This window comes from Streptomyces sp. Z423-1 (assembly GCF_013009255.1).
Classification (GTDB): Bacteria; Actinomycetota; Actinomycetes; order Streptomycetales; family Streptomycetaceae; genus Streptomyces; species Streptomyces gossypiisoli.
This window is the reverse complement of record NZ_CP053109.1, coordinates 7,775,029-7,831,142: the sequence shown is the minus strand read 5'-3', so window position 1 is coordinate 7,831,142 and position 56,114 is coordinate 7,775,029. Positions and strand designations below refer to the sequence as shown.

The 56,114-nt window shown below is 70.3% G+C and carries 54 protein-coding genes, 7 tRNA genes and 1 pseudogene (2 of these 62 only partly in view); 15 read left to right on the top strand and 47 right to left on the bottom strand.

Annotation, left to right across the window (positions count from 1 at the left end):
• The 10 genes from mltG to HJD23_RS35295 all read right to left on the bottom strand — a co-directional run.
• On the bottom strand, positions 1-105 hold the start of the coding sequence (mltG, locus tag HJD23_RS35340; protein WP_171108069.1) for an endolytic transglycosylase MltG. The gene continues 1,587 nt to the left of window position 1, outside the view; only the first 105 of its 1,692 coding nucleotides appear in the window; its start codon is at positions 103-105; the stop codon falls past the left edge of the window.
• 121 nt (positions 106-226) lie between these two features.
• Positions 227-691 carry a Holliday junction resolvase RuvX gene (gene ruvX, locus HJD23_RS35335; RefSeq protein WP_171108071.1) on the bottom strand — a complete coding sequence of 155 codons (465 nt, stop codon included), beginning with the start codon at positions 689-691 and terminating at the stop codon, positions 227-229.
• Positions 691-3,363 carry an alanine--tRNA ligase gene (alaS, locus tag HJD23_RS35330; protein WP_171108073.1) on the bottom strand — a complete coding sequence of 891 codons (2,673 nt, stop codon included), beginning with the start codon at positions 3,361-3,363 and terminating at the stop codon, positions 691-693. Before alaS ends, ruvX begins: the two co-directional genes overlap by 1 nt.
• The gene (locus HJD23_RS35325) at positions 3,363-3,713 is read right to left on the bottom strand and encodes a hypothetical protein (protein ID WP_171108075.1); all 351 of its coding nucleotides are present in this window, start codon (positions 3,711-3,713) and stop codon (positions 3,363-3,365) included. Before HJD23_RS35325 ends, alaS begins: the two co-directional genes overlap by 1 nt.
• Before the next feature lie 8 nt (positions 3,714-3,721).
• Positions 3,722-4,156 (bottom strand): DUF948 domain-containing protein, encoded by a 435-nt coding sequence (locus HJD23_RS35320; protein ID WP_171108077.1) that lies wholly within the window; start codon positions 4,154-4,156, stop codon positions 3,722-3,724.
• A 196-nt stretch (positions 4,157-4,352) separates the two neighbouring features.
• Positions 4,353-4,967 carry a 30S ribosomal protein S4 gene (rpsD, locus tag HJD23_RS35315; RefSeq protein WP_129796831.1) on the bottom strand — a complete coding sequence of 205 codons (615 nt, stop codon included), beginning with the start codon at positions 4,965-4,967 and terminating at the stop codon, positions 4,353-4,355.
• Positions 4,968-5,267: 300 nt separating this feature from the next.
• Positions 5,268-6,623: a replication-associated recombination protein A gene (locus HJD23_RS35310; protein ID WP_171108079.1), complete on the bottom strand. Its 1,356-nt coding sequence runs from the start codon at positions 6,621-6,623 to the stop codon at positions 5,268-5,270.
• Between the two features lie 47 nt (positions 6,624-6,670).
• The gene (locus HJD23_RS35305) at positions 6,671-7,327 is read right to left on the bottom strand and encodes a vitamin K epoxide reductase family protein (RefSeq protein ID WP_171108081.1); all 657 of its coding nucleotides are present in this window, start codon (positions 7,325-7,327) and stop codon (positions 6,671-6,673) included.
• Positions 7,328-7,501: 174 nt separating this feature from the next.
• Positions 7,502-8,764, bottom strand: coding sequence for a histidine--tRNA ligase (gene hisS, locus HJD23_RS35300; protein ID WP_171108084.1), 1,263 nt, complete (start codon positions 8,762-8,764; stop codon positions 7,502-7,504).
• Between the two features lie 13 nt (positions 8,765-8,777).
• A complete protein-coding gene (locus tag HJD23_RS35295; protein ID WP_171108086.1) occupies positions 8,778-9,485 on the bottom strand; it encodes an MBL fold metallo-hydrolase in 708 nt (235 codons plus the stop codon).
• A gap of 168 nt (positions 9,486-9,653) precedes the next feature.
• On the opposite strand from HJD23_RS35295, the gene HJD23_RS35290 reads away from it, so the two are divergent.
• A complete protein-coding gene (locus HJD23_RS35290) occupies positions 9,654-10,469 on the top strand; it encodes a peptidylprolyl isomerase (RefSeq protein WP_171108088.1) in 816 nt (271 codons plus the stop codon).
• Positions 10,470-10,605: 136 nt separating this feature from the next.
• Positions 10,606-11,835, top strand: a complete 1,230-nt coding sequence (locus tag HJD23_RS35285) for a DUF349 domain-containing protein (protein ID WP_171108090.1) — start codon at positions 10,606-10,608, stop codon at positions 11,833-11,835.
• A 100-nt stretch (positions 11,836-11,935) separates the two neighbouring features.
• Here HJD23_RS35285 and HJD23_RS35280 read toward each other — a convergent pair whose 3' ends face one another.
• The 15 genes from HJD23_RS35280 to pgsA form a co-directional block, all read right to left on the bottom strand.
• A complete protein-coding gene (locus HJD23_RS35280) occupies positions 11,936-14,503 on the bottom strand; it encodes a bifunctional (p)ppGpp synthetase/guanosine-3',5'-bis(diphosphate) 3'-pyrophosphohydrolase (protein WP_171108092.1) in 2,568 nt (855 codons plus the stop codon).
• 314 nt (positions 14,504-14,817) lie between these two features.
• The gene (locus HJD23_RS35275; protein ID WP_171108094.1) at positions 14,818-15,366 is read right to left on the bottom strand and encodes an adenine phosphoribosyltransferase; all 549 of its coding nucleotides are present in this window, start codon (positions 15,364-15,366) and stop codon (positions 14,818-14,820) included.
• Positions 15,363-16,478, bottom strand: coding sequence for a protein translocase subunit SecF (gene secF, locus HJD23_RS35270; RefSeq protein ID WP_171108096.1), 1,116 nt, complete (start codon positions 16,476-16,478; stop codon positions 15,363-15,365). Before secF ends, HJD23_RS35275 begins: the two co-directional genes overlap by 4 nt.
• 1 nt (position 16,479) lies before the next feature.
• Positions 16,480-18,249 carry a protein translocase subunit SecD gene (gene secD, locus HJD23_RS35265; protein ID WP_171108098.1) on the bottom strand — a complete coding sequence of 590 codons (1,770 nt, stop codon included), beginning with the start codon at positions 18,247-18,249 and terminating at the stop codon, positions 16,480-16,482.
• Positions 18,250-18,379: 130 nt separating this feature from the next.
• On the bottom strand, positions 18,380-18,868 hold the full coding sequence (gene yajC / locus HJD23_RS35260) for a preprotein translocase subunit YajC (RefSeq protein ID WP_277347785.1): 489 nt from the start codon (positions 18,866-18,868) through the stop codon (positions 18,380-18,382).
• A 174-nt stretch (positions 18,869-19,042) separates the two neighbouring features.
• A complete protein-coding gene (gene ruvB / locus HJD23_RS35255; RefSeq protein ID WP_171108100.1) occupies positions 19,043-20,113 on the bottom strand; it encodes a Holliday junction branch migration DNA helicase RuvB in 1,071 nt (356 codons plus the stop codon).
• A gap of 193 nt (positions 20,114-20,306) precedes the next feature.
• Complete coding sequence (gene ruvA, locus HJD23_RS35250; RefSeq protein ID WP_171108102.1) at positions 20,307-20,912, bottom strand: Holliday junction branch migration protein RuvA; 606 nt, start codon at positions 20,910-20,912, stop codon at positions 20,307-20,309.
• Positions 20,909-21,454, bottom strand: a complete 546-nt coding sequence (ruvC, locus tag HJD23_RS35245) for a crossover junction endodeoxyribonuclease RuvC (RefSeq protein WP_171108104.1) — start codon at positions 21,452-21,454, stop codon at positions 20,909-20,911. Before ruvC ends, ruvA begins: the two co-directional genes overlap by 4 nt.
• Positions 21,455-21,588: 134 nt before the next feature.
• Positions 21,589-22,341, bottom strand: coding sequence for a YebC/PmpR family DNA-binding transcriptional regulator (locus HJD23_RS35240; RefSeq protein ID WP_171108106.1), 753 nt, complete (start codon positions 22,339-22,341; stop codon positions 21,589-21,591).
• A 49-nt stretch (positions 22,342-22,390) separates the two neighbouring features.
• Positions 22,391-23,002, bottom strand: a complete 612-nt coding sequence (gene pdxT / locus HJD23_RS35235; RefSeq protein ID WP_171108108.1) for a pyridoxal 5'-phosphate synthase glutaminase subunit PdxT — start codon at positions 23,000-23,002, stop codon at positions 22,391-22,393.
• Positions 23,003-23,009: 7 nt separating this feature from the next.
• Positions 23,010-23,921, bottom strand: a complete 912-nt coding sequence (gene pdxS / locus HJD23_RS35230) for a pyridoxal 5'-phosphate synthase lyase subunit PdxS (RefSeq protein ID WP_171108110.1) — start codon at positions 23,919-23,921, stop codon at positions 23,010-23,012.
• A 127-nt stretch (positions 23,922-24,048) separates the two neighbouring features.
• Positions 24,049-24,591, bottom strand: coding sequence for a hypothetical protein (locus HJD23_RS35225; protein ID WP_171108111.1), 543 nt, complete (start codon positions 24,589-24,591; stop codon positions 24,049-24,051).
• A gap of 36 nt (positions 24,592-24,627) precedes the next feature.
• Positions 24,628-25,794, bottom strand: coding sequence for a glycosyltransferase family 4 protein (locus HJD23_RS35220; protein ID WP_171108113.1), 1,167 nt, complete (start codon positions 25,792-25,794; stop codon positions 24,628-24,630).
• A complete protein-coding gene (locus HJD23_RS35215) occupies positions 25,791-26,732 on the bottom strand; it encodes a phosphatidylinositol mannoside acyltransferase (protein ID WP_171108115.1) in 942 nt (313 codons plus the stop codon). The genes HJD23_RS35220 and HJD23_RS35215 overlap by 4 nt, the downstream gene beginning before the upstream one ends.
• Positions 26,729-27,421 carry a phosphatidylinositol phosphate synthase gene (gene pgsA / locus HJD23_RS35210; RefSeq protein ID WP_171108117.1) on the bottom strand — a complete coding sequence of 231 codons (693 nt, stop codon included), beginning with the start codon at positions 27,419-27,421 and terminating at the stop codon, positions 26,729-26,731. The genes HJD23_RS35215 and pgsA overlap by 4 nt, the downstream gene beginning before the upstream one ends.
• Positions 27,422-27,692: 271 nt before the next feature.
• Here pgsA and HJD23_RS35205 point away from each other — a divergent pair, with 271 nt between their 5' ends.
• Entirely contained in the window at positions 27,693-29,891 is a 2,199-nt protein-coding gene (locus HJD23_RS35205; protein ID WP_171108119.1) for an elongation factor G-like protein EF-G2, read from the top strand.
• A 217-nt stretch (positions 29,892-30,108) separates the two neighbouring features.
• Positions 30,109-31,770: a hypothetical protein gene (locus HJD23_RS35200; protein ID WP_171108122.1), complete on the top strand. Its 1,662-nt coding sequence runs from the start codon at positions 30,109-30,111 to the stop codon at positions 31,768-31,770.
• Between the two features lie 41 nt (positions 31,771-31,811).
• Here HJD23_RS35200 and HJD23_RS35195 read toward each other — a convergent pair whose 3' ends face one another.
• Entirely contained in the window at positions 31,812-32,372 is a 561-nt protein-coding gene (locus HJD23_RS35195; protein WP_171108124.1) for an HIT domain-containing protein, read from the bottom strand.
• Positions 32,373-32,439: 67 nt separating this feature from the next.
• On the opposite strand from HJD23_RS35195, the gene HJD23_RS35190 reads away from it, so the two are divergent.
• Entirely contained in the window at positions 32,440-33,096 is a 657-nt protein-coding gene (locus tag HJD23_RS35190; RefSeq protein ID WP_171108126.1) for a potassium channel family protein, read from the top strand.
• Positions 33,097-33,128: 32 nt separating this feature from the next.
• Here HJD23_RS35190 and thrS read toward each other — a convergent pair whose 3' ends face one another.
• From thrS to HJD23_RS35175, 3 genes are all read right to left on the bottom strand, one after another.
• Positions 33,129-35,105: a threonine--tRNA ligase gene (thrS, locus tag HJD23_RS35185; RefSeq protein WP_171108128.1), complete on the bottom strand. Its 1,977-nt coding sequence runs from the start codon at positions 35,103-35,105 to the stop codon at positions 33,129-33,131.
• Positions 35,106-35,204: 99 nt separating this feature from the next.
• Complete coding sequence (locus HJD23_RS35180) at positions 35,205-36,422, bottom strand: hypothetical protein (RefSeq protein ID WP_171108130.1); 1,218 nt, start codon at positions 36,420-36,422, stop codon at positions 35,205-35,207.
• Positions 36,419-36,985, bottom strand: a complete 567-nt coding sequence (locus HJD23_RS35175) for a DUF4365 domain-containing protein (RefSeq protein WP_171108132.1) — start codon at positions 36,983-36,985, stop codon at positions 36,419-36,421. Before HJD23_RS35175 ends, HJD23_RS35180 begins: the two co-directional genes overlap by 4 nt.
• A 188-nt stretch (positions 36,986-37,173) precedes the next feature.
• On the opposite strand from HJD23_RS35175, the pseudogene HJD23_RS35170 reads away from it, so the two are divergent.
• A pseudogene (locus tag HJD23_RS35170) lies at positions 37,174-37,898 on the top strand (3'-5' exonuclease).
• Between the two features lie 44 nt (positions 37,899-37,942).
• Here HJD23_RS35170 and HJD23_RS35165 read toward each other — a convergent pair.
• The 9 genes from HJD23_RS35165 to HJD23_RS35125 form a co-directional block, all read right to left on the bottom strand.
• A tRNA-Val gene (locus HJD23_RS35165) sits at positions 37,943-38,014 on the bottom strand.
• Positions 38,015-38,053: 39 nt separating this feature from the next.
• On the bottom strand, positions 38,054-38,512 hold the full coding sequence (locus HJD23_RS35160) for an SRPBCC family protein (protein ID WP_171108136.1): 459 nt from the start codon (positions 38,510-38,512) through the stop codon (positions 38,054-38,056).
• 144 nt (positions 38,513-38,656) lie between these two features.
• Entirely contained in the window at positions 38,657-41,401 is a 2,745-nt protein-coding gene (locus tag HJD23_RS35155; protein ID WP_171108139.1) for a Tat pathway signal sequence domain protein, read from the bottom strand.
• Between the two features lie 95 nt (positions 41,402-41,496).
• Positions 41,497-42,087, bottom strand: coding sequence for a hypothetical protein (locus HJD23_RS35150; RefSeq protein ID WP_171108140.1), 591 nt, complete (start codon positions 42,085-42,087; stop codon positions 41,497-41,499).
• 7 nt (positions 42,088-42,094) lie between these two features.
• Entirely contained in the window at positions 42,095-42,976 is an 882-nt protein-coding gene (locus tag HJD23_RS35145) for a carbohydrate ABC transporter permease (protein WP_171108142.1), read from the bottom strand.
• A complete protein-coding gene (locus HJD23_RS35140) occupies positions 42,973-43,944 on the bottom strand; it encodes a sugar ABC transporter permease (protein ID WP_171108144.1) in 972 nt (323 codons plus the stop codon). The genes HJD23_RS35145 and HJD23_RS35140 overlap by 4 nt, the downstream gene beginning before the upstream one ends.
• Positions 43,944-45,230, bottom strand: coding sequence for an extracellular solute-binding protein (locus HJD23_RS35135; protein ID WP_171108146.1), 1,287 nt, complete (start codon positions 45,228-45,230; stop codon positions 43,944-43,946). The genes HJD23_RS35140 and HJD23_RS35135 overlap by 1 nt, the downstream gene beginning before the upstream one ends.
• 581 nt (positions 45,231-45,811) lie before the next feature.
• Positions 45,812-45,883: transfer RNA gene (locus HJD23_RS35130), tRNA-Val, on the bottom strand.
• 76 nt (positions 45,884-45,959) lie between these two features.
• Entirely contained in the window at positions 45,960-46,412 is a 453-nt protein-coding gene (locus tag HJD23_RS35125; protein WP_171108147.1) for a TIGR02611 family protein, read from the bottom strand.
• Between the two features lie 191 nt (positions 46,413-46,603).
• On the opposite strand from HJD23_RS35125, the gene HJD23_RS35120 reads away from it, so the two are divergent.
• Together HJD23_RS35120 and HJD23_RS35115 are read left to right on the top strand one after the other, a co-directional pair.
• Positions 46,604-47,017 carry an SsgA family sporulation/cell division regulator gene (locus HJD23_RS35120; protein ID WP_004002642.1) on the top strand — a complete coding sequence of 138 codons (414 nt, stop codon included), beginning with the start codon at positions 46,604-46,606 and terminating at the stop codon, positions 47,015-47,017.
• Between the two features lie 402 nt (positions 47,018-47,419).
• Positions 47,420-47,980: a CGNR zinc finger domain-containing protein gene (locus HJD23_RS35115; protein ID WP_171108149.1), complete on the top strand. Its 561-nt coding sequence runs from the start codon at positions 47,420-47,422 to the stop codon at positions 47,978-47,980.
• A gap of 92 nt (positions 47,981-48,072) precedes the next feature.
• On the opposite strand, the gene HJD23_RS35110 is transcribed toward HJD23_RS35115, so the two are convergent.
• Together HJD23_RS35110 and HJD23_RS35105 are read right to left on the bottom strand one after the other, a co-directional pair.
• Entirely contained in the window at positions 48,073-48,225 is a 153-nt protein-coding gene (locus HJD23_RS35110; RefSeq protein WP_171108151.1) for a hypothetical protein, read from the bottom strand.
• A 161-nt stretch (positions 48,226-48,386) separates the two neighbouring features.
• Complete coding sequence (locus HJD23_RS35105; RefSeq protein ID WP_171108153.1) at positions 48,387-48,833, bottom strand: hypothetical protein; 447 nt, start codon at positions 48,831-48,833, stop codon at positions 48,387-48,389.
• Positions 48,834-49,057: 224 nt separating this feature from the next.
• On the opposite strand from HJD23_RS35105, the gene HJD23_RS35100 reads away from it, so the two are divergent.
• Positions 49,058-49,576, top strand: coding sequence for a DsbA family protein (locus HJD23_RS35100; RefSeq protein ID WP_171108155.1), 519 nt, complete (start codon positions 49,058-49,060; stop codon positions 49,574-49,576).
• A 92-nt stretch (positions 49,577-49,668) separates the two neighbouring features.
• On the opposite strand, the gene HJD23_RS35095 is transcribed toward HJD23_RS35100, so the two are convergent.
• The 3 genes from HJD23_RS35095 to HJD23_RS35085 are packed head-to-tail and all read right to left on the bottom strand — an operon-like array spanning position 49,669 to position 52,493.
• Positions 49,669-50,493 carry a GNAT family N-acetyltransferase gene (locus HJD23_RS35095; protein WP_171108157.1) on the bottom strand — a complete coding sequence of 275 codons (825 nt, stop codon included), beginning with the start codon at positions 50,491-50,493 and terminating at the stop codon, positions 49,669-49,671.
• A 54-nt stretch (positions 50,494-50,547) separates the two neighbouring features.
• Positions 50,548-51,369 carry an aminodeoxychorismate lyase gene (locus HJD23_RS35090; RefSeq protein WP_171108158.1) on the bottom strand — a complete coding sequence of 274 codons (822 nt, stop codon included), beginning with the start codon at positions 51,367-51,369 and terminating at the stop codon, positions 50,548-50,550.
• Positions 51,366-52,493 carry a chorismate-binding protein gene (locus HJD23_RS35085; protein ID WP_240980884.1) on the bottom strand — a complete coding sequence of 376 codons (1,128 nt, stop codon included), beginning with the start codon at positions 52,491-52,493 and terminating at the stop codon, positions 51,366-51,368. Before HJD23_RS35085 ends, HJD23_RS35090 begins: the two co-directional genes overlap by 4 nt.
• Before the next feature lie 177 nt (positions 52,494-52,670).
• Between HJD23_RS35085 and HJD23_RS35080 the strand changes: the two genes are divergently transcribed.
• The 5 genes from HJD23_RS35080 (at position 52,671) to HJD23_RS35060 (ending at position 53,144) form a co-directional block, all read left to right on the top strand.
• A tRNA-Gly gene (locus HJD23_RS35080) sits at positions 52,671-52,743 on the top strand.
• A 38-nt stretch (positions 52,744-52,781) separates the two neighbouring features.
• Positions 52,782-52,855: transfer RNA gene (locus HJD23_RS35075), tRNA-Cys, on the top strand.
• A 1-nt stretch (position 52,856) separates the two neighbouring features.
• Positions 52,857-52,928, top strand: a tRNA-Val gene (locus tag HJD23_RS35070).
• A 26-nt stretch (positions 52,929-52,954) separates the two neighbouring features.
• A tRNA-Val gene (locus tag HJD23_RS35065) sits at positions 52,955-53,026 on the top strand.
• Positions 53,027-53,072: 46 nt separating this feature from the next.
• Positions 53,073-53,144: transfer RNA gene (locus HJD23_RS35060), tRNA-Val, on the top strand.
• A 77-nt stretch (positions 53,145-53,221) separates the two neighbouring features.
• Here the strand turns inward: HJD23_RS35060 and HJD23_RS35055 are convergent.
• From HJD23_RS35055 to HJD23_RS35040, 4 genes are all read right to left on the bottom strand, one after another.
• The gene (locus tag HJD23_RS35055) at positions 53,222-53,521 is read right to left on the bottom strand and encodes a zf-TFIIB domain-containing protein (protein ID WP_171117484.1); all 300 of its coding nucleotides are present in this window, start codon (positions 53,519-53,521) and stop codon (positions 53,222-53,224) included.
• Positions 53,522-53,600: 79 nt separating this feature from the next.
• A complete protein-coding gene (locus tag HJD23_RS35050) occupies positions 53,601-54,536 on the bottom strand; it encodes an aminoglycoside phosphotransferase family protein (RefSeq protein ID WP_240980883.1) in 936 nt (311 codons plus the stop codon).
• Between the two features lie 298 nt (positions 54,537-54,834).
• The gene (locus HJD23_RS35045; protein ID WP_171117481.1) at positions 54,835-55,041 is read right to left on the bottom strand and encodes a hypothetical protein; all 207 of its coding nucleotides are present in this window, start codon (positions 55,039-55,041) and stop codon (positions 54,835-54,837) included.
• A gap of 204 nt (positions 55,042-55,245) precedes the next feature.
• On the bottom strand, positions 55,246-55,515 hold the full coding sequence (locus tag HJD23_RS35040; protein WP_171117479.1) for a hypothetical protein: 270 nt from the start codon (positions 55,513-55,515) through the stop codon (positions 55,246-55,248).
• Between the two features lie 196 nt (positions 55,516-55,711).
• Between HJD23_RS35040 and HJD23_RS35035 the strand changes: the two genes are divergently transcribed.
• A protein-coding gene (locus HJD23_RS35035) for a serine/threonine-protein kinase (RefSeq protein ID WP_171117477.1) crosses the window boundary here: on the top strand, positions 55,712-56,114 show its beginning. It continues 1,025 nt past the right edge of the window; 403 of the gene's 1,428 nt are visible here — the first part of the coding sequence; its start codon is at positions 55,712-55,714; the stop codon falls past the right edge of the window.

Genomic DNA, 56,114 nt, shown 5'->3' with positions numbered 1-56,114 from the left:
CTGCGGGCCCGTCTGGGCCTGCTGTCCTCCCCATCCGCCGTCCCCGTACAACGGGTCCTCCGGATGCCACGGTTCGGAGCCTTGGCCCCGGCCATACTCAGTCATCGATCCCCTAGAGCCGCGAGGCGGCGGTCGCGTGGCTTCCGGCTCGGCTCCCGTCCCGCCTCTTGCTGTGCGGCGGCTGTTCGAACGACGCCGCATCGCGCGGAACGTTACCGTATCGCGATCAGATGACCACTTCGACGCCCTCGCCGGGTGCATTACCTGACACCCGTTCGGATTCCAGTGCCTGCTGCAGGATGATCACAGCGGCGGCCTGGTCGATGACCGAGCGGCCCTTCTTGGATTTCATCCCGGAGGCGCGAAGGCTCTGTCCGGCGGTCACGGTCGTCATCCGCTCGTCCACGAGCCGGACCGGGACCGGGGCGATGCCCTTGGCCAGCTCCTGGGCGAAGCCGCGGACCTTGACCGCGGCCGGGCCCTCGCCCCCCTTGAGGGAGCGAGGGAGGCCGACGACGACCTCGATCGGCTCGTACTCCTCGACGAGTTGCCGCAGCCGACGGTGAGCCGCCGGGAGGTCCCGCCCGGCGACCGTCTCGACGGGCGTGGCGAGGATCCCGTCGGGGTCGCACGAGGCGACCCCGATGCGGGCGTCCCCGACGTCGATCGCAAGACGACGACCCCGGCGCATCACTTGGCCGTTTCCACCACGAGCCGCTCGACGGCGTCGACGGCCTCGCCGATGGCGGCCGGGTTCTGGCCACCGCCCTGGGCGACGTCCGGCTTGCCGCCACCGCCGCCGCCGAGCGTCTTGGCGGCCGTACGGACCAGGTCACCGGCCTTCAGACCGCGCTCCCGGGCGGCCTCGTTGGTGGCAATGACCGTCAGCGGCTTGCCGTTGACCGTCGTGAAAAGGGCGACCACGGCGGCCCGGCCGCCCTGGATGCGGCCGCGCACGTCGAGCACCAGCTTGCGCAGGTCGTCGGCGGTGGTGCCGTCCGGGACCTGGCCGGTGACCAGAGCCACGCCGCGTACGTCCTTGGCGGACTCGGCGAGGCCGGCGGCGGCCTGGAGCACCTTCTCGGCGCGGAACTTCTCGATCTCCTTCTCGGCGTCCTTCAGCTTGCCGAGCATGGCGGAGACCTTCTCCGGCAGCTCCTCCGGGCGGCCCTTGAGCAGCTCGGTGAGCTGGTTGACGACCGTGTGCTCACGGGCGAGGAAGTTGTAGGCGTCCACACCGACCAGGGCCTCGATACGGCGCACACCGGAGCCGATCGACGACTCACCGAGCAGCTTCACCAGGCCCAGCTGGGCGGTGTTGTGCACGTGGGTGCCACCGCACAGCTCCTTGGAGAAGTCGCCGATGGTCACCACGCGCACCCGGTCGCCGTACTTCTCGCCGAACTCGGCGATGGCGCCCTGCTTCCTGGCCTCGTCGATGCCCATGACCTCGGCGTGCACGGAGAGGTCGCGGGCGAGCACCTCGTTGATCTTCTGCTCGACGTCGGTCATCACGGCCGTCGGGACGGCGGACGGTGAGCCGAAGTCGAAGCGGAAGCGGCCGGGCTGGTTCTCGGAACCGGCCTGGGCGGCCGTCGGGCCGAGGGCGTCGCGCAGGGCCTGGTGGGTGAGGTGGGTGGCCGAGTGGGCGCGGGCGATGGCCGTGCGGCGGTGGGCGTCGATCGTGGCGTGGGCCTTGGCGCCCACGGTGACCTCGCCGACCTGGACGACGCCCTTGTGGACGTACACGCCCGGCACCGGCTTCTGGCAGTCGCGCACCTCGATGACGGCACCGGAGTCGATCTTGATCCGGCCGGTGTCGCCGATCTGGCCGCCGCCCTCGGCGTAGAACGGGGTGCGGTCGAGGACGACCTCGACCTCGTCGCCCTCGGTGGCGGCGGGCGACGAGACGCCGTCGACCAGGATGCCGACGATCGTGGACTCGCCCTCGGTGTCGGTGTAGCCGATGAACTCGGTCTCGCCGGCGGTGTCGGCGATCTCGCGGTACGCGCCGAGGTCGGCGTGGCCGGTCTTCTTGGCCTGGGCGTCGGCCTTGGCGCGCTCCCGCTGCTCCTTCATCAGGCGGCGGAAGCCGTCCTCGTCCACGGACAGCCCCTGTTCGGCGGCCATCTCCAGGGTGAGGTCGATCGGGAAGCCCCAGGTGTCGTGGAGCAGGAAGGCCTTGTCGCCGGGCAGGACGGTGCCACCCGCGGCCTTGGTGTCGCTGACCGCGGTGTCGAGGATGTTGGTGCCGGCCTTCAGCGTCTTGAGGAAGGCGTTCTCCTCGGCGACGGCGACCTTCTCGATGCGCTCGCGGTCGGTGATGAGCTCGGGGTACTGCTGGCCCATCATCTCGATGACCGTGTCGATCAGGTCCTTGACGACCGGGCCGGTGGCGCCGAGCAGGCGCATGTTGCGGATGGCGCGGCGCATGATGCGGCGCAGCACGTAGCCGCGGCCCTCGTTGCCGGGGGTGACGCCGTCACCGATGAGCATCACGGACGTGCGCATGTGGTCGGTGACCACGCGCAGGGAGACGTCCGAGGCGTGGGCGTCGCCGTAGGCCACGCCGGTCAGCTCGGTGGCCTTCTTGATCACGGCCATGGAGGTGTCGATCTCGTACATGTTCTGCACGCCCTGCAGAATCATGGCGAGCCGCTCCAGGCCGAGGCCCGTGTCGATGTTCTTGCTCGGCAGGTCCCCGAGGATCTCGAAGTTGTCCTTGCCGATGCCCTCGCCGCGCTCGTACTGCATGAAGACGAGGTTCCAGATCTCCACGTACCGCTCGTCGTTGACGGCGGGGCCGCCCTCGACGCCGAACTCGGGGCCGCGGTCGTAGTTGATCTCGGAGCAGGGGCCGCAGGGGCCGGGGACGCCCATGGACCAGAAGTTGTCCTTCATGCCGAGGCGCTGGATGCGCTCCATGGGCACACCGACGACCTCGTGCCAGATGCGCTCGGCCTCGTCGTCGTCCTTGTAGACGGTGATCCACAGGCGCTCGGGGTCGAGGCCGTAACCGCCCTTGTCCTGGGGTGTGGTGAGCAGCTCCCAGGCGAGCTTGATGGCGCCTTCCTTGAAGTAGTCGCCGAAGGAGAAGTTGCCGCACATCTGGAAGAACGTGCCGTGCCGGGTGGTCTTGCCGACCTCCTCGATGTCCGGCGTGCGCACGCACTTCTGCACGCTGGTGGCGCGCGGGAACGGCGGCTTGACCTCGCCCAGGAAGTAGGGCTTGAAGGGCACCATGCCGGCCGGGACGAGGAGCAGAGTCGGGTCGTCCGCGATGAGCGACGCCGAAGGGACGACGGTGTGCCCGCGCTCCTCGAAGAAGCTCAGCCAGCGACGGCGGATCTCAGCCGACTCCATCAGTGGTCCTCATTCCGGTTGTACGAGTACGTCGTGTTGTCGATGACGTACGTCTTCGGCTTGTTGCGGTTCTCGATGACGGCGTGACGCCGCGCGGGGGGCAGTTCCGGGTCGGCGTGCAGGCCGAGGGCGTCCTCGAGTTCGGCCTCCCGCTGCGCCATGTTGGCGCGGACGTCGAGGGCGAAGCCCACCGCCCGGTCCTTGACCCGGTGGCCCGCCTCGATCGCCTTGTTCGCGGCCGTGGCGGCGAGGCTCTCCGGGGTCAGTTGCTTCAGCTTGCGGTTGACCTTGGTGGTGGCCCACACCCCGGCGGCGACGCCCGTGGTGAACCAGAACGTACGGCGGAACATCGCTGGTCTCAGTCCTTCTTCCGCTTGACCCGCCGCGCGGCCGGGACGGTCCGGCCCACGATCACGGTACGCCTCGACGGCTTGGCGGGCACGTCCTCCCGGCGGCCGACGAGGGCCCGGCGCACGCCGTACCCGAAGGCGGCGACCTTCACCAGCGGGCCGCCGAAGGTGGAGGCGACGGTCGTGGACAGCGCGGAGGCGTTCGACGTGACCTCCTGGACGTCCGAGGCGATGGCGTCGACCCGGTCGATCTGCGTCTGCGCGGAGCGCACCGCCGAGGAGGCGTCCGCCAGCAGCGGGACGGCCTGGTCGGTCACGTCCGCCACCAGCTTGGTGGTCGCCCTGAGCGTCTGGGCCAGCCTCGCCAGGGCCACGGCGAGGAAGGAGACCAGGATCGCCCAGAAGACGGCCACCAGGATCCCGGCCACCTCTCCACCGGACACTGCGCACCCGCTCCCTGAACGTGCTGAACGTTAAACGTGCCTGAACATCGAAAAAGTAGTGCACCGAGCCTATCGCGCCGGGGCTTGCGCTCCGTACCGGATTACGGCGCGGTCGAATATGCGCAAGCCCGCCGCCTCGCCCGCCCGGAAGGGCGAGGAGACGGCGGGCCGTTGCGCGGGTGGTGCTACGTCCGGGTCAGCGGGCGTAGTACTCGACGACGAGCTGCTCGTCGCAGATCACCGGGATCTCCTTGCGGTTCGGCTCGCGGTCCAGGCGGAACGCCAGGGCCTTGAGGTTCACCTGGAGGTAGCGCGGGGTCTCGCCGTCGGGGGCGAAGCCACCCTCACGGGCGATCGAGAAGAGGGTCTTCTCGCGGCTGCGCTCGCGGACCATCACGACGTCGTCGGGACGGACGCGGAACGACGGCTTGTCGACCTTCTGGCCGTTGACCTCGATGTGGCCGTGCACGACCATTTGACGGGCCTGGTAGATCGTGCGGGCGATGCCCGAACGCAGGACCAGCGCGTCGAGACGGCGCTCGAGCTCGATGATCAGGGCCTCACCGGTCTTGCCCTGAACCTTGGAGGCACGCTCGTAGGCGCGGACGAGCTGACGCTCGGACACGTCGTACTGCGCGCGCAGACGCTGCTTCTCCAGCAGACGGACCTTGTAGTCCGAGTTCTGCTTGCGGCCACGGCCGTGCTCACCCGGCGGGTAGGGGCGGGCCTCGAAGTACTTGACGGCCTTCGGGGTCAGCGCGATGCCGAGGGCACGCGACTTCTTGACCTTGGGGCGGGACTGGTTCGCCACTTCTTTTCCTTTTCCTTGTCGGCTGCCTCAGGGTTAGAGGAGGTCGCATCCGCAGCCGGGGATTCCCGCCAGGTCCACGAGGGACCCGTCGGGTAGCCGCTCCCCTGGTCTGGGCACATACGTGCAGCACACGAACGGCCCACCGACCGGTCCCGGGATTCCGGGCGGTGGTGGGCTGCCCGCGACACCTACGACGGTGCGCGACGCTCCTGGATCAAAAGATCCGGCTGGATGTCCCGCCTGAGGCGCCGACCGGAGTCGGACACGGGACGCAGCACTGCTGGCAAGTCTACAGGGGGCTCAGGACTGCTTTCGCCCGAGGTGCCTCCTGGTCCACTCGACCGCGTCCGCGTACCGCGCCTCCGCGCCGTGCCGGGTCGGGGTGTAGTACTCGCGGTCCTTGAGGGCGTCCGGCGCGTACTGCTGCTCGGCGATGCCCTCGGGCAGGTCGTGCGGGTAGACGTACCCCTGCCCGTGACCGAGCTTGCCCGCGCCCTTGTAGTGGGAGTCGCGCAGATGCGCGGGCACCGGCCCCGCCAGCCCCTTGCGTACGTCGTCCAGGGCGGCGCCGATCGCGGTGGTGGCGGCGTTGGACTTGGGCGCCAGGGCGAGGGCGATGGTGGCGTGGCTGAGGGTGAGGGCGGCCTCGGGGAAGCCGATCATGGCGACGGCCTGGGCGGCGGCGACCGCGATGGGCAGGGCGTTCGGGTCGGCGAGGCCGATGTCCTCGCTGGCGGAGATCATCAGGCGGCGGGCGATGAAGCGGGGGTCCTCGCCGGCCTCGATCATCCGGGCCAGATAGTGCAGCGCGGCGTCCACGTCGGAGCCGCGGATCGACTTGATGAGGGCGCTGGCCACGTCATAGTGCTGGTCGCCGTCGCGGTCGTACTTCACGGCGGCGCGGTCGACCGTCTCCTCCAGCGTCGTGAGCCCGATGCCGGAATCGCCCTTGTCGAGAGCGGCGCCGGCGGCTGCCTCCAGCGCGGTCAGGGCGCGGCGGGCGTCGCCGCCCGCGATCCGCAGGAGGTGGGCCTCGGTGTCCTCGGGGAGGGTGACGGCGCTGTTGAGGCCGCGTTCGTCGGTGAGGGCGCGCTGGATCAGGCCGCGTATGTCGTCGTCGGTGAGGGGTTCGAGGGTCAGCAGCAGGGAGCGGGAGAGCAGGGGGGAGATCACCGAGAAGTACGGGTTCTCGGTCGTCGCCGCGATCAGCGTCACCCAGCGGTTCTCGACGGCGGGCAGGAGGGAGTCCTGCTGGGCCTTGCTGAAGCGGTGGATCTCGTCGAGGAAGAGGACGGTCTCCTTGCCGAAGCCGCCGGTGGCGCGGCGGGCGCCGTCGATGACGGCGCGGACCTCCTTGACGCCGGCGGTGATCGCGGACAGCTCCACGAACCGCTTGTTGGTCGCCTTGGAGACGACGTACGCCAGGGTCGTCTTGCCGGTGCCGGGCGGGCCCCACAGGATCACCGAGGACGGGCCCGCCGGTCCCCCGGCGCCCTCGCCGACCAGGCGGCGCAGGGGTGAGCCGGGCTTCAGCAGGTGCTGCTGGCCCACGACCTCGTCGAGGGTGCGTGGGCGCATCCGCACCGCCAGGGGACTCGCGGTCGGGTCCTTCTCCTGGCGTTCTTCTGCGGCGGCGGTGAACAGGTCGGGCTCCACGCCAGAAACCCTAAATCACGGCACTGACAACGCCGCCGGGCGTGGGCTCAGGCCCAGAGCTGGCTGCCCCAGCGGGTCAGGATCAGCATGACGATGATGCCGACGTGCGTGACCGGCAGCACCCAGGTGAACTCGGCGAAGAACCGCTTGAGGCCGTCCGGAGCGGGCAGGAAGCCGTTGCGGATGTTGAACGAGGTCACGTACCAGAACATGACGATCGTGGCGACCCAGGCCAGTGAGCACCACAGGCACAGCGCGTTGATCCGGTACAGCGACTGGAACATCAGCCAGGCGCAGAAGACCACCCCGAAGAGTGTGCCGGCGTTGAAGGTGAGCCAGTACCAGCGCGGGAAGCGGGCCCGGGCGAGCAGGCTCATGCCGACGCAGATCACGATGCCGTAGGTGACCAGGCCCAGCATCGGGTTGGGAAAGCCGAAGACGGAGGCCTGGGGGCTCTCCATGACGCTGCCGCAGGAGACGATCGGGTTGAGGCTGCAGCTCGGCGTGAACGTCTCCCCCCGGGCCTTGGCTTCGAGGATCTTGAACTTGTCGAGCGTGATGACCCACGCGGCGAGCAGTCCTGCCGCGCCCGTGATCACCAGCAGCAGGGCGAGGGCCCGGCTGCCGCCGACCGTACGCGGCTCGACGGCCGTGCTCCGCGGCTGGGGCTCGGTGGAGACGTCGTTGATTGTCGTCTTGCTCATCACGCCGATTCCGTCACTTGAGGGGAGATCTGCTTCCGGCAGGCGACATTGTGCCGCACTCGCCTGTAAGTCCACCGTTGCACACAAGGGACGCACATGGCCCGCCGATCGGTTCCGGACATGTGTGAGGGCACCGGATGCCCCGTGGGACCTCCGGCGCCCTCACGGACGTGATCAGCCCAGCCGGGCTTCCAGTTCGGCCACGATCTCGTTGACGCCGACGGCCGTCTGCTCGCCGGACTCCATGTCCTTGAGCTGGACCACGCCGTCCGCGAGGTCGCGCTCGCCGGCCACGATCGTGTAGCGGGCGCCGCTGCGGTTGGCGTTCTTCATGGCGCCCTTGAGGCCCTTGCCGCCGTAGGAGAAGTCGGCGGCGATGCCGACCTTGCGCAGCTCGGTGACCTTGGCGAACAGCACCCGACGGGCCTCCTCGCCCAGCGGTACCGCGAACACGCTGGTGGCGGCGGGGAGTTCGAGCTCGACGCCCTCCGCCTCCAGGGCGAGCACCGTGCGGTCGACGCCGAGGGCCCAGCCGACGGACGGCAGCGCGGGGCCGCCGATCATCTCGGACAGGCCGTCGTAGCGGCCGCCGCCGCCCACCGCGGACTGCGAGCCCAGGCCGTCGTGGACGAACTCGAAGGTGGTCCGCGTGTAGTAGTCCAGGCCCCGCACCAGCTTCGGGTCGTCCTCGAAGGCGACGCCCGCCGCGCTGATCAGCTCGCGGACCTCCTCGTGGTAGGCCTTGCAGGCGTCGCAGAGGTAGTCACGCAGCAGCGGGGCGCCGGTCAGCTGCTTCTGGACCGACTCGCGCTTGTCGTCGAGGACGCGCAGGGGGTTGATCTCGGACCGGCGCAGGGTGTCCTCGTCGAGGTCAAGACCGCGCAGGAAGTCCTGGAGGGCGGCCCGGTAGACGGGACGGCACTCCTTGTCGCCCAGGCTGTTGAGCAGGATGCGGAAGTTGCTCAGGCCCAGCGAGCGGTACGCCTGGTCGGCCAGGATGATCAACTCGGCGTCGAGGGCGGGGTCCTCCGCGCCGATGGCCTCGGCGCCGACCTGGGAGAAGTGGCGGTAACGGCCCTTCTGGGGGCGCTCGTAGCGGTAGTACGAGCCGGAGTACCAGAGCTTGACCGGCAGGTTGCCCGCCTTGTGCAGGTTGGCCTCAAGGGCGGCGCGCAGCACGGACGCGGTGCCCTCGGGGCGCAGGGCGAGCCTGTCGCCGCCCTTGGTCTCGAAGGCGTACATCTCCTTGGTGACGATGTCGGTGGACCCGCCGACACCGCGCGCGAACAGCTCGACGTTCTCGAAGCCGGGCGTCTCGATGTAGCCGTAGCCGGAGTTGCGCAGCGGGGCCGCGATCGCCTCGCGGACGGCCAGGTACTTGGCACTGTCCGGCGGGATCAGGTCGTACGTGCCCTTGGGGGCCTTGAAGGTGCTCACGGAAGGTCTCTCGTCACATTCCTCGTCGGGGAGTCCCGGGGACTCCCTGGCCGGCGGCCACCTGCCGCAGATACGGGTTGGTGGCGCGCTCCTGGCCGATGGTGGTCTGGGGGCCGTGGCCGGACAGCACCACGGTCGAGTCGTCGAGCGGCAGGCACACGCGGGCCAGCGAGTCGAGCATCTCGGCCATGTCACCGCCGGGCAGGTCGGTGCGTCCGATGGAGCCGGCGAAGAGCAGATCCCCGGAGAAGAACACGGACGGGACGTCCGCGGCCTCGGGCATCCGGAAGGTCACCGACCCCTTGGTATGGCCCGGTGCGTGCGCGACGGAGAACTCCAGACCGGCCAGCTCCAGCTTCGACCCGTCGGTCAGCTCCTTGACGTCGTCGGGCTCCCCCACGGTCAGCCCGCCCATCAGCGGCATCCCGATGGAACGGCCGAGCGCCTTCCCCGGGTCGCTCAGCATGTACCGGTCCTCGGGGTGGATCCAGGCCGGTACGTCGTGCGCTCCGCAGACCGGGACGACCGAGGCCACGTGATCGATGTGGCCGTGGGTGAGGACGACGGCGACGGGCTTGAGCCGATGCTTCTTCAGCGCTTCCTCGACTCCGGGGGCCGCTTCGTGGCCCGGGTCGATGATCACGCACTCCTCACCGGCGGCGGGGGCGACGAGATAGCAGTTCGTCCCCCAGGCCCCGGCGGGGAACCCGGCAATGAGCACGATCGTCCTTCGTTGTGTCGATACGGGAGGCTACGGCAGTGCTCCAGAGCCTACCGGCGCTGCCGATTCCTCAGCGAACCCATATACGGTACGGGGCACACGCAGGCGGTCGGCCCGCACAACGCACGCGTACCGGTCGACGTACGAGACGCATGAGGAGTAAATCCGGTGGTCAGCCAGGAACAGCGGCGGCGTCAGCTCGCCCGGGAGAAGTTCTTGCGGCAGCAGCAGCGGCGCACCGACGCCCGGCGCAAGGCGCGCATGCGCAACGCCGTGATCGCTTCGGCGCTCGGCGTGGTCCTGATCGGCAGCCTCGCGCTGTACACGACCGGCGTGCTCAAGGACGACGACAAGGCCAACGCGGGCGCGGAGGTCACGGAGAGCGCCTCGCCGTCCAAGGCACCGGACCCGTGCGACAAGCCGGCCGCCGGCAAGGTCAAGTCGGAGACCTGGAAGAAGGAGCCGGCGATGACCATCGACAAGTCGGCCGACTACACGATGAAGCTCGCCACTACGTGCGGTGACATAGACATCGCGCTCAAGGCGTCGGCGGCGCCGCGCACGGTGAACTCGTTCAACTTCCTGGCCGGCAAGGGCTACTTCGACCACACCAAGTGCCACCGGCTGACCACCGGTGGCATCTACGTGCTCCAGTGCGGCGACCCGACGGGCAGCGGCAGCGGCGGTCCCGGGTACACGATTCCGGACGAGAACCTGAAGGACAAGAGCCTCAAGGACAACATCTACCCCGCCGGCACCGTCGCGATGGCGAACACCGGTCAGCCGGGCTCCGGCGGCAGCCAGTTCTTCCTCGTCTACCAGGACAGTCAGCTGCCGCCCAGCTACACACCGTTCGGTACCGTTTCCGAGGCCGGTATGGCGGTTTTGAAGAAGATCGCCGACGCGGGTGAGAGCACGGGCGCCGGTGACGGGGCACCCAACGCGACTGTCGTGATCAACAAGGCAACCGTCACGAAATCCTGACCGCCCAACTGCACAATTTCGGTCGCGCGGGATGCGGACAGGCAACCCGCCGGTCGCCTATGTTGGCCGTGACGAAACTGTGGACGATGCCCGGGGGTGCTGAAGCCCCATGCAGGCATCATGTGGAGGAGGCGCTGTGAGCAGCGACCCGTGGGGCCGCGTCGACGAGACGGGGACCGTGTACGTGCGTACGGCCGACGGCGAGCAGGTCGTCGGTTCCTGGCAGGCCGGCTCCCCCGAGGAAGCGTTGGCCTACTTCGAGCGCAAGTACGAGGGCCTGGTTGTCGAGATCGGCCTCCTCGAGAAGCGAGTGCAGACCACCGACCTGTCGGCGAAGGACGCGATGGCGGCCATCGGCCATCTGCGCGAGCAGGTCGACGCGCACCACGCGGTCGGTGATCTGGACGCGCTGCGGGCCCGGCTGGACAAGCTCGTCCAGACCGTGGAGGCGCGCCGGGAGGAGCGCAAGGCCCAGCGGGCGCGGCAGACCGACGAGGCCCGGCACGCCAAGGAGGCGCTGGTCGCCGAGGCGGAGCAGCTGGCCCAGTCCGACCAGTGGCGGGCGGCCGGTGAGCGGCTGCGGGCCCTGGTGGACACCTGGAAGGGGCTGCCGCGGCTGGACCGCAAGTCGGACGACGAGCTGTGGCACCGCTTCTCGCACGCCCGGTCGGCGTTCTCCAAGCGCCGCAAGGCGCACTTCGCGCAGCTGGACGCGCAGCGCGAGGAGGCCCGCAAGACCAAGGAGCGGCTGGTCGCCGAGGCGGAGGAGCTGTCGAGCTCGACGGACTGGGGTCCGACGGCCGCGCGTTACCGCGAGCTGATGGCGGAGTGGAAGGCGGCGGGCCGCGCCCAGCGCGAGCACGAGGACGACCTGTGGAACCGCTTCCGCGGCGCCCAGGACGTCTTCTTCGCCGCCCGCAGCTCGGTCTTCGCCGAGCGGGACGCGGAGCAGGCGGAGAACCTCAAGCTCAAGGAGGAGCTGGCCGAGGAGGCCGAGAAGATCCTCCCGGTCACCGACCTGAAGGCCGCACGGGCCGCCTTCCGCTCGGTCAACGAGCGCTGGGAGGCCATCGGCCATGTGCCGCGCGACGCCCGGCCGAAGGTCGAGGGCCGGATGCACGCCGTGGAGCGGGCCATCCAGGAGGCCGAGGAGGCCGAGTGGCGCCGGACGAACCCGGAGGCACGCGCGCGTGCCGAGGGTCTGACCGGCCAGCTCCAGGCCGCGGTCGACAAGCTCAAGAAGCAGATCGAGCAGGCGCGCGCCCAGGGCAACAACGCCAAGGCCGACAAGCTCGAGAAGGAGCTGGAGGGCCGCCAGGCGCTGCTGGACCAGGCGCTGAAGGGTCTGCAGGAGTTCGGCGGCTGAGGTCGCGCGAGAGAGGGGCCCGTACCTCGCGAGGTACGGGCCCCTCTCTCGTCGTATGCGGTCCTGACCTATTGCTTGTATGCGGTGCTTGTATGCGGTCCTACGACCTACTGCGCGCCGACGTCACCCGGTACACGTCGTACACGCCCTCCACGCCCCGGACCGCCTTCAGAACGTGCCCGAGGTGCTTCGGGTCGCCCATCTCGAAGGTGAAGCGTGAGGTGGCGACGCGGTCGCGGGAGGTCTGGACGGCCGCGGACAGGATGTTGACGTGCTGGTCGGACAGCACGCGCGTGACGTCCGACAGCAGCCGGGAACGGTCCAGGGCCTCGACCTGGATGGCGACCAGGAAGACCGACGACTGGGTGGGCGCCCACTCGACGTCGAGGATGCGCTCGGGCTCACGGGACAGTGACTCCACGTTCACACAGTCGCTGCGGTGAACCGATACACCGCTACCGCGCGTAACGAAACCGATGATCGGGTCACCGGGGACGGGCGTACAGCAGCGGGCCAGCTTGACCCACACGTCATCCACGCCCTTGACGACCACGCCGGGGTCGGCGCTGGTACGGCGTTTGCGGCCGCGCCCGCGTGTGGGCGGCACGCTCTCGTCGATCTCCTCGGTGGCCGCCTCCTCGCCGCCGAAGGCCTGGACGAGCTTCTGCACGACGTTCTGCGCGGAGACATGGCCCTCGCCGATCGCCGCGTACAGCGCGGAGATGTCCGGGTAGCGCATCTCGTGCGCGAGGGTGACCAGGGAGTCGCCGGTGAGGATGCGCTGGATCGGCAGGTTCTGCTTGCGCATCGCGCGGACGATGGCGTCCTTGCCCTGCTCGATCGCCTCGTCGCGGCGCTCCTTGGAGAACCACGCCCGGATCTTGTTGCGGGCGCGCGGCGACTTCACGAAGCCGAGCCAGTCGCGGGACGGGCCCGCGCCGGCCGCCTTGGAGGTGAAGACCTCCACCAGGTCGCCGTTGTCCAGGGTGGATTCGAGCGGTACGAGACGGCCGTTGACCCGCGCCCCTATGGTGCGGTGACCGACCTCGGTGTGGACGGCGTACGCGAAGTCCACGGGGGTGGCACCCGCGGGGAGCGCTATGACGTCGCCCTTGGGGGTGAAGACGAAGACCTCGTTGCGGGACAGGTCGAAGCGCAGCGACTCCAGGAACTCGCTGGGGTCCTCGGTCTCCTTCTGCCAGTCGAGGAGCTGCCGCAGCCACGCCATGTCGTTGATGGCGTCCTTGTCCTTGCCCGACGCCCTGGGCACATCGGTGCGCACCTTGGATGCGCCGGCGACGGCCTCCTGCTTGTACTTCCAGTGCGCGGCGATGCCGTACTCGGCGCGGCGGTGCATGTCGAACGTACGGATCTGGAGTTCGACCGGCTTGCCGTTGGGGCCGATCACCGTCGTGTGCAGCGACTGGTACATGTTGAACTTGGGCATCGCGATGTAGTCCTTGAACCGGCCGGGGACCGGATTCCATCGCGCGTGCACGGTGCCGAGGGCGGCGTAACAGTCGCGTACGGTGTCGACAAGGACCCGAATGCCCACCAGGTCGTAGATCTCCGCGAAGTCACGGCCGCGGACGATCATCTTCTGGTAGACGCTGTAGTAGTGCTTCGGGCGGCCGGTGACCGTCGCCTTGATGCGGGCGGCGCGCAGGTCCTGCTGGACCTCGTCGGTCACTATGGCCAGATACTCGTCACGCTTCGGTGCCCGCTCGGCCACCAGCCGTACGATCTCGTCGTACATCTTGGGGTAGAGGATCGCGAAGGCGAGGTCCTCCAGTTCCCACTTGATGGTGTTCATTCCGAGGCGGTGGGCGAGCGGCGCGTAGATCTCCAGGGTCTCGCGCGCCTTCTTCTCCTGCTTCTCGCGCTTGAGGTAGCGCATGGTGCGCATGTTGTGCAGGCGGTCGGCGAGCTTGATGACCAGGACGCGGGGGTCCTTGGCCATGGCGACGACCATCTTGCGCACGGTCTCGGCCTGCGCGGCCTCGCCGAACTTGACCTTGTCCAGCTTGGTGACGCCGTCGACGAGCAGGGCGACCACGTCGCCGAAGTCGCGGCGCAGGTCCTCCAGGCCGTACTCGGTGTCCTCGACGGTGTCGTGCAGCAGGCCCGCCATGAGGGTGGCCGGATCCATGCCCAGCTCGGCGAGGATCGTCGTCACCGCGAGGGGGTGCGTGATGTACGGGTCGCCGCTCTTGCGCTTCTGGCCGCGGTGCCAGCGCTCGGCGACCTGGTAGGCCTTCTCGATCTGGCGCAGCGTCGATGTCTCGATCTTGGGGTCGTTGCTGCGGACTATCCGCAGCAGGGGCTCCAGGACCGGGTTGTACGGGTTGGCGCGCTGGACGCCGAGGCGGGCGAGGCGGGCGCGGACGCGGTTGGAGGAGCCGGAGCGGGGCGTCTGGGGCGTCGCGGCGGGACGGATCGAGGGTGTGGGCGCGGGGCGCTCGGGAGAGGGGCGTCCCCCCGCTCGTGCGGAGTCGGGAGTCGGGGAGGGCTTGGGGCGCGGCTGCTCGGCGGCCTTCGCGACGGGCGCGGACTGGGCGTGCTCGACCGACCCGCGCGTGTCGTTCTTCGCATGCTGCGCGGGCTGGGCCGCGGGGTCCGAGGCGCGCTCGGGCTTGGCGGCGGTCAGGTGCTGGGCCTCGTCTGGCAAGAGGGCTCCTCGTGCGCGATCCGGGTCCCCCGGTCAGGCTCCGGAGACCCCATGGTAGCGATCCTGAGCTCCAGGATCGCCTTCAGGCCGATGTGAGGGCCGTCTACCCGAGCAACGCCTGAGACGGGTTTTGGATTCCTCCACCCCATCTCAACGGTGACATACGCCTTGCGCGCGCCTTGCGCACGCCTTTCCTGCGCCTTACACGCGGCCTGCGCGCCCCCGGTGAGCGCCCCCGGTGAGCGTGCCCCCACACAGCAGCGAAGGCGCCCCTCGGATGGTGAGGGGCGCCTTCACAGGCAGGGTGCTGTCCGTCAGACCGTGAGCAGGGCCTCCAGCGGGGCTCCGGCGAGAGCCGGTTCCAGGCGGGTACGGCCGTTCAGGAAGGCGAGTTCCATCAGGACGGCCACGCCCGCGACCTCGGCGCCTGCCCGGCGGATGAGCTCCAGGGAGGCCTCCGCCGTGCCGCCGGTGGCGAGGACGTCGTCGACGACCAGGACGCGGTCGACCCCGGTGAGGTCCTCGGCGTGCACCTCGATCTCCGCCGAGCCGTACTCCAGGTCGTATGCCTGGCTCAGGGTGGCGCCGGGGAGCTTGCCCGCCTTGCGTACGGGGATGAATCCGACGCCGGCCCGCACGGCGACCGGGGCGCCGAGGATGAAGCCGCGGGCCTCCAGGCCGACGACCTTCGTGGCGCCGGTGCGCTCCACGATCCCGGCCAGCGCGTCCGTCAGCGCGGTGAACGCCGACGGGTCCGCCAGGAGCGGGGTGATGTCCTTGAACATCACGCCCGGCTCCGGATAGTCGGCCACGTCACGGATGCGGCTGAGCAACAGCGCCCTGATGTCGGTGAGCCCGGTCATCGGCGCTTCCCCGAGGGCCGGCCACGCCCGCGCGTGCGGGACGCGGGCTGGTTGCGCGGGCCGACGACCGCGGGGGTGGCGTCCTCCGGACCGTCGGCGAGCGGATCGCCGACGCCGTCGACGGCCACCGTCTCGCCCAGGTCGGCACTCTGCGCCCGCTTGGCGAGGACCCGCTTCCGCAGCGCCTTCAACTGCGGCTCGCGCTCCTTGAGGTCGGCGACGAGCGGCGTGGCGATGAAGATCGAGGAGTACGCACCGGCCGCGAGGCCGACGAACAGCGACAGCGAGATGTCGTTGAGCATGCCGGCGCCGAGCACACCGCCACCGATGAACAGCAGGCCCGCCACCGGCAGCAGTGCGACGACCGTGGTGTTGACCGAGCGGACCAGGGTGCTGTTGATGGAGCGGTTGGCGATGTCGCTGTAGGTCCAGCGGGTCTGCTTGGTGATGTCCTTCGTCTGTTCCTTGAGGCTGTCGAAGACCACGACCGTGTCGTAGAGCGAGTAACCGAGGATCGTCAGCAGACCGATCACCGTGCCCGGTGTGACCTCGAAGCCCACGAGGGCGTAGATGCCGACCGTGATGGTGATGTCGTGGATCAGTGCGACGAACGCGGCGACCGCCTTGCGCCACTCGAACGCGATCGCCAGATAGATCACGACGAGGACCAGGAAGATCCCGAGGCCCTGCCAGGCCTTGTTGGCGATCTGCTCGCCCCAGCTGGGGCCGACCAGTTCGGCGTTGATCTTCTCGGCGTCGACCTTCATGTCCTCGGCGAGCGCCTGGTTGATCCGGTCCGCCTGGCCCGTGTCGATGCCCGCGATCTGGATGCGGAGGCTGCCGTTGCCGAGCTGCTGGACGATCGCGTCGTGGCCGGAGGCCTCCTCCGCGTACTCCTCGGCCTGGGAGACCGAGACGGACGTCTTCGGCGTGGTGAAGACGGCACCGCCCTGGAACTCGATGCCCATGTTCAGGCCGCGCACCGCCAGGCCGACGATCGCCGTGATGGTGATCAGGATGGAGATGCCGTACCAGATCTTGCGGTTCTTGATGAAGTCGTAGCCGATCTCGCCACGATGCAGTCGGGCGCCGAGGTTGCCGAGCTTCGACATCTCACGCCTCCTTCGTTTCGACGGGGGCGACGGGACGGCGGGTGCGGCGCAGCGGCGGCTTGGCACCCAGGCTCTTCGGGTCGAGGCCGGACCACTTGTGGCCGCTCGCGAAGAAGGTGCGGCGGGACATCAGGGTCAGCAGCGGCTTGGTGAAGAGGAACACCACGACCACGTCGAGCAGGGTGGTCAGGCCGAGCGTGAAGGCGAAGCCCTGGACCTTGCCGACGGTGACGATGAAGAGCACCGCGGCGGCGAGGAACGACACGAAGTCGGAGACCAGGATGGTGCGCCGGGCGCGCGGCCAGGCCCGCTCGACGGCGGGGCGCAGCGAGCGGCCCTCGCGGATCTCGTCGCGGACGCGTTCGAAGTACACGATGAACGAGTCCGCGGTGATGCCGATGGCGACGATGGCGCCGCAGACGGCCGGCAGGTTCAGCGCGAAGCCGATGGCCGGGCCGAGCAGCGACATGATCGTGTACGTGAGGGCCGCGGAGACCAGCAGCGACAGGATCGCGATGAACGACAGGCCGCGGTAGTAGACCAGCAGGTAGAGCACGACCAGCGCGAGACCGATGGCGCCCGCGATCAGACCGGCCTCCAGCTGGTCACCGCCGAGCGCCGCGGTCACCGTGGTGACGCTCTCCTCGCGGAAGGTCAGCGGCAGAGCGCCGTACGACAGCATGTTGGCGAGGCCCTGGGCCTGCTCCTGCGTGAAGCTGCCGGAGATCTCGGCGTTGCCGCCGGTGATCGACTGGTTGACGTACGGGCTGGAGACGACCTCGCCGTCGAGGACGATGCCGAACTGGTTCTGCGGGGACGGGTTCTGCGCGAGCTTGCCGGTGATGTCGGCGAACTTCTTGCCACCGGCGTCGGTGAAGTCCATCTGGACCTTCCAGCCGGCGCCGCTCTGGGTGTCGTAGACGGCCTGGGCGTCGTCGACGTCGGTGCCGTCGACGGCGGCCGGGCCGAGCAGGTACTTGTACCAGACGCCGTCGATCTCGCCGCAGCCAAGGGTGGACTCGGTCGGCTTGGCGCCCTCACCGGTGGTGGCGCGGACGTCCTGCTTGCTGCAGTCCAGCGCCGCGTACTCCGCCTGGAGCTTGCTGTCGTCGTCGCCGGTGGCGCCACCGGTGGCGGACGCGGAGGGGCTGGGAGAGCCGGAGCCGGTCGCCGAGGGGGTGGGGTCGTCCTTCAGGGCGTCGGTGACGGCACGGCCCTGGGTGGTGGCGGTGGCCGAGGGGGTCGCGCTCTGGCTCGCGGAGTCCGAAGGGGAGGGGCTCGACGAGCCGGTGGCCTTGTCCTTGTCACCGGAGGGGGCGCTGGAGGACTCGCTGGGCGTGGGGCTCGGCGTGGCGCTGCCGCCGGAGGGCTCGGTGGCCAGGACCGGGCGGAAGTAGAGCTTGGCGGTGGTGCCGACCTGTTCCCGGGCCTGCTGTGAGTTGGTGCCCTTGGGAATGTTGACGATGATGTTGCGATCGCCCTGCGTCTGGACCTCGGCCTCCGAGACACCCAGACCGTTGACGCGGCGCTCCATGATGTCGACCGCGGTCTTCATGTTGGTCGGGTTGATCGCGGCCTCGTTGCCGTCCTCGGGAACAGCCCCGAGCGTGATGCTCGTACCACCGGCGAGGTCGATGCCGAGACGCGGAGTGGTGTGTCCGGAGGCGAACATTCCCCCGGTGAGCGCCACGATGGCGATCAGGATCAGGACCAGCGAGCGCCATGGCTTGCTCTGAGCGCTCGCGCTCCGGCCCTTTTTAGGTGCTGCCACCTTCTCGTACTCCCTCTCGGGCCGCCTCACTCCGGGTCAGCGGCGGGCGGCCATGACATGGTGTCGGGATCCCGTGCGGGATGCGCCTGTCCCGGGCACGCGAGCCCGGCCCGCGCACACCGGTACATGACTACTTCGCGTCGGCGTCGCCGTCGGTCTTCTTCGGCTCCTCGCCCTGCTTCGCCTCGGCCGCGGCGGGCTCCTCGTCCGCGTCCTTCTTGCCGAGGTCGACGGACTTCTCGTCGGAGGGGGCGGCGTCGACCGGCTTGTCGGTCTCAGTGAGGGAGGAGGCGTCGTCCGGGACGGTGTCCGCGTCGGCCTTCAGGTCGTGCTCGATGCCGTGCACGATGCGGTTGTACTCGTCGTCGGAGAGCACCGCACCGATGGAGTTCTTGGCGAACAGGAGCTCGACGCCCGGGCCGGCGTCGAGGAGGACCGTGTCCTCGTTGACCTCCTTGACCGTTGCGTACATGCCCCCGATGGTGCGGACTCCGGAACCGGGCTGCATCTGGTTCCGCATGTCGACGGCGGCCTGCTGCTTCTTCTTGGCCGAGCGGGTCATCAGGATCATGGCCCCGATGAGCACAATGAACGGGAGGAGGGTCACGAGGCTATTCACGGGACGATTTTCCTTCGCACGACCGCGCAGGTGGGCGGCCTATTGGCTGGGGGTATGTCAGCCGCCGAGGATGGCGGCATCGGCGGAGTCTAAGCGAGTCCGCGCGCATGGAACAACGCTCAGCATGGCACCCGGGTTCCTGGTCCGGCCAATCCCTCGCCGTCATGCCTGCCGTCACGCCCCGAACAAGTCCTGTTGTCCGTTTCCCGCGGCGCCCGAGCGGGGCGGGGTCAGGCCGAGATGCGCCCAGGCGGCGGGCGTGGCGACCCGGCCGCGCGGGGTGCGGGCGAGCAGGCCCTCCCGTACGAGGAACGGTTCGGCGACCTCTTCGACGGTCTCGCGCTCCTCCCCCACCGCCACTGCGAGCGTGGACAGGCCGACCGGTCCGCCGCCGAACAGCTTCAGCAGCGCTTCGAGCACGCCGCGGTCGAGGCGGTCCAGGCCACGGGCGTCGACCTCGTAGACCTGCAAGGCCGCCGCGGCGATCTCGCGCGTGATGATTCCGTCGGCCTTGACCTGCGCGTAGTCCCGGACGCGGCGCAGCAGCCGGTTGGAGATCCGGGGCGTGCCCCGGGAACGGCCGGCGATCTCGGCGGCTCCGTCGGTGTCGATCTCGACGTCGAGCAGGTTCGCCGAGCGGTGGATGACGCGCTCCAGCTCGGCGGGCTCGTAGAACTCCATGTGCGCGGTGAAGCCGAAGCGGTCGCGCAGCGGGGGCGGCAGCAGACCCGCGCGCGTGGTGGCCCCGACGAGGGTGAACGGGGGCAGCTCCAGGGGGATGGCGGTGGCGCCGGGGCCCTTGCCGACGATGACGTCGACGCGGAAGTCCTCCATCGCCATGTACAGCATCTCCTCGGCGGGCCGGGACATGCGGTGGATCTCGTCGAGGAAGAGGACCTCGCCCTCCTGGAGGGAGGAGAGGATCGCGGCGAGGTCGCCGGCGTGCTGGATGGCGGGGCCGGACGTGATGCGGATCGGGGCGCCCATCTCGGCCGCGATGATCATGGAGAGGGTGGTCTTGCCGAGGCCCGGGGCGCCGGAGAGCAGCACATGGTCGGCGGTGGCGCCCCGCGCGCGTGCGGCGCGCAGCACGAGGTCGAGCTGCTCGCGGACCTTCTCCTGGCCGATGAACTCGCCCAGGTCCTTGGGCCGCAGCGCGGCCTCGACGGCCTGGTCCTCACGGTCGGCGGACGCGCCGACGAGCCGCTCGGCGGCGGGGGTGTCGGTCGAGTCGTCCCAGTTCATGGAGTGTGCCTCGGGGGTTGCGGTCGGATGGGAGGTACGGGGGCTGATTCAGGCCGTTTTTGCGGTTGGGGGCCGTTTCCGCCGTTGCCGGCGGTCTCAGCGGTGCGGGCCGTTTCCGCGGTGCGGGCTGTTTCCGCGGTTGCAGACCGTCTCAGCGGTTGCAGGCCGCTTCAGACGGCGGGGCCCGCCTGTTTCAGCGCGCTCTGTTCAGAGTCTGCAACGCCGCCTTCAGCAACTGGCCCACCTGGGGCGTGCCGTCGGCGGCCTCGGCCCGGGGAGCGACCGCGGCGACCGCCTCGTCGGCCTCGCGGGTCGCGTACCCGAGGCCGATCAGGGCGGCGTGCAGCTGGTCGCGCCAGCCGGTGCTGACCGGCGCGCCGACCGCGGGGGCGCCGATCGGCTCACCCAGACGGTCCTTCAGCTCCAGCAGCAGCTTCTGCGCCCCCTTCTTGCCGATGCCGGGGACGGCCGTGAGCGCCTTCTCGTCGCCGGTGGCGACGGCGCGGCGCAGGGCGTCCGGGGTGTGCACGGCGAGCATGGCCTGGGCGAGCCGGGGGCCGACGCCGCTCGCGGTCTGGAGCAGCTCGAAGACCTGCCGCTCGTCGTCGTCCGCGAAGCCGTACAGCGTGAGGGAGTCCTCCCGGACGACGAGGGAGGTGGCGAGCTTGGCCGGCTTGCCGACGCGGAGCGTCGACAGTGTGTTGGGCGTGCACTGGACGGCCATGCCGACACCGCCGACCTCGACCACCGCGGCGTCGGGAGCGAGTGCGGCGACCGTGCCGCTGACGAAGGCGATCATGCCGTACGGCCTTTCGATGCGGTTGCTTGTGCGGTGTGCAGGGCGACGGCCTGCTGGAGGCGGTTCTGGGCGGGGGCGCGCCAGATGTGGCAGATGGCGAGGGCGAGGGCATCGGCGGCGTCGGCCGGTTTCGGCGGTGCGTCGAGCCGTAGCAGCCGGGTGACCATGGTGCCGACCTGTGCCTTGTCCGCGCGTCCGGTGCCGGTGACGGCGGCCTTGACCTCGCTGGGGGTGTGCAGGGCGACGGGGATGCCGCGGCGGGCCGCGCAGAGCATGGCGACGGCGCTGGCCTGGGCGGTGCCCATCACCGTGCGCACGTTGTGCTGGCTGAACACCCGCTCCACGGCGACGAATTCGGGCCGGTGCTCGTCGAGCCACTGCTCGATGCCCTGCTCGATGGCGACCAGGCGATGGCCGAGGTCCGCGTCGACGGGCGTACGGACGACGCCGACGCCGAGCATGGTGAGCGGGCGCCCGGGAACCCCCTCCACGACGCCGACACCGCACCGGGTCAGTCCCGGGTCCACCCCCAGTACACGCACCCGCCCCTCCTTCGCTCGCCCGTTTGTGCAGGCTATCGGGTGCCACCGACAACGCCCCGCACCAAGCCCGGCAAAGCGACGGGCCGACGGGGTGTCCCGTCGGCCCGTGGAGCACGTTTGAGCCCGCGGCAGCGTTACGCCCCGACCTTCTCCATGATCTCGTCGCTCACGTCGAAGTTGGCGAAGACGTTCTGCACGTCGTCGCTGTCCTCCAGCGCGTCGATCAGCTTGAAGATCTTCTTGGCGCCCTCCTCGTCCAGCTCGACCTGGACGGACGGAACGAAGTTGGCCTCGGCGGAGTCGTAGTCGATGCCGGCGTCCTGCAGGGCCGTGCGGACCGCGACCAGGTCGGTGGCCTCGCTGATCACCTCGAAGGACTCACCGAGGTCGTTGACCTCCTCGGCGCCCGCGTCGAGGACGGCCATGAGGACCTCGTCCTCGGTCAGCTCGCCCTTGGGGACGATGACGACGCCCTTGCGGTTGAACAGGTACGACACGGAGCCCGGGTCGGCCATCGAGCCGCCGTTGCGGGTCATGGCGACGCGGACCTCGGAGGCGGCGCGGTTGCGGTTGTCGGTGAGGCACTCGATGAGCACCGCGACGCCGTTCGGGCCGTAGCCCTCGTACATGATCGTCTCGTAGTCGGCGCCACCGGCCTCCAGGCCGGCGCCACGCTTGACCGCGGAGTCGATGTTCTTGTTCGGGACCGACGACTTCTTCGCCTTCTGGATGGCGTCGTACAGCGTGGGGTTGCCGTCGGGGTCGGCGCCGCCGGTGCGGGCCGCGACCTCGATGTTCTTGATCAGCTTCGCGAAGAGCTTGCCGCGCTTGGCATCGATCACGGCCTTCTTGTGCTTCGTCGTGGCCCATTTAGAGTGGCCGGACATCTGCCTGTCTCCTTCGCGTAACCCATCTCTGCAACGAACGCCAGAGATCCTACAAGGACTCCGCTGTCCGGTTCGCGCGCACCATGTCCACGAACAGGCTGTGCACGCGGTGGTCGCCGGTCAGTTCCGGGTGGAACGACGTGGCCAGCGCGGTGCCCTGGCGGACCGCGACGATATGGCCGTCGTGCTCGGCGAGCACCTCGGCCCGGGCGCCGACGGACTCGACCCAGGGGGCGCGGATGAAGACGCCCTCCACAGGATCGCCCGTGATGCCCTTGACGTCGACCGCCGCCTCGAAGGACTCGTTCTGACGCCCGAAGGCGTTGCGGCGCACGATCATGTCGATGCCGCCGACGGTCTCCTGGCCCGAGCGCGGGTCGAGGATCTTGTCGGCCAGCATGATCATGCCCGCGCAGGTGCCGTAGACGGGCATACCGTCCCGCACACGCGCGCGGAGGGGCTCCATCACGCCGAACAGGATGGCCAGCTTGGAGATGGTGGTGGACTCGCCGCCGGGGATGACGAGGCCGTCGACCTCGGCGAGCTCTTCGGGGCGCCGCACCGGCCTGGCCACGGCGTCGGCCGCGGCCAGGGCGATGAGGTGCTCCCGTACGTCGCCCTGGAGGGCCAGGACGCCGATGACAGGGGCTTCGTTGCTCATGGGGTGATTACCAGCCGCGGTTGGCGTAGCGCTCGGCCTCGGGGAGGGTGTCGCAGTTGATGCCGACCATGGCCTCGCCGAGGTTGCGGGAGGCGTCCGCGATGATCTTCGGGTCGTCGTAGAAGGTGGTGGCCTTCACGATGGCGGCGGCGCGCTTGGCGGGGTCGCCGGACTTGAAGATGCCGGAGCCGACGAAGACGCCCTCGGCGCCGAGCTGACGCATCAGGGCGGCGTCGGCCGGGGTGGCCACGCCACCGGCGGAGAACAGCACGACCGGGAGCTTGCCGAGCTCGGCGACCTCCTTGACCAGCTCGTACGGGGCGCGCAGCTCCTTGGCGGCGGCGTACAGCTCGTGGTTGTCGTAGCCGCGCAGGCGGGCGATCTCGTTCTTGATCTGGCGCAGGTGGCGGACGGCCTCGACGACGTTGCCGGTGCCGGCCTCGCCCTTGGAGCGGATCATGGCCGCGCCCTCGGCGATCCGGCGCAGGGCCTCGCCGAGGTTGGTGGCGCCGCAGACGAACGGGGTGGTGAAGGCCCACTTGTCGGAGTGGTTGACCTCGTCGGCGGGGGTGAGGACCTCGGACTCGTCGATGTAGTCGACGCCGAGCGACTGCAGGACCTGGGCCTCGACGAAGTGGCCGATGCGGGACTTGGCCATGACCGGGATCGAGACGGCGTTGATGATGCCCTCGATCATGTCCGGGTCGGACATCCGGGCCACGCCGCCGTCCTTGCGGATGTCGGCGGGGACGCGCTCAAGGGCCATGACGGCGACGGCGCCCGCGTCCTCGGCGATCTTCGCCTGCTCCGGCGTGACGACGTCCATGATCACGCCACCCTTGAGCTGCTCGGCCATGCCGCGCTTCACGCGGGCGGTGCCGGTCTCGGGGGCCTGGTTCTCGGAGAGCGTGCTGGACACGGGTGACCTCACTGAAGGGAAAGAGGGTTTCTGCAAACACCGAGGAAACGGGAGGTGTGCAGGCCACAGCAAGGGCCAATGTGAAGCCGGTGGATTGTTTTTCCAGCCCCGCTGTCCGTACGACGGGCTACGCGGCCCGGTCCACCAGCGCCGTCGGCGGCTCGTCGTCCATCTCGAAGGCCAGCGGGAAGGGGGCGTGGCCGGCCAGCCGGAACCAGCGCACCTTGCGGTGTTCGCGCAGCCTGCGGGCCGCCCCCACCGCGTCGTTGTGGAAGCGCCGGGCCATCGGCACCCGGCGGACCGCCTCGGTCAGTTCCCGGGCCGCCGCCTCTCCCCCGGGCGCCTCCCGGACCGCCTCGACCTGCTGCGGGTCGGCGAACACCGCGCGCAGGGCCTGGCTCAGCTCGCTCTCGGCGACCTCACGCTGCTCCTCCTCGGCCTGCCGGGCCGCGTGCGCCGCCTCGTACAGGACGATGGACGCCGCCGGGTCGAGAACTCCGGAGGTGGCCAGTTCCTGGGCCACGGAGGCGCGGCGCAGCAGCTGGGCGTCCAGGGCGGCACGGGTGGCGTCGATCCGGGCGTGCAGCCGGTCCAGTCGGCCCGCCGTCCAGCTCAGGTACACGCCGATGGCGATGAGGACGACGAGGATCCAGATGAGGGTTGCGGTCACGGGCGGCAAGGCTACCGGGGTGTCACTCTGCTGGGATCAGTCAGTGCGGGCCAGTCCGAACCGGCCCCACAGTCCGACGGAACGGTCGTCGGCGGCGACCGCGGTGGTGCCGTCCGTCACCGTCTCGTACACCGACAGGATGTCCGCGCCGACGGTCGACCAGTCGAACCGGCGGACGTGCGCGCTGCCGCGCTGGCGCAGCTCCTCCCGGCGCTTGGGGTCGCCCAGCAGCCGCAGCGCCGCCTCGGCCAGCGCGTCCGCGTCCTCGTTGGCGAACAGCTCACCCGCCGCGCCCTGGTCGAGGACCTGGGCGAAGGCGTCCAGGTCCGAGGCCAGCACGGGCGCGCCCGCCGACATCGCCTCGACCAGGATGATCCCGAAGCTCTCGCCGCCGGTGTTGGGAGCCACGTACAGGTCGACGCTGCGCAGGAAGCGGGCCTTGTCCTCGTCGCTGACCATGCCGAGGAACTCCACCCGGGAGCGCAGCTCGGCGGGCAGCGACTCCACGGCCTGCCGCTCGTCCCCGCGGCCCGCGACCAGCAGCCGTGTCTGCGGCCGCTCGGCGAGGATCCTGGGCAGCGCCCGCATCAGCACCGGCAGGCCCTTGCGGGGCTCGTCGATCCGGCCGACGAATCCGATCGTGTCGCCCTGCCAGTGGGAGTTGGGCTCGGCCTTGGCGAAGAAGTCGACGTCGACGCCGTTGGGGATCACCACGGCGTCCCCGCCGAGGTGCTCGACCAGCGTGCGGCGGGCGTACTCGCTGACCGCGATCCGGGCGCTGATCTTCTCCAGCGCCGCCTGCAGGATCGAGTACGCCGCGATCATCGCGCGCGAGCGGGGGTTGGAGGTGTGGAAGGTGGCGACGATCGGGCCCTGCGCGGCCCAGCAGGTCAGCAGGCCCAGGGACGGGGACGCCGGTTCGTGGATGTGGATCACGTCGAACGCGCCGTCGTGCAGCCAGCGGCGGACCCGCGCCGCCGACAGGAAGCCGAAGTTCAGCCGGGCCACCGAGCCGTTGTACGGCACCGGGACGGCGCGGCCGGCCGAGACGACGTACGGCGGGAGCGGGGTGTCGTCGTCGGCGGGGGCGAGGACGGACACCTCGTGCCCGAGGCGGATGAAATATTCGGCCAGATCCCTGATGTGGAACTGGACGCCGCCCGGCACGTCCCAGGAGTACGGGCAGACGATGCCGATCCTCACGGGGTTCCCTTCGCGGGATCCGAGGGCGCCGGGCCGCCGCCCTCGGCCGGGTCGAGGTCCTTGAGCCACAACCGCTGCAGCATGTGCCAGTCCTCCGGATGGTCGGCGATCCCCGAGGCGAAGGCGTCTGCCAGCGCCTGCGTCATGACAGACGTCTTCTCGGCCCGGCTACCTGACTGGGGTACCTCGATCGGGGGATGCACGCGGCCTCGCATGACGGGCGAGTCGTCGTACCAGAGCGTCACCGGCAGCAGCAGGGCGCCGGTCTGCTGGGCCAGCAGGGCCGGGCCGGCCGGCATCCGGGCGGTGTCGCCGAAGAACTGCACCTCGACGCCGGAGGCGGACAGGTCACGGTCGGCGACCAGGCAGACCAGGCCGCCGTCGCGCAGCCGCCGGGCCAGGGCGCCGAAGGCGGAGCCGCCGTTGTGCGGCAGGACCTCCATGCCGAGGCCCGCGCGGTAGGCGACGAAACGGTCGTACAGCGTCTCCGGCTTCAGGCGCTCGGCGACCGTGGTGAAGGGAACGCCCAGCTCGGTGGTGACCCAGGCGCCGGCCAGATCCCAGTTGGCCAGGTGCGGAAGCGCCAGTATCACGCCCTTGCCACTGGCCAGGCCGTCGGTCAGGAAGTGCACGTCCTTGGGGTCGAAGCCGCTCTTGACGCGTTCGGCGCTCCAGGCCGGGAGCCGGAAGGACTCCATCCAGTAGCGCAGGTACGAGCGCATGCCCGCGCGCGAGAGCTCGGCCAGGCGCTCCGGGGTGGCGTCGGGCACCACGCGCGCGTAGTTGCTCTCCAGCCGCCGTACGCCCTTGCCGCGCTGTTTCCAGGCCAGGTCGGCCACGGTGTTCCCGAGCCGGGCGGCCACCGGCTCGGGGAGCTTCTTCACCGTGCTCCAGCCGAGGCCGTACAGGGCGTCCGTCAGCGTGTCCCGAGCGCTCATTTCGCCGTCTCCCTCCCCTGAGAGGCATTGTCGGCATTGTCGGCGGTTTCGCGCTCCGCCGCCTCCGCCTCGGCGGACTCCCGGCGGACCGTGACGACTCGCTGGATCAGCGTGATCAGGCTGCCCACGGCGACCAGCCACAGGGCGATCGGCAGCAGCACGTCGATGCCCGGTACGCCGAACGCGTGCAGGCCCGCGAGCCCGGCCGCGACCAGCGAGATCACCAGGCGCTCGGCGCGCTCGACGAGCCCGTTCACGGCGACCGGCAGTCCGATCGACTCGCCGCGCGCCTTGGTGTACGACACCACCTGGCCGCTGGCCAGGCAGAAGATCGAGACGGCGCACAGGACGAGGTCGTCGCCGCCACCGGCGTACCAGAGGGCGAAGCCGCCGAAGATGGCGCCGTCGGCGACCCGGTCCAGGGTGGAGTCCAGGAAGGCGCCCCAGCGGCTGGAGCGGCCCAGCTGGCGGGCCATGTTGCCGTCGACGAGGTCGGAGAAGACGAACAGGGCGATGACAACCGTGCCCCAGAAGAACTCGCCCCGAGGATAGAAGCCCAGCGCGCCCGCCATCACGCCGGCGGTGCCGATCAGCGTGACCGTGTCGGGGCTCACGCCCCGCCGGATGAGAAACGCGGCGAACGGTGTGAGGACACGCGTGAAGAATGCACGCGCGTACTTGTTCAGCATGGCCTTCCCGAGGGTCGCTGGCGCCGCGCGGCCCCGCTGGCCGTCGGCTGGCCCATCGTAGCCACGCGCGCGTGCGGGCGACCGCCCGGCACCCACGGCGCCTCGGGCGGTCCGCAACCGACGCCGGTTGGCGCCTTCGCGTCCTCCGTATGGACGCACCGTGACGAGAGTGGAAAGCTCGAAGAATCGCGGGCGTCGCCGGAGCCGCCCAGCACGCGGGTCCCGCGTGTCCGCGCCCACAGTGACCTCACCGTGCACGGGAGGCAGGATCATGGGCGACAAGGCCAACGCACACCCCGGAGCCGCCGGCAGGGCAGTGGCGGCCGACCAACCCGCGTCCGTACGGAATGTGGTGCTGGTCGGCCACTCCGGAGCGGGCAAGACCACATTGGTAGAAGCCCTCGCACTGACCGCTGGGGCGGTGAACCGGGCGGGCCGCGTGGAGGACGGCGGCACCGTCTCCGACTACGACGAGATCGAGCACCGGCAGCAGCGCTCGGTGCAGCTCTCCCTGGTGCCGGTCGAGTGGAACGGCATCAAGGTCAACCTTCTCGACACCCCCGGATACGCCGACTTCGTCGGGGAACTGCGGGCCGGTCTGCGAGCGGCGGACGCGGCCCTCTTCGTCGTCTCGGCCTCGGACGGGGTGGACGGCTCGACCCGCATGGTGTGGGAGGAGTGCGCGGCCGTCGGCATGCCGCGCGCCATCGTCGTCACGCACCTGGAGGCCGCACGCGCGGACTTCGAGGAGATGACGCGGATCTGCGCGGAGGCCTTCGGCGCCGACGACCCCGACGCCGTACTGCCGCTCTACCTGCCGCTGCACGGCCCGCAGGCGCCGGACGGGCACGCGCCCGTGACCGGACTGATCGGGCTGCTGTCGCAGCAGCTGTTCGACTACTCGACCGGCGAGCGCAAGGACTCCGAGCCGGGCGAGGACCAGCTGCCGCTGATCGAGGAGGCCCGCAACCGGCTGATCGAGGGGATCATCTCGGAGAGCGAGGACGAGACCCTCATGGACCGCTACCTCGGCGGGGAGCAGATCGACGTCAAGACGCTCGTGGAGGACCTGGAGCGGGCTGTCGCGCGCGGGACGTTCTTCCCCGTGCTGGCCGCCGCCCCCGCCACCGACGGCGCCCGGCAGGGCCTCGGCACGGTGGAGCTGCTGGAGCTGGTCACCGGGGGGTTCCCGACCCCGCTGGAGCACGACCAGCCGCAGGTCACGACCATCGACGGCAGGCCGCGCGAGCTGAAACCCTGCGACCCCGACGGGCCGCTGGTCGCGGAGGTCGTGCGGACCTCGTCCGACCCGTACGTCGGCCGTGTCTCGCTCGTGCGCGTCTTCTCCGGGACGCTGCGCCCGGACGAGACCGTCCACGTCTCCGGGCACGGACTGGCCGACCGGGGCCACGAGGACCACGACGTCGACGAACGCATCGGCGCCCTGTCCACCCCGTTCGGCAAACAGCAGCGCCCGGTGTCGCACTGCGTCGCCGGTGACCTCGCCTGCGTGGCGAAGCTGAACCGCGCGGAGACCGGCGACACCCTCTCCGCCAAGGACGACCCGCTCCTGATGCAGCCCTGGGACATGCCCGACCCGCTGCTGCCGCTCGCCATCCAGGCGCACAGCAAACCGGACGAGGACAAGCTCTCCCAGGGCCTGGCCCGGCTGGTCGCCGAGGACCCGACCATGCGGCTGGAACAGAACCAGGACACCCACCAGGTGGTCCTGTGGTGCCTGGGCGAGGCCCACGCGGACGTCGCCCTGGAACGGCTGCGCAGCCGCTACGGCGTCCAGGTCGACGTCGTACCGCACAAGGTCTCCCTGCGGGAGACGTTCGCGACCAAGGCCGGCGGGCGCGGCCGGCATGTGAAGCAGTCCGGCGGGCACGGGCAGTACGCCATCTGCGAGATCGAGGTGGAACCGCTGCCCGGCGGCTCGGGCATCGAGTTCGTCGACAAGGTCGTCGGCGGCGCGGTGCCACGGCAGTTCATCCCGTCGGTGGAGAAGGGCGTGCGCGCGCAGGCCACCAAGGGGGTCGCGGCGGGCTATCCGCTGGTCGACGTCCGGGTCACGCTGCTGGACGGCAAGGCGCACTCCGTGGACTCCTCGGACGCCGCGTTCCAGACGGCGGGCGCGCTCGCGCTGCGGGAGGCCGCGGCCGACGCGAAGATCCATCTGCTGGAGCCGGTGGCCGAGGTGAGCGTGCTGGTCGGCGACGACTACGTGGGCGCCGTGATGAGCGACCTGTCCGGGCGGCGCGGCCGGGTGCTGGGCACCGAGCAGACGGCCGGCGGGCGCACCCTCGTACGCGCCGAGGTGCCCGAGATCGAGATCGGGCGGTACGCCGTCGATCTGCGCTCCCTGTCGCACGGGACCGCGCGGTTCAGCCGGCGCTACGCACGGCACGAGCCGATGCCCCCTCAAGTCGCCGAGCGGGTGCGGAAGCAGGAGCAGGAGGCTTCCTAACAGGCGCGCAAGGGGCGTGCGGCGCCGCGCAGTTGCGACCGGGCGCACGCGCGCGTGGCTTGTGCGCGGCGGTTCCCTCCGGGTCGGCGGGCGTCTTCGGGCGTCCGCCGACGCATGTCAGCGGCTGCCGATACGCTGACGACCTGATCAACAGGTGTGCGGAGCACGGAAGTCGGGAAGGCCGCAGGAGCGACAGTGGCGGCGATCGGGGGCGGGAATGACCGTTGACAGCGGTTACGCGGACATCTTCGGTCCGCAGGTGCCGCGCACGGGCGACGAGGGACAGACGGCGACGTTCGCGCTGGCCTCGGCGGCCTACCGGGACAACGAGGTCGAGGAGATACTCAAGGCCAACAACGAGTGGCACGAGTCGGAGGTGAAGCCCGGCCAGAAGTGGGCGAAGATCTTCCGGCCCAACCTCGGTGAGGCGTTCTCCCGGGCGGTGGTCGACCGCATGCTCGGCTCCGGCCGGGCACCGCTGATCCAGTCCTTCGGCGCGGAGCCCCAGGTCGTCGTCGAGCACTGCCTCGCGGCCAACCGCATCCGCCGGGAGCGCGACAGCCTGCTCACGATCGTGATGGTCCTGTGCGGTCTGCTCTTCCTGCCCGGGCTGCTGGTCTGGCTGCTGGTCTTCACGCTGCGCACCACCATCGCCCGGCGCGAGGACAAGCGGGCCTCGACGCTCGCGACCACGCTGCTCGTCGCGGTCGGCGCACTGGCCGTGATCTTCCTGATCCGGATGCCGTTCACCGGCTTCTGGGCCTGGTACGCGCGCGCGGCGGTGGTCATGCCGGTGATCGGCTGGTTCTGGGCCAAGCTGATCTGCGAGCGCACCGCGAAGGACCTGCGGGAGCGCTGGGACAGCCTGCTCGCGGGCAGCAGCGTCGGCGCCAAGGTGCCCGAGGCGGTGCCGAGCAGCCCCGGCGAGACCGCCGCCGAGCAGCTGCGCCAGTCCCTCGCCCGGCTCAGCGCCGAGCAGCAGTCCAACTCCGTCTTCTACGCCGGCCCCAAGGGCATACTCGGCATGGGCACCCGCTGGGGCAGCTGGCAGCTCGCGGAGGACCTCGCCCCGGCCGACCCCGACCGGGAGATCCACCCGTTCCGCAGCTGGGACGTCATACGGTCCATCCACGACCAGCTGCGCATGCTGGAACGCGGCCCGCTCAACACAGGCGGCTTCACCAAGCCGTCGATACGGCACTGGATCGTGACGCCCATCGGCGAGAACGCGAAGGAGGTGTCCCGGCCGTCCGGCACGGACGTCGAGGCCTACCAGGTCAAGTCGCACGCCATACAGGACATCTGCAACAAGCAGCAGTTCGGCAGCGGCGACCGGCACTACCTGGGCGTGCAGTGGACACTCTGGGACGGGCAGCTCGTGATCACCATGCTGATCACCGTGACCGTGCTCTACGAGACGCTGCGCATCGAGGTCACCGGCCACGCCCTGGGGCCCGTGCACCCGCTCTTCACCACCAAGCCGGCGGCGAAGGAGAAGTCGGTGCAGAAGTCCCTGAAGCGGTGGGAGACGCGGACGGTGAAGCTGCCCCTGGTCGACACCGACGAGGTGGTACGGCTGGCCGCCCGGGCCCCGCTGACCTGGTACCCGCCGCTGCTGAACTGGCTCGGCGGCTCACTGGCCCTGCCCGAGCCGTTCGGCCTGCGGCACGCCTGGGCCGCCAAGCCGTGGCGGCACCGGTTCATGGCCGACGACGCCCTGCGCGCCGCCACCCCGGTGCTCCGGGTGGTGCACTCGGCGGCGATCCGGGTGCTTGAGGAGAACGGCGTGGACACCGAGAAGTTCGGCAATCGCTCGGCGTTCCTCAGCACGGCGGTGCAGGACCCGACACCGAAGAAGGCGGACCTGTACGACGCGTAGCCCCACGGCGGCGGGGCGGAGGCGGCGGGAACGCCGCACCGTCACGCCGCCGGCCAGGCCTCCGCCAGCATCTTCCGCGTGTCGGCCAGCAGTTGCGGCAGCACGCGCGTGTGCCCCACGACCGGCATGAAGTTCGTGTCACCGCCCCAGCGCGGGACGATGTGCTGGTGCAGATGCGCGGCGATGCCCGCCCCCGCGACCGAGCCCTGGTTCATGCCGATATTGAACCCCTGGGCCCCCGACGCGGTGCGCAGGGCCGTCATCGCCTGCTTGGTCAGCACCGCCAGCTCCGCGGTCTCGGGCTCGGTGAGGTCGGTGTAGTCGGCGACATGGCGGTAGGGCACGACCATCAGGTGGCCGCCGTTGTACGGGTACAGGTTCAGCACCGCGTACACCTGCGCACCGCGCTGGACGATCAGTCCGTCCTCGTCGGACTTCGCCGGGATCGAGCAGAAGGGGCAGCCGTCGTCGGCCCCAGGACCGGTCGGCTTGTTCTCGCCCTGGATGTAGGCCATCCGGTGGGGCGTCCACAGGCGCTGGAACGCGTCCTGCGTCCCCACTCCGATCTGCTGCTCCGGCTCTCTCGTCATGCTAGGCAGCATATGGCTTCGCCCGTTCGCGGCGTGTCGCCGGGGCTCGTCGAAAACCGCCCGGGGCCAAGCTGGGCCGATGGACGACGACAGCCTCCAGGCCCGCTGGGAGCGCCGCACCGAGGTTCCCCTCGCCCTCGCGTCACTGCTCTACCTCGCCGCCTACGCGATCCTCGTCCTGGCCCACCGGCTGCCCACCGTCTGGCGGGACGTCTGCCTCGTCGTGATGCTCACAGCCTGGGCACTCTTCGCCGCCGACTACGCGGTGCGCTGGCGGCTCAGCGGGCGGGGCCTGAGTTTCGTACCGACGCACTGGCTGGACACGTTGGTGGTCGTGTTGCCGCTGATGCGGCCGGTGCGGGTCGTCAAACTGTACGAGACCGTACGGCGGCGGCGCGGCGAGGCGCGGCTCACGCTGCACGCGCGCGTGATCGTCTATGCGGGGCTCAGCGTCGGACTGCTCGGCTTCACCGGGGCGCTCTCCGTCTATCACCACGAGCGCGGGGCACCCGGCGCGACCATGCGGACCTTCGGGGACGCCGTGTGGTGGACGTGCTCGACCCTCGCGACCGTCGGCTACGGCGACATCGCCCCGGTGACGCCGATGGGCCGCCTCATCGCCGTCGGGCTGATGGCGTGCGGGCTGGCACTGCTGGGCACGGTCGCCGGGTCGTTCTCGTCGTTGCTGATCCAGGCGTTCGCCCGGGAGGACGGGGAAAGGCCCCCGGGAGGCTGAACGGAACCTCCCGGGGGCCTCTCACCAGCACGTCAGACCTGCACCCGCTCCTCGACGACCTTCGCGATCTTGGCGATGGCCTCGTCGAAGGGGATGCCGTTCTCCTGCGAGCCGTCCCGGTAGCGGAAGGACACCGAGCCGTTGGACATGTCCTCGTCGCCCGCGATGACCATGAAGGGGACCTTCTGCTTCTGGGCGTTGCGGATCTTCTTCTGCATCCGGTCGGACGACGAGTCGACCTCGACCCGCAGGCCCTTCTTCCTCGCCGCCGCGGCGAACTTCTCCAGGTACTCGACGTGCGCGTCCCCGATCGGGATGCCGATCGCCTGGACGGGCGCGAGCCACGCCGGGAAGGCGCCCGCGTAGTGCTCCAGGAGCACCGCGAAGAACCGCTCGATGGAGCCGAACAGCGCGCGGTGGATCATGACCGGACGCTGCTTGGAGCCGTCGGCGGCGGTGTACTCCAGGTCGAACCGCTCCGGCAGGTTGAAGTCGAGCTGGATGGTCGACATCTGCCAGGTGCGGCCGATGGCGTCCTTGGTCTGGACGGAGATCTTCGGGCCGTAGAAGGCGGCACCGCCCGGGTCCGGGACCAGCGGCAGGCCCTGCTTCTCGGCGACCTGGCGCAGCGTCTCGGTCGCCTCCTCCCAGGCCTCGTCCGAGCCGACGAACTTCTCCGGGTCCTTGGTGGACAGTTCCAGATAGAAGTCGGTCAGACCGTAGTCGCGCAGCAGACCGAGGACGAAGGTGAGCGTCTTGTCCAGCTCCTCGGACATCTGCTCACGCGTGCAGTAGATGTGCGCGTCGTCCTGCGTGAAGCCCCGCGCGCGGGTCAGGCCGTGCACGACGCCCGACTTCTCGTACCGGTACACGGTCCCGAACTCGAACAGCCGCAGCGGCAGTTCACGGTAGGAGCGGCCGCGCGCGTCGAAGATCAGGTTGTGCATCGGGCAGTTCATGGGCTTGAGGTAGTAGTCCACGCCCTCGTCGAGCTGCATGGGCGGGTACATGCCCTCGGCGTACCAGTCCAGATGGCCCGACGTCTCGAAGAGCTTCCCCTTCGTCGCGTGCGGGGTGTAGACGAACTCGTAGCCCTCCTCCTCGTGGCGGCGCCGCGAGTAGTCCTCCATGACCCGGCGGATGATGCCGCCCTTGGGGTGGAAGACGGCGAGGCCGGAGCCGATCTGCTCCGGGATGGAGAACAGGTCCAGCTCGGAGCCCAGCTTGCGGTGGTCGCGCTTCTCGGCCTCGGCGAGGAAGTCCAGGTACGCCTTCAGCTCGTCCTTGGACGGCCAGGCGGTGCCGTAGATGCGCTGGAGCATCGGGTTCTTCTCGCTGCCGCGCCAGTAGGCGGCCGCGTTGCGCATCAGCTTGAACGCCGGGATGAGCCGGGTGGACGGCAGGTGCGGCCCCCGGCAGAGGTCCTTCCAGCACAGCTCGCCGGTCTTGGCGTCCAGGTTGTCGTAGATCGTCAGCTCACCGGCGCCGACCTCGACGTCCGCGCCGTCCTCGGAGGGCGCGGAGCCCTTGAGGCCGATCAGCTCCAGCTTGTACGGCTCGTTCGCCAGCTCCTCACGGGCCGCCTCGTCGGTGACCACGCGGCGCGAAAAACGCTGGCCGCGCTTCTGGATCTCCTGCATCTTCTTCTCGATGGCCTTGAGATCCTCGGGCGTGAACGGCTTCTCGACATCGAAGTCGTAGTAGAAGCCGTCCTTGACCGGCGGGCCGATGCCCAGCTTGGCCTCGGGGAACAGCTCCTGCACGGCCTGCGCCATGACGTGCGCGGTGGAGTGGCGCAGAATGTTCAGGCCGTCCTCGGAGGAGAGCTCGACCGGCTCGACCTCGTCGCCGTCGGCCACCGAGTACGCGAGGTCCTTCAGCTCACCGCCCACGCGTGCGGCGATGATCGAGCGCTCACCGGCGAAGAGATCGGCGGCCGTAGTGCCCGTCGTCACCGTGCGCTCTTCCCGCTCGGAATCGCGTTGGATGATCACACGGACGTCTGACACCGGTCTCTCCTGACTGAAGGTGGATGCGGCGCCATACCGAGAGCGCGCGCAATAAGGGATCGTACCGACCCCGCCCCACCTCAGGCGAAATCGGACCCCTCAGTCCTCCCCGCTGCACGCCTCCTCGAAGAAGTCGAGGTTTTCCTGCAACGACTTCAGCAGCTGATCCCGATCCGCCTCGTCCACCTGCACCGGTACGACCCCGGAGGCGCCCGTCAGCCGCCGGAAGCCGCCCCGGCTCTCCAGCCGCCCGTGCACCCGCACCGGCAGCCCGACGAGGTGGGCCTGCCCGGCGATCCGGTAGTCCTCCTCGTCCAGCGTGAGCCGCACGTGCGGGATCTCGGCGCCGGCCAGCACCCGCAGCCGTACGGTGCCCTCGCCCCGCCGCTCCGACCTGCGCATCCGGACCACCTCACCGGTGATCCGCACCGGCACGGACGGCTCCTCGCGCAGATAGCGGGCCCCGGCCTCACGCAGCACGGGCAGATCGCCCGGCGAGAACTCGACCGCCTCGTCGGGGGCGGCGCCGCCCTCGGGCGGACCGGCGCCGGGCGCCCACTCGACGGCGATACGCGCCCCCTCCGTACCCCGCACCAGGACGATGAGGGCCTCGGTCAGCTCGCGGCTCACGCCCGCTTCCACGGCCCCGTCGAAGGCGTCCATGCCGCCGGTGGCGCGCTGGTAGTCGATGGCCTCGCGGACGGCGTACAGCGCCTGATGGAGGCGGACGGCGAGGGGGCGGGCCGGGTCGACGGGCACGAAGGCGGTGAGGCCGCGGCCGCCGGTCGCGGCGCCGACCAGCACGCTCTGCAGCATCACGGCGGCGGCGCGCTTGTGCCGGGCGCCGTAGTAGCCCGCACGCGCGCGTGTGGCGAGCGCCCCGGCGAGCAGCATCTGCCGGGCGGCGGTACGCAGCTGTTCCTCGACGGTCCAGGACGCCGCCCCGGCCGGTCCGCTGGGCACGTCCCGCCACCAGCGGATCTCGTCGCTGGGCACGCTCAGCCCGACCAGCACCTCGCGCGCGGACGGCGTGGCGCTGCGGGAGAGGGCGACGAGCGCCTCGCCGAGCAGGTCGTCACTGTCGGGGAAGGCCCGGCTCTCCGGCACGAGCAGACTGGTGCCGTTCGCCCCCGGCCCGGGCGGCGTCCAGCGGCCGTAGCGCCCGGCGGCGCCGCCGCGCCGCTGCCAGCCGTGCCGGTGCAGCAGCGCGCCGAGCACGGCGGGGTCGATCCGGCCGGGCTCGGGCGGCTGGTTCCAGGGGACCTCCGGATGCGGCCGTACGGGCCTGAGGTGCTCGTCGAGCGGGCGGTGCGTCATGGTCTGCCTCCCGTCCCGACCCGCGTCATGATCTCGCACAGCGCCCGGTCGTCGAAGATGCGTGAGGTCGGTATGCGGACGTTGGTCCGGTGCCGGCCGGTGACGGGGTGACCGGCGAGGTTGACCCAGTAGCAGCAGTGCCTGAGGTCGAGCCGGTCGTGGCTGGCGCGCAGCCAGTCGTCCTGCGAGCGCGGGACGAGCATCACGACGAGGATCTTGTGCACCGAGACCGGGGTGCGGGCGAGCTTCGCCAAATGGTCGTTGTCGAGCGTGAAGGAGAAGAAGCGTCCGGGTGGTTTGGGCGCGATCTGATACGTCGCCTTGAGCTGCACCTTGATGGTGACCTCGTCGTCGACCGTGTGCCCGGGCGCGCTGTGGCTGACGTGCCAGTCGATGCCGTTGTCCGGGAAGGGCTGGGAGAGCGAGCAGCCGGCGGCCGCCGCTACGGCGTGCAGATATCCCACCTGCAGTGTCTCCATGCAGGCGGTGGTGGCGAGTGAACCGCGATGGGGGCCCGTGCGTTCGGGCAGCAGCCCGCCCCGCTCGGGCTGCGCTATCGCCATGACCAACAGCCTTCCAAGCAAAGTGATTGTCCCCGCGCCGGGCGCGCGCTCGCGAACATGCCGCTGAACTGCGCGAACCCGTACTTCTGTTGTCTCCCCCCGGCGTACGGCGCAAACGGTCCGGGTATCACCAAACGGGCAGAAGACGGTGCGTCAGCTGCCGTGGGTGAACGAGGAGTTGTGTACGTATGACGTGCTGGTACGAGGGCCCTCTGGCGGCATTCGACACAGAGACAACGGGCGTGGACGTCGAGACCGACCGGATCGTGTCGGCCGCCCTCGTCGTCCAGGACGCCCCTGGCACGCGCACCCGGGTGCACCACTGGCTGGTGAACCGGGCGTGCCCGTGCCCGCCGAGGCGACGGCGGTGCACGGGCTGACGGAGGATCACCTGGCGCGCAACGGCCGCTGGCCTGCGCCGGTGATGCACGAGATAGCCACCGAGCTGGCCGAACAGGCGGCGGCCGGGCGCCCGTTGGTGGTGATGAACGCACCGTTCGACCTGACCCTGTTGGACCGCGAGCTGCGCCGGCATCGCGCCTCGTCGCTGGGCCACTGGTTCGAGTCGGTGCCGCTGCTCGTCCTGGACCCGCGCGTGCTGGACAAGCACCTGGACCGCTACCGCAAGGGCCGCCGTACGCTCACCGACCTGTGCGCGCACTACGGCGTCCCGCTCGACGGCGCGCATGACGCGGCCGCGGACGCGATGGCCTCCCTGGAGGTCGTACGGGCCATAGGGCGTCGTTTCACATCCCGGCTGGAGCGTCTCTCCCCCGCCGAGCTGCACACGCTGCAGGCGGTGTGGCATGCGGCACAGGCGCGCGGCCTGCAGGCGTGGTTCGCGCGCAGCGGCAGCGAGGAGGCGGTGGACCCGGCGTGGCCCCTGCGTCCGGGGCTGTCGGCGGCGGCGTGAGCATGCAAAAAGCCGGTCCGCTGCGGCGGACCGGCTCTTCCCGGTGGGCGATACTGGGTTCGAACCAGTGACCTCTTCGGTGTGAACGAAGCGCTCTCCCACTGAGCTAATCGCCCGGGAACGCACTGAACAATACAGGTGCCCCGGCGTTTCCTTCAAACCGCTTGAGGACGGCCGCCCAGGTACGCGAGCAGGCCACGCCGTCCGGCCCGCATCATCAGCCAGTGGTTGGCCCGGAAGACCGGCCGCCCCGGCACGGCGAACCGCCGCAGCAGCGGCTTGTTCACGTCGACCACCTGGTCGTAGCGGGCCAGACACCCGGCCCCCACCGGCGCGACCGTCCAGCGCGCCCGGCCCTCGATGTCCCCGGACATCGCGATCTCCAGCACCCCGGCCCGTGGATCCCGGCGTACCTCGCGCGCGGTGAAGGTCATGTCGTACGGCAGGAGCGACCGGATCCGGACCAGCCCGGTCCCGTCGTCCCTTCTCTCGACCTCACGCACCTGCCGCCACCAGCGCGGATACTCCTCGGGCCGCTCCAGCACGCCGTACACGGTGGCGGGCGGGGCGGGCAGGGGCCACAGGGTGCGGAAGCGGTAGTGGGTCCAGTCCATGGGCGGAGTCTGCCCATACGGGGACATTCCCGTGCCGCATCCGAGTACGTTCTGAGTACGCGTACTCATGGCGTACGACGTGACCTGGACCACACTCCTGAACGAGCGCCGCCGCCCGTGCGGCGGCGCTCTTCCCGGGCTTGCCTATGAGGGCATCCTGTCGCCCACCAGTGCCAGGTTCTGGATCGCCGCCAGCCCGTACAGCGCTGTGGCGTTGGTGGAGACCCAGGCCGCCTCACTGCCCGGGACCAGGGCGGTCGGGCCCTCGATCTTCTTCGTGGACCAGTCCGTGGACTCCTTGTAGTCCCAGGCGTCCCGGCTGCTGTAGAACTGCTGCCACGCGCGGGCCGCCAGTGTGTCGTCGCCGGTCTGGACGGCGGCGTAGGCGTCCTGGCGCGAGTGCCCCTGGAAGAGGAGCAGGGTGCCGAAGTGGGAGCCGTAGCGGGCGGACTGTTCGGCCCGGCTGGCGTTGTAGTAGCGGCAGTAGTCCAGCCACGCCTCCTTGAACTTCGGCATGTCCACCTGGTCGATCAGCTCGGCGCACAGTTCCACCAGGCCGAACATCGCCGACAGGTGCGACACCCCGACCTTGGGCTCCGCCGCGATGGCGAACTTGCCGGTGTCCAGGTCGTACAGCGCGTTGCCCTGGACGAAGCCGTTGGGCTGGGCGGCGATGGTCTCCATGGTGGACAGGACCCGCGCCTTGGCCTTCTCCCACTTGGGTCCGCGCCGCTCCCACTCGGTGAGCCAGGCGGAGACCAGGCCGCTCCAGTCGGTGCCGAAGCCGATGGACAGGGCGTTGCGGTCGGGGGTGTAGGGCTCGGTGCGGATCTTGCGGATCGGGTCGAGGACGAGGAAGGTCTCGTCGGAGTCGACGTTGGCGTGCATCAGGTCGCCGACGCGTTCGTCGGCGGTGAGGAAGTAGTAGTAGCGCCGGTAGGTGGTGTTGGCGATGCGCTGCTGCTTGGCGCTGTCGGCGTAGTGCTGGACGCCGTGGCGGGTACCGAGCCCGGCCCACTCGCCGATGTGGTAGACGTCGACCTCGCCGGTGTGCCGGGTCATGGCCTCGGCGAAGCGGAAGATGTCGGCGCGGCCCGAGCGCATGTACGCGAACCACAGCCACAGGTCGGGCGAGAGCTCGGAGTTGTCCCAGGCGTAGCCGCCGACGTCGTAGCACCACTGGTGGCGGGCGGGATCGTACGAATGCATGATGTCGCCGTAGTCCCAGAAGCCGTACCAGCGGCGCATCTCCACCTGGTCCTTGTAGTAGGTGAAGAGGAAGTCGAGGTGGTCCTCGATCTTCGCCTTGGCGTGCGTGGAGCGGTCGGGCTCGGAGAACAGCTTGCCGAAGACGCCCGCCCTGATGAGCTGGCGGGGCGGGGCGGCGAGTTGTGGCGGGGTGCGGACGGCCTCGACCTGCCGGGCCATGTCCTCGGCGCTCGGTGTGGACTCGTGGGCCCAGAAGAGGAGTTCGCTGGTGCGGGCGATGCCGTAGGGGGTGCCGAAGCCCGGTTCGTAGTCCTCGTAGGTGATGTTGAGGCCTTCGAGCTGCTCGGGGTAGGTGTCCTGGCCCATGCCGTCGTGGTAGAAGCGCAGGTCCATGGGCTGTGCCTCGGGCGACCAGAGCCAGAGGGTGACCTCGGCCTCGTCGGTGTGGGCGTCGCGGATGTCGAGCTGGGCGGGGAACTTCTCCCAGAAGTCGCGCAGGCCGAAGGCGAATCCGCCGCTGGCGCCGCCGACGTATCCGAAGCCGCTGGCCCGCCGGCCGCCGCCCGCTCCGATCCAGCCGTGGCCCTTCTTGGTGCGCTTGCGGACGGTGAAGCCGTCGGCCGAGAGCTGCGAGAGGGTGTAGTCGCCCCACTCGGGGATGTACTGCAGGCGGGTGGTGACCCGCTGGTCCCAGGTCGCCGGGTCCGGCAGCTTCTTGCCCTCGAACTGGGCCGTCCGCACCGCCGCCCCCGGGTCGCGGCGCAGCCCGGTGACGCCCTTGACCGCCTCACGCAGCAGGCCGGTGCCCTCGCCGCCGATGCGGATGTGCCGGTCGTAGGCGGCGTCCCGCATCGGCACGGTGAAGCGGACGCCCATGCCGCGGATGAAGTCGCCGCCGGCCTTGCCGGGCTCCTGCTTGCCGTCGTACGTGATGGTGTGGACCATGCGGAAGGATTCGGCACCGGCGTAGAAGTAGAGCCGGATGGAGAACGGCAGCCAACTGCGGTGTCCCTTGCGGTGCCTGCCGTCGATACGGACGACCGCGCGGACGGGCCCGTCCTGCTCGACGGTGACCTCGGAGATGGCGCTCTCGAAGCGCTCGTACTTCACGGTGCCCTGGTCGCCGTCCTCGACCTCGGGCTGGCGGAGCAACACGAGCCGGCCGTTGTTGGCGATCTCCGTGGTGCCGCGGGTGACCGACTTGACGAGGGTGGAGCCCGACTTGCCGATCTTCGCGGTGATGACGCCGGTCGATATGTCGATGGTGCCGCCTCTTCTGTCGACGGTGACCTGGTGGGCGGGCGCGGCGGCCTCCGCGCCGGGGGTGAGGGTGAGCTTGCCGGAGCCGCCCGAACTCACGGCGTGCGCGGTCCACTTGAGGGAACCGTCCGGCCAGTAGGCGAGCGGCCAGGACTGCGTGGGCACGGCCTTGCCGCTCTCGTCCGTGAGCGCGAAGGTCTGGTCCTCCTGGTGGAGGCCCTTGGGCCAGGGGACACCGACGGTGGAGCCGGGCGCCGCACCGAGGCCGCCGTCCTCCAGCCAGTCCAGGGTCACGGGGTCGTCGGCTCTCGGCGCGGCCGGTGCGGCCTGCGCGGTCGATCCGAGCGCCCAGCTGAACTGCGCGGCGGCTCCTGCGACGGCGGCCGCCTTGAGAACGGACCTGCGGGGGATGGGGGACATGGCCTTTCCTTTCCGTGCGGGAAGCATTTCGGATGGTCAGGGGCATGAAAGAGAGAGGTGCGGCGCCGAGGGCGCCGACCTGGTGCACCGCCGGGTCAGCGATGCCGGTACCGCTCCTCCACGGCGACGGCGGCCGCCGCGACGGCCCCGAGGACGGGAACCGCCAGCGGGGGGATGAACCAGCCGGAGCAGGCGACGACCACCAGTCCGCCGACGAGCAGGAAGGACCCGGCGGGGTCGCGGACGGTCCGCCGCGCGGCGGCGGCGAGCAGCGCACGCCAGGAAGCCCCCGGCGTCCAGGTCGCCGCCGCCCGCAACCCGGCGACGACGACCCCGAACAGCGCGCACAGCCCGACGGCCCCGACGAGCGGCCCGCCGGGAATCCCGGCCCGCGCGGCCTGTACGTCCACCCAGACCGCGACCGCCGCGGCCCACCCGGCGACCCCGACGAGCCAGCCGCGCCGCACGGCCGCCCGGAAGTCGGCGAGGAACTCCCGCCGGCCGCCGCCCTCGTGGGCCGTACGTCGGCGCAGATGCCGGGCACCCGCGGCGAACGCGGCGGGGTAGGTGACCACGCCCAGCGAGGCGACCGCGATCCACACCCCGGTCAGCAGACATTCGGCGAAGACGGCGAACCGCTCGGCGAACACGGACTCCCGACGGGCCTTCACACGCGCTTCGGCCATGGCCGTATCAACCCTTCAGACCCGACGTCGCCATGCCGTCGATCAGATAGCGCTGGAAGGCGAGGAAGAAGAGCAGGACGGGGAGCAGGGCGACCAGCGACATGGCGATCATGCCGCCGTAGTTGGCGACGCCTTCCTGGTCGCGGAACATCATCATGCCGAGGGAGACGGTGTACTTGCCGGGCTCGTTGAGGTAGATCAGCGGGCCCATGAAGTCGTTCCAGGCGTTGATGAAGGTGAAGATGGCGCTGGTGATGAGTGCGGGCCGGCACAGCGGCAGCACGATCGACCAGTAGATCCGCAGGTGCCCGCACCCGTCGAGCCGGGCGGCCTCGTCCAGTTCCTTCGGCAGGTTCCGCATGAACTGCACCATGAGGAAGACGAAGAACGCCTCGGTGGCGAGGAACTTGCCGATCAGCAGCGGCACATAGGTGTTGATCAGCTCCATCTTCTGGAACATCACGTACTGCGGGATCAGTAGCACGTGATACGGCAGCAGCAGGGTGCCGATCATGAGGGAGAACATCAGGTTCCGCCCGGCGAACCTGATCCGGGCGAAGGCGTACGCGGTCAGCGAGCAGGAGATCAGGATGCCCGCGACCGACCCGAGGGCGTAGAAGAGGGAGTTCTGGAAGAAGGTTGCGATGGAGATGTCGGCGATGCCGTCGGCGAGTCCCTTGAAGTTGTCGAGGATGGGGCTCGTCGGGAACAGGTCCAGGCTGGCGATGATCTCCCGGCTGGGCTTGAACGAGGCGCCGATGACCCAGACGACCGGATAGAGCACGACCGCGAGGACGAGCAGAGCGCTGAGGTGCCAGACGAGGGAGCCGGTGCGCTTGCGGCCCAGGGAGAAGGATCGGGTCGTGGTCGTGGGCGTGGTGGTGCTCATCGGGCGGCCTCCTCGTAGTGCACCCACCGCTTCTGGGACCAGAAGAGGACCGCCGTCACCAGGGCCACGGCGAGCAGCAGCATCCACGCCATCGCGGAGGCGAAGCCCATCTGGGCCTCCTTGAAGCCCTTCTGGTACAGGTAACAGGTGTAGACGAGCGTGGCGTCCGCCGGTCCGCAGCTGGTGTTGGAGACGACGTACGCCGAGCCGAAGATCTGGAAGGAGTGGATGGTCTCCAGCAGCACGTTGAAGAACAGCACCGGGGAAATCATCGGGATCGTGATGCTCCAGAACCGCCTGAGCGGTCCGGCCCCGTCCACCTCGGCGGCCTCGTAGAGCTCGCGCGGCACCTGCTTGAGTCCGGCGAGGAAGATGACCATGGGCGCGCCGAACTGCCAGACGGTGAGCGCGACCAGGCAGTAGAGGATCCAGTCCGCGTTGCCGACCCAGCCGCCGACGTCCATGCCGAACAGCGACTGGGTACGGTCCACGATGGCGTCGTCGGAGAAGAGCGCGCGCCAGACGAAGCCGACCGACACGCTCGCGCCGATCAGCGAGGGGGCGTAGAACGCGGCCCGGTAGAAGGCCTGCCCGCGCCGGCTCTGGGCGAGCAGCAGGGCGACGCCCAGCGCCAGCAGCAGTTTCAGCGGTGTGCCGATGACGACGTACTTGGCCGTGACCTCCACCGATTTCTGCCAGCGGGGGTCCTCGAACATCTTGGTGAAGTTGTCGAAGCCGACCCAGTTCGGCGCGGTGAAGAGGTTGTAGTCTGTGAACGCGAAATACAGCGAGGCGACCATCGGCCCCGCGGTCAGCAGCAGAAATCCGGCGATCCACGGGGACATGAAGAGGTAGCCGGCGAGATTCTCCCGGCGGCCCCGCCGCTTGGCGTCGCCAGGAGCGGCGGGGCGCTTCTGCGGTGCCTGCGGCGGGGAGTCCTTGACGAGCGTCGTCACTGCGGTTCCCATCAGGCGGCGAGGGCGGTCTCGGCCTCGGAGAAGAACTGCTTCACCGCGTCGGAGACCTTGGACTTGCCCAGACCCACGTCACCCGCGATGCGCAGGAAGGCGGCCTCGACGGTGTCGGCACCGGCCGGGTGCGGGGTGATGGGCCCGAGTACGCCCGCCTCGGCGACGTCCTTCTCGTACTGCGCGATGGCCTGCTGCGGGGCGTCGGACGGCTGGTAGGCCTCGAACTGCTCGGTGGTGGCCAGGATGCCGCGGTCGTATCCCATGATCCTGCCGACCTCGGGGTCGTGCACCATGAAGTCGATGAACTGCGCAACTTCCTTGGGGTGCTTGGTCCGCGAGGAGGCGCTCAGCATCAGCGAGGAGAGGTACTGGCCGGTCTCCTTGCCGTCGGTGGTCGGGATCGGCGCGAGCCCGTAGGTGCTGTCGCCCTCCGTGGTGTAGCGCACGGTGAAGTTGTCCCAGGTGAACTCGGACGCCCCGTCACCGGAGGCCAGCGCGGACTTGGGCTTGAGCTGCTCGACCTTCTTCGGGTCGGTGATGATCCCGGCCTTGACGCGGTTGTACCCGTCCGTCCACCACTCCGTCAGATCGGCCTCGGTGAAACCGAGTCCGTCCTCGGTGAAGAACGCCTTGCCGTTCTGCCGCAGGTAGAGGTCGTAGAGGTACATGATCCCGAAGTAGCCGGTGTCGCCCGCGACCTTCTGGGTGTTGCGGATCTTCTCCAGGGCGGCGAAGTACTCGTCCCAGGTCCAGCCCTGCTCGGGCTTGATGCCGGCCTTTTCAAAGACCTTCTCGTCGATGACAAGTGACATCGTGTTGGATCCGACCGGAACACCGAGCAGCTTTCCGTCCACCTCGCCGACCTTCTCGACACCGGCCCGGAAGTTGTCCATGCTCAGATTTCCCGCGTCCACCTGTGACTTGAGGTCGAGGAGCACGCCCCTCTTGTCGTACTTCCGAAGAAACGCGACGGAGTTCTGGAAAACGTCGGGCGGATTTCCACCGGCTGCCTGCGTCTGGAACTTCTCCCAAAAGGCGACGTAATCCTGAAAGTCCGTCTCCACCTTGATCTTCGGGTACTTCTTCTCGAAGAGCGCAACGGTCTGGTTGATTCTCTTGGTCCGCTCCTCCGCACCCCACCAGGCGTAACGGATCGTCACCGTTCCGTCCCCGGCGCCGCTGTTGCCGCCGCATCCGGTCGTGGCCGCCAGGCCCACCGTGGCCAGGGAGGCCCCGGCCGCCTTCAGGATCGTTCGCCTCTCAACATTCCCGTTGGTTCCCACAGCCGGACCCCTCCCCGCAGCGTCGTCGCCGCTTCATGAATCGTTTCAAGTAAGCGCTTGCTGGCACAAGGTACGAAGGGGTTGAGGGTGCGTCAATGATTCGGACAGGAATTTCTTGCGGGCCGGGCCGGTGATGCGACCGGCCCCGGCGACCGGAGGACGGGACGGGCGCGGCGACGCCGCAGGTGGGAGCGGCGCGGTCGGTGGGCCGGACGCGGGGCGGAGCGGCGGACGGCGCTGGCGTCCGGCCGAAAGTCGTCGGGGCGGGGGCGGGGATCGCCGGGACGAGGCCGGGGTCGCCTGGGCCCCCGCGGGCCGGGATTCGCCGGGGGCGGGGTCGGCCGACGCAATGGTGACCGTCCGAGCCGTACGACGCGGCGCACACCGACGGTGCCCCCGGGTACGCCGTGACGCCACCGACGGTGACACCCCGACCCGGTACGACGCGGCACCACTGACGGTGACGACCGCCCCGTATGACGGGCAGCGCCCCACCGTCACGGCGGCACGCGGCGGCACGCGGCGGCAGCGGAAACGACAACGGCCCACCTGCTGTCTCGCAGGTGGGCCGCGTCTCCGGGTGGGCGATACTGGGTTCGAACCAGTGACCTCTTCGGTGTGAACGAAGCGCTCTCCCACTGAGCTAATCGCCCGGGCGCAGGAAGAAGATTACCCCAAGTCAGGGGGTGCGGGTGACCACAGTGGGCCGCCTCCGCACCCCGCCGCGGATCACTGGTCCTCGATCTTCCACGGCATCGCGAAGCCGAACTTCCAGACGTAGACGGCGACGATCGCGGCCACGATCACGCAGCCGACCGTCGTCAGGATGATGTTGCGCCGACGCACCTTGGGGTCGAGGGCGCGCTGCGCCGCCTCGGTGACCTTGCGCTTGGTCCAGCGCAGCACCAGCTGGGCCCAGACGAACTCGGTCGCCCAGATCGCCATACCGCCGAAGATGATCACCCAGCCCGGGCCCGGCAACGGCAGCAGGATGATGCCGGTGATCACCACCCCGAGCCCGACGAGGAAGACCCCCACCTGCCAGCTGACGTGGAGCAGGCGCCGCGCCTTGATGAATTCCGGCGCCCTCGAACCGAGCTCCCGCTCGCTCTGCACCCCGTCCGTCCCCGTCTCGTTCGCAGCCATGGCAACCTCGCCAGGCTTGCTACTCCCCGTATTCATACGGCCAAACCCTACCCGAACGATTCCAGTCACCGGAATGGGCGCACCAGACGAACAGGTTCTCGGCCGGAAGAGTTACGTAAACACACGCAAAACCCTCAGAGGGGTTTACAACGGCACCGTAGGTGGCATGTCGATTTCGCCGACGTGCGAATCCCCGAGCGCACACTGAGCGAAAGGCCCTGGCGCTTATGAACACCACGGTCAGCTGCGAGCTGCACCTGCGCCTCGTTGTGTCGAGCGAGTCCTCCCTGCCTGTCCCCGCAGGCCTGCGGTACGACACGGCCGACCCCTACGCCGTGCACGCCACCTTCCACACCGGAGCCGAGGAGACCGTCGAGTGGGTGTTCGCCCGCGACCTCCTCGCCGAGGGGCTTCACCGGCCCACAGGAACCGGCGACGTCCGCGTCTGGCCGTCGCGCAGCCATGGTCAGGGCGTCGTCTGCATCGCCCTGAGCTCCCCCGAGGGGGAGGCGCTGCTGGAGGCCCCGGCGCGGGCCCTGGAATCGTTCCTGAAGCGAACCGACGCCGCCGTGCCGCCCGGCACGGAGCACCGGCATTTCGACCTTGACCAGGAGCTCTCGCACATCCTGGCGGAAAGCTAGGGCGAGACCCACACCAAGCTGCCCGGCCGTCCACTCGGGGAGACGGCTCGGGCCTGTCCGGCGGATCAGGTCGGAGCAAGGCGACGGCACTGATCGGCCCATGTGAACGTGCCAGGGCCCCGTCTCCGGCAGGATCCTCCGGACAGGCCCCACGGCGCCCAGGACAACCGCATACGGCACACACCGGCGCCGCCACCGCGCATCCAATGCGGGGGCGGCGCCGGTATGCGTGTGATCGCCGACTCACGGGCTGCGACCACCGGGAACCGCAGCACACCCGCGCCCGTTCTACGGGCAAGCGGGGGCCGGGTGCAGCCGGAGCCGATGGGTCGGCGGCGGGAGCCACTACCATCGGCCAGCATCGGCGGGCGCCTGCCCGACCCCCAGGCCAGGGAGCGAAACGTGCTGATCACCCACGACACCCGGTGCGCGCTCGACACCGTGGTCGATCTGGTGAACACCGCACCGGAGGACGAGACGACGCCGGACGGGCTGCCGGACGTCGCGGCTCTCGCGGATTTCGTACGAAAGCACGAGATCAGCGATGTCGGGGTGCTCTCGGAGTTCGATCTCTCGGCGGTGCGCAAGATCCGCGGCCGGTTCGCCGGGATCTTCGCGTCTTCGGACGTCCGCACAGCGGCCGGGATGATCAACGAACTGGTCGCCGCCGCCGGGACCACGCCCCGCCTCACGGATCACGACGGCTACGACTGGCACGTGCACTACTTCGCGCCCGGCGCCTCCGTCGCCGACCACCTGGCCGCCGACTGCGGGATGGCGCTGGCCTTCTTCGTGGTCGCCGGCGAGCGTGAGCGGCTGCGGCGCTGCGAGGCCCCCGACTGCCGGCGCGCGTTCGTCGACCTCTCCCGCAACCGCTCGCGGCGCTACTGCGACAGCCGCACCTGCGGAAACCGTCTGCACGTGGCCGCCTACCGGGCGCGCCGCAAGGAGGCGGCGGGCTGACGCCCGACACCACCACGGCCCCTGAGCCGATCAGCAGGGCGTCGATGCCGACGCGGTTCCCGGCGGGTGGCGCCGGGGACCGCGCGTACGGCTCACAGCAGGAACAGATCGTGCAACGCAGCCATGAGCAGCAGACACCCGATCACCGCAAGGAAGATCATCAGCGGTGGCTGGGAAAGGGCGAAGAGGCACCCGCGCGGCTCGTCCTTCGGCGGCGCGGCCTCGCTCTGTGTCGTGTCCAGCATCTCGCGGCGAATGATGGCGCAGGGGGCACCCCCGGCGCGATCAAGACGCACGAAGATGCGGGAGTTCGCCGAATTCCGTGATCACGTGCACGTCTGTGGCGCGAGCCGGACAGCTTCCGATCATCCCAAGGGTTGGGTCGTTTCAGTCCGGCATGCGGACGTCATATGCCGTGCTTCTTGAGGATGGCCTCGATGTCGCTGAAGTCGTCCGCGGCATCCGCACGGGAGGTGGCCTGCGGCTTGGTCCGGGGCTTGGCCGTCGTGCGGGACGCCGGGCCGAGGGAGGGCGCCGAGGCCTGCGGGGCCACGGGGTCGTGCTGGGCCGCCGCGCTCACCGCGCGCCCCTTGCGACCGCGTCGCCGCTCCACCGCCCGCGTGCCGGCGAACAGCAGCCAGGCACCGCCGAGCACACCGAAGCCCGCCCAGGCCACGGGGCTGAAGGCGGTGTCCGCGGCCCACTGCACGACACCGGTCATCACCAGGCCCAGGGGCACCAGCGCGTAGGCCGCGATGCGGGCGGCCGTGAGGAAACGCTTGCGGAACGCCGTCACCGCCGCGATGCCCAGGCCGGCCGCGGCAACGGCGGAACACACGGTCTCGGCAATCATCCGGTCCTCCAGGGCAGGCTCGGGCGGGCGGGGCGCGTCGCCCCTTCCATCCTGCACCCCCCGAACCCCGACAGGCCATGCCCCGCCCGGACATCAGGGACATCTCCGGGTCGGCTCCTCCGCAGGTGCCGGTAGGGGCGTACGACTCGGGGGCGTATCGGGGTCGCGCCCACGGCCACCGGAGCCGATTGGGTCCGTGGCGCCGGTGCTGGGAGACTGAGCCCATGAACGACTCCTCCGCCGCCCGACCCGCGCCCGTCCTCGACGTCTGGTGCGACCTCCAGTGCCCGGACTGCCGGAGCGCCCTGGACGATCTCCGTGCCCTGCGCGCCCGTTACGGCGACCGGCTGGAACTGCGGCTGCGGCACTTCCCGCTGGAGAAGAACAAGCACGCCTTCGCCGCCGCGCAGGCCGCCGAGGAGGCCGCGGAGCAGGGGCAGGGGTGGGCGTATGTCGAGGCGGTGCTGGCCCGGGTCGAGGAGCTGGACCGTAAGGGGGAACCCTTCCTGGTCGAGGTGGCCCGGGAAGTCGGCCTGGACGCCGAGGAGTTCGACACCGCGCTGATCGACGGCCGGCACATCCTGATCGTCGACGCCGACCAGGCCGAGGGGAAGGCGATCGGCGTGACCGGCACCCCGACGTATGTGATCGGCGGCGAGCGCCTCGACGGCGGCAAGAGCCAGGAGGGGCTGCGCGAGCGCATCGAGGAGATCGCCGACCGGCTGCTGGCCGAGCAGGAGTGACGTCCGGGACCTTCCGGACCGGGACCTTCGGACGGGGACCTTCAGAGCAGTTCCCCGTCCCTTCAGAACAGGTCCTTGTAGAGGATGTCCCTTCAGAGCAGGTCCTTGTACAGGGTGTACCGCGTCGTCCTGTAGCCGAGTGAGTCGTAGAGCCGCTCGGCCGGAGTGTTCCCCGCGAAGACGTTGAGGCCGAGGACGCGTCGGCCGGACTCGATCGTCTGACGCTCGGCCAGCAGCATGAGCGTCCGGCCGTGTCCTCGCCCCCGGTGTGCCGCCTCGGTCTCGACGTCGAAGACGTAGGCCTTGTCCTCCTGCAGCGCCACCCACAGGGTGCCCACCCGTGTCCCGTCCTGTTCCAGGATGCTGAACAGCTGGTCCGCAGTGGCCACCCCGTCCGGCAGAAGCTGCCCGTGGTCGCGTCGCGCCTTGGCGTACGCCTCGGCCTCGGGCACGCCCCGCTCGATCCAGGTGCGCGCGTACTGCTCCGACTCGTGCGCCAGCCATGCGGTGAACTCGGCCTCGGTCATGGACCGCGCGCGGCTGCCGGCGGGCAGCTCGGGCGGGGTGTCGCCGAGGTGCTTCTCCATGCCGCGGTTGCGCAGGACGTAACCGAGTGCCGTAATGAGCCTCAGGCCCGTCTCCGCGTCGCCGGGCACGACCGCCTCGATCTGCCGGCAGCCCCAGCCGCGCGCCACCTCCTCCGCGGCGAGCGCTGCGACCGTGCCGCGGCCACGCCGACGGTCCGGCTCGTCAATGCGCAGGTCGAGGATCCGTGCCACCGAGTCGCCGAAGGCAGGTGATGTGCCGAGGTGCATCGCGCCGACGGGACGGCTGTTCACGCACACCTGGTAGTGGCGGGAGCGCGTCCCGTCGGCCGCGCGCTGAAGCGGCTCGGTCGGCCGCAGGGTGGTGGTCATCAGGGGTGTTCTACCCGGTCCGGACCCCCACGTCTGCCGAATATCCCCGGCCTTCTACGGGTCGAGGTCGTCGCCCGACCGCTCCTCGAAGATCCGCATGGCCTTCGCGGTCACCGGCCCCGGAGCGCCCGGCAGTTCACGGTCGTCGACACGATGCACGGCCTGCACGTCCCGCAGGGTCGACGTCAGGAAGACCTCGTCGGCGCGTTCCAGCACGTCCAGCGGCAGGTCGGTCTCCTTGGCACCGGTCCACTCGGCCGTCAGCGCGCGCGTGATGCCCGCGAGGCAGCCGGAGGCGAGCGGCGGGGTGTGGATCTCGCCGTCGAGGACGACGAAGACGTTCGAGCCGGTGCCCTCGCAGAGCTGACCGACGGTGTTGGCGAACAGCGCCTCGGACGCGCCCTGTTCGTGGGCGCGGGCCAGGGCGACGACGTTCTCGGCGTACGAGGTGGTCTTCAGGCCGGTCAGGGCGCCGCGCTCGTTGCGGGTCCAGGGAACCGTGATCACGGCGGTGGAGTCGGGGCGGCGCCGGGTCTCGCCGAGCGCGACGACCAGGGTCGGGCCGTGCTCGCCGCGGTCGGAGCCGAGCGGGCCGTGGCCACCGGTGTACGTGATGCGCAGCCGGCCCAGCGGCATGGGGTTGGCGTCCAGGACGGCGGCGCAGGCGCGGCGGACCTCGTCGTGGTCGGGGTCGGGCAGGCCCAGGCCGCGTGCCGAGCGGGTCAGCCGGTCGAGGTGGCGGGTGAGCGCGAACGGCGTGCCGTCGACCGCCTTCACCGTCTCGAAGATGCCGTCGCCCACGGTCAGTCCGTGGTCGAAGACGGAGACGCGGGCGGTCTCGATGTCCTGGAGCCCGCCGTCGAGCCAGATCTTCACTGGTCCCCACCTCGCATATCCGTACCGGGGACCTGGCTGCGGCCGGGGGTCCGGGGGGTGTCCCCCGGACGGGCACAGCACGATTGCAGTCCCTCTTCACTCACCTCGTACGCTCCCGACGCTACCGCGAGCAGCCGGGCGGCCTTCAGTTCGGTCTCCCGCCACTCCCCCTCGGGGTCCGATCCCCAGGTGATACCCGCGCCCGTACCGAAGCGCAGCATCCCCTCGGCCCGGTCGATCCAGAAGGTGCGGATCCCGACGGCCAGCTCGCCGGTCCCCCGGTCGGCGTCGACCCAGCCGATGCCGCCGCAGTACGGCCCCCGGGGTGCCGTCTCCAGGGCGTCGATGATCCGCAGGGCGCTCGACTTGGGCGCGCCGCTCACCGAGCCGGGCGGGAGGGCGGCGGCGAGCAGCTCCGGCCAGCCCGCGTCGGCGCGCAGCTCGCCGCGCACGGTGGACACGAGGTGGACCAGGCCGGGGTGCTTCTCCACGACGCACAGATCGGGGACGGTCACGGTGCCGGAGGCACAGACACGGCCGAGGTCGTTGCGGACCAGGTCCACGATCATGACGTTCTCGGCGTAGTCCTTCTCCAGCAGGTCCGCCTCGGTGCGGCCGGTGCCCTTGATCGGGCCCGACTCGACGATCCGGCCCACGCGGCGCAGGAAGAGCTCGGGGGACGCGCTCGCCGTCTCCACACCGTGCCCGGGCAGGCGAATCGTTCCGGCGTACGGCGCCGGGTTGCCGCGGGCCAGCAGCGCGGTGAGGGCGTCGGGGTCGGCGTCCGGGGCGATGGGCGCGGACAGGACGCGGCAGAGGTTCACCTGATAGACCCCGCCGGTCGCTATGTGCTGCCGTATCCGGCGTACTCCCGCCGTGTACGAGGCGCGGTCGAGGGACGACGTCCAGTCGCCGACGGCCGGGCCGCGCCAGGCGCCGGGCGCGGGGGCGGGCACCGGTTCCTCTCGTACGTCGGCGAAGCGCGCGCAGGTCAGTCGGCCCTCGAAGTCGGCGGCGACGGCCCAGAAACCGGTGGAGTCAAGGGCGGTGGGGTCGCTGGTGACGTCGAGGAGGCCGGTGGCGACGCGGCCACCGAAGCGGGCGAGAGGAGGGAGATCGAGCACGCTGTCGAGTCTATGGCGGGTGTCCCGCAGGTGGCCTTGCCGTGTCCTTCCAGGTGTCCGACCACGTCCGTGACCAGGTGCAGCGCAGCACGCTGCACAAACGCGTTTTTGTACTGGCCCCGGAATCCGCTAGAGTTCAACACGTCGCCGGGCCGCGGAAGCGGACCGAAACGACAGGCGGACGTAGCTCAGTTGGTAGAGCGCAACCTTGCCAAGGTTGAGGTCGCGAGTTCGAGCCTCGTCGTCCGCTCGAAGGAAGAGGGGATCCTCGCGGTCCCCTACACTCCTGGTGGAGTGGCCGAGAGGCGAGGCAACGGCCTGCAAAGCCGTCTACACGGGTTCAAATCCCGTCTCCACCTCCAAGGACGATTAGCTCAGCGGGAGAGCGCTTCCCTGACACGGAAGAGGTCACTGGTTCAATCCCAGTATCGTCCACTGGATCTTCTCGAAGATCCCTACCCGCGCGATTAGCTCAGCGGGAGAGCGCTTCCCTGACACGGAAGAGGTCACTGGTTCAATCCCAGTATCGCGCACGCAGTGCCCGTGATCGGCTCCATGGAGTGACGATCGTGGTCCCGAGGACGATTAGCTCAGCGGGAGAGCGCTTCCCTGACACGGAAGAGGTCACTGGTTCAATCCCAGTATCGTCCACACCCCCGAAGCCCCCGGCGTCTCGCCGGGGGCTTCGTCGTGGGTGCGGGCACTCAGCTGAAGAACAGCGTCTGCGCTCAGCTGGAGAAGAGCATGCGGCCGAAGCTCTTGTGGCGGCGGTGGCCGTAGTGGCCCCCGTGGCCACCGTGGTGCCCGCCGTGCGGGGCGCCCCACGCGGGGGCGGGCGGGGCGGCCGGGTACGCCTGCCCGGCGGGCGGGGGCGGCGGGGCCGGCTGGGACCACTGGGACTCCAGGCGGGTCAGGGCCTCCAGTTCGCCGTAGTCCAGGAAGATTCCACGGCAGTTCGCGCACTGCTCGATCTGGACGCCGTTGCGGTTGTACGTGTGCATGGGCGCGTGACACTTCGGACACTGCATGTCGGCTCAACTCCTCGCCGGTCGGTCCTGCTTCGCGTATCGCCAGGACAGACTCTGTCCGGCTGCGGTCGGTTGCACCCTACTTCGCGGCGTTCCGGGGCAACTGGGCGGGCACGGAAGCCATTCGGGCACAGGCGTCCACGAGGGACTGCTCCACATCGCCCAGGGGACGGTCCGCCGTGAGGGCCTTGGTCACGGCCCGGGCGGCGGTCTGGACGGTGAGGGCGCGGGCCGGGACGTCCAGGGCGGGCCAGGGGTCGCCGTCCGGCGGGACGGCGGGGCCGCCGGCCGCTCGGTAGGCGGTCAGGAAGCGGGTCCACTCGTCGGCCGGGAGCAGTCCGCAGGCGTACCAGGCGGCCGGGCGGGCGAGGTCCCAGGCCGCGGGGCCCACGCCGAGGTCGTCGACGTCGATCAGCAGCCAGGGGCCGGTGGGCGCGGGGTGGCGGACGAGCTGGCCGAGGTGGAGGTCGCCGTGGCAGAGGGTGCCGGTGTCCGGGAGAGCGCCTTCGTTGCGGGCCCAGGCGGGGAGGGTGGCCCAGGCGTGGAGTACGGCGGTGGTGGCGGGGTGCGGGGCGGCTGCGCGGAGCCGGGCGATCGCGTGGGCCGCCTTCGCCGGGCCGCGCATGGGCGGCAGGGGGACGGGAGGGGGAGTGCGGTGCAGCCGGGCGAGGAGGGTGGCGGCGGCTTCCCAGGGGGCGGCGTCCGGGGTGCCGGGGTCGACCGGGGTGCCGTACGGCCAGAAAGTCACCAGCCTGCCGTGCAGGGGGACGGGCGTCGGGGTGAGCGGGGGCAGCAGTACGCCGGGGACTCGGGCGGCCGTCGTGAGGCGGGCGGCGAGTTCGGCGGGGTCGGTGTCCGGGGCGTGGGCCTTGGCGACGGTACCGGCGTGCCGGACGACCGTGGCGTCGACGCGATCGGCGAGGGTGACCACCGCTCCGCAGGCGCAGGTGTCGGCGTGCGGGTGGGCTGCGGCTCTGGCTCGGGCGGCCAGGTCGGAGAGGAGGGGTGCGGTCACAGGGGTTCCTCGGAGCGGGGTGGGTGCTGGGAGGGTACGTCGGTGGGGGCGGGGGTCTGTCGCCCGGGTGCTGAGCGTTGCTGGTGGGGCGGGGTGGGTCACGCGCACGCTGCTGGCGGGTGACCGCCTGCGCCCCGATACCGGCTGCCGCTTCCCCTGGACAAGCCCCCGGACAAAAGCAATGCCGGCGCAGCTCCCCAGCTGCGCCGGCATTTTGCCGTCCGCCGCACCCCCGTCCCCACGGGGTTATGGGTGGATGTCCCCGCCCGGACCGCTCTTCCGGGCCTGGGGTCGCCGCTCAGCGCCCCAGCATCACGCCCACGGACGACGCCTGTGTGGCCACTGTCTCCCAGCCGTCGAAGACGACGAGGAGCAGGACCGCCAGGGGAAGGGCCATGACCGTTGCCACCAGGGGGTGGCGGCGGCCCGTGCGGCGCGGGCGGAACGCGGCGTGCGCCTTGCGTCCCTGCTCGCGGATCAGTGTCCGCGGTGCCGTGTAGGCCATGGTCCCTCTCCTGACCGTTCTCAGTTGTCGTTGGCAGCGGCGGGTGTCTGACCTCGGGGGACGAGTGCTGCACCCGCCGCTTGACCTCAAATCTAGGTGCGCGCGGGGTGCCGGTCGTCATGCCCTCGTACCGATTGGCGGGCCTCCCGGAGGATGAGCCCCGGGGCGAGGACTACTCCCCTGGGTGGAGAAGCAGACCTACGTCTAGGGGTCTTCCCGGAGGGGGCGCCCGGTGTGTCCGGGGCTTTCCGAGTTGTCCTCGCGGGGAACCGGCTGCTCGACCAGGGCCAGCACCCGGTTCGCCATGAACCGCGCCGTACGGACCACCACGCCGGTTCGCGTGACTTCACTCACTTCCACGACACCTCGGCGTACCGCCGTCTCCACTCGGCGCCCCGCCCTGCTCGCCACCACCTCGTACGTACGTGTCGTGTCCCCGGCGTCCACGACTATCTCCACACGGTCACCCTTCATGGACCCAATCCCCCTTCTGCGACGGGTGGTTGGCAGCGCGGACGGCGCAAAGGGGCCCTGCGGGCGCGCTCCCTGACCACCCCTCAAGTCTCGCACCCGGCACTGACAATCCATCCGGCCGAGAGGGCGCGGCCTCTGCGCGCAGGCGGCCCCGGAAACGTAAGCTGTGCCACGTCACACGGACCGGGCAGCGGGGATGAACATGGCGATGATGCGCCTGAGGCGCGAGGACCCGCGCGTCGTCGGCTCGTTCAGGCTGCACAGACGGCTCGGCGCGGGCGGGATGGGCGTGGTCTACCTGGGCTCCGACAGGAAGGGGCAGCGGGTCGCCCTGAAGGTGATCCGGCCCGACCTGGCGGAGGATCAGGAGTTCCGGTCGAGGTTCGCCCGCGAGGTCTCCGCGGCGCGACGGATCCGCGGGGGGTGCACCGCGCGGCTCGTCGCGGCGGACCTGGAGGCGGACCGGCCGTGGTTCGCCACCCAGTACGTGCCCGGGCCCTCCCTGCACGACAAGGTCGCCGACGGGGGGCCGCTCGGCGCCGCCGACGTCGCCGCGGTCGGGGCCGCCCTGTCGGAGGGGCTGGTCGCGGTGCACGAGG

Coding starts and splice junctions, on each gene's coding strand:
- HJD23_RS35205 (WP_171108119.1), top strand. CDS start 27,693: ATGGGCGACAAGGCCAACGCACACCCCGGAGCCGCCGGCAGGGCAGTG.
- alaS (WP_171108073.1), bottom strand. CDS start 3,363: ATGGAGTCGGCTGAGATCCGCCGTCGCTGGCTGAGCTTCTTCGAGGAG.
- HJD23_RS35055 (WP_171117484.1), bottom strand. CDS start 53,521: ATGCAGTGTCCGAAGTGTCACGCGCCCATGCACACGTACAACCGCAAC.
- ruvA (WP_171108102.1), bottom strand. CDS start 20,912: ATGATCGCCTTCGTCAGCGGCACGGTCGCCGCACTCGCTCCCGACGCC.
- secF (WP_171108096.1), bottom strand. CDS start 16,478: ATGTCGAAGCTCGGCAACCTCGGCGCCCGACTGCATCGTGGCGAGATC.
- HJD23_RS35045 (WP_171117481.1), bottom strand. CDS start 55,041: ATGGCCTACACGGCACCGCGGACACTGATCCGCGAGCAGGGACGCAAG.
- HJD23_RS35305 (WP_171108081.1), bottom strand. CDS start 7,327: ATGAGCAAGACGACAATCAACGACGTCTCCACCGAGCCCCAGCCGCGG.
- HJD23_RS35150 (WP_171108140.1), bottom strand. CDS start 42,087: ATGGCCGAAGCGCGTGTGAAGGCCCGTCGGGAGTCCGTGTTCGCCGAG.
- HJD23_RS35040 (WP_171117479.1), bottom strand. CDS start 55,515: ATGAAGGGTGACCGTGTGGAGATAGTCGTGGACGCCGGGGACACGACA.
- HJD23_RS35215 (WP_171108115.1), bottom strand. CDS start 26,732: ATGAGCGCTCGGGACACGCTGACGGACGCCCTGTACGGCCTCGGCTGG.
- pgsA (WP_171108117.1), bottom strand. CDS start 27,421: ATGCTGAACAAGTACGCGCGTGCATTCTTCACGCGTGTCCTCACACCG.
- HJD23_RS35120 (WP_004002642.1), top strand. CDS start 46,604: ATGAACACCACGGTCAGCTGCGAGCTGCACCTGCGCCTCGTTGTGTCG.
- HJD23_RS35240 (WP_171108106.1), bottom strand. CDS start 22,341: ATGTCCGGCCACTCTAAATGGGCCACGACGAAGCACAAGAAGGCCGTG.
- HJD23_RS35325 (WP_171108075.1), bottom strand. CDS start 3,713: ATGTTCCGCCGTACGTTCTGGTTCACCACGGGCGTCGCCGCCGGGGTG.
- HJD23_RS35110 (WP_171108151.1), bottom strand. CDS start 48,225: ATGCTGGACACGACACAGAGCGAGGCCGCGCCGCCGAAGGACGAGCCG.
- HJD23_RS35155 (WP_171108139.1), bottom strand. CDS start 41,401: ATGTCCCCCATCCCCCGCAGGTCCGTTCTCAAGGCGGCCGCCGTCGCA.
- HJD23_RS35140 (WP_171108144.1), bottom strand. CDS start 43,944: ATGGGAACCGCAGTGACGACGCTCGTCAAGGACTCCCCGCCGCAGGCA.
- HJD23_RS35275 (WP_171108094.1), bottom strand. CDS start 15,366: ATGACCGGGCTCACCGACATCAGGGCGCTGTTGCTCAGCCGCATCCGT.
- ruvX (WP_171108071.1), bottom strand. CDS start 691: ATGCGCCGGGGTCGTCGTCTTGCGATCGACGTCGGGGACGCCCGCATC.
- HJD23_RS35125 (WP_171108147.1), bottom strand. CDS start 46,412: ATGAATACGGGGAGTAGCAAGCCTGGCGAGGTTGCCATGGCTGCGAAC.
- HJD23_RS35145 (WP_171108142.1), bottom strand. CDS start 42,976: ATGAGCACCACCACGCCCACGACCACGACCCGATCCTTCTCCCTGGGC.
- HJD23_RS35100 (WP_171108155.1), top strand. CDS start 49,058: ATGAACGACTCCTCCGCCGCCCGACCCGCGCCCGTCCTCGACGTCTGG.
- HJD23_RS35175 (WP_171108132.1), bottom strand. CDS start 36,985: ATGGCGATAGCGCAGCCCGAGCGGGGCGGGCTGCTGCCCGAACGCACG.
- HJD23_RS35190 (WP_171108126.1), top strand. CDS start 32,440: ATGGACGACGACAGCCTCCAGGCCCGCTGGGAGCGCCGCACCGAGGTT.
- HJD23_RS35195 (WP_171108124.1), bottom strand. CDS start 32,372: ATGCTGCCTAGCATGACGAGAGAGCCGGAGCAGCAGATCGGAGTGGGG.
- HJD23_RS35105 (WP_171108153.1), bottom strand. CDS start 48,833: ATGATTGCCGAGACCGTGTGTTCCGCCGTTGCCGCGGCCGGCCTGGGC.
- HJD23_RS35160 (WP_171108136.1), bottom strand. CDS start 38,512: ATGGACTGGACCCACTACCGCTTCCGCACCCTGTGGCCCCTGCCCGCC.
- pdxT (WP_171108108.1), bottom strand. CDS start 23,002: ATGAGCAACGAAGCCCCTGTCATCGGCGTCCTGGCCCTCCAGGGCGAC.
- HJD23_RS35180 (WP_171108130.1), bottom strand. CDS start 36,422: ATGACGCACCGCCCGCTCGACGAGCACCTCAGGCCCGTACGGCCGCAT.
- HJD23_RS35200 (WP_171108122.1), top strand. CDS start 30,109: ATGACCGTTGACAGCGGTTACGCGGACATCTTCGGTCCGCAGGTGCCG.
- HJD23_RS35095 (WP_171108157.1), bottom strand. CDS start 50,493: ATGACCACCACCCTGCGGCCGACCGAGCCGCTTCAGCGCGCGGCCGAC.
- ruvB (WP_171108100.1), bottom strand. CDS start 20,113: ATGAACTGGGACGACTCGACCGACACCCCCGCCGCCGAGCGGCTCGTC.